The following is a 56,019-nucleotide window of genomic DNA, read 5'->3' on the forward strand; positions in this document are numbered from 1 at the left end:
GGTGCACACCGGTCACACGCTGGCCTACGTCTTCGACTCCGGACTGCCAGACGTCGACCGAGCGGCCGCCCAGGCGGTGGCGGCGTTCGCGAGCAGCAACGCACTCGACCCCACCGCGTTCCCGAGCCTGCTGGAGATGGAGAACGACCTCGTCGGCTTCGGCCTCTCGCTGGTCGACGCCCCGGAGGGCGCCGTCGGCACCGTCACCTCGGGAGGCACGGAGTCGTGCCTGCTCGCCGTCCAGGGCGCGCGAGACGCGCGCCCTGGCATCACCCACCCCAACATGGTGGTCGCCGAGACCGCTCATCCAGCCTTCCACAAGGCGGCGCACTACTTCGGTGTCGAGGCACGGGTCGTGCCGGTGCGCGAGGACTGCCGGGCCGACCCCGACGCCATGGCCGCGGTCGTGGACGACGACACGGTGCTGCTGGTGGCCAGCGCGCCGTCCTATGCGCACGGTGTGATCGACCCCGTGCCCGAGGTGGCAGCGATCGCGGTCGGGCACGGCATCCGCTGTCACGTCGACGCCTGCATCGGCGGACTCGTGCTGCCCTTCGCCGCTCGCCTCGGCCGGCCGGTGCCGCCCTGGACCTTCGCCATCGAGGGCGTCACGTCGATCTCGGCCGACCTGCACAAGTACGGCTACGCGCCGAAGGGCACCTCGCTGCTGCTGCACCGCAGCGCCGAGGTGCGGCGTCCGCAGCTGTTCACCTGGGCGCGCTGGCACGGCTACCCGATGCTGAACTCCACGATGCAGTCGACCCGCTCGGGCGGCCCGCCCGCGGGAGCGTGGACGGTCGTGCGCGCGTTGGGTGCCGACGGCCTGGAGCGGCTCACCGAGACGACCTTCACCGCCGTCGACCGCATCGTGGCCGAGGTGACGGCGACTCCTGGCGTCCACGTGGTCGCGCCGCCGGACTCCACCCTGGTGGCCATCGGCACCGACGACACCTGCGACCCGTTCACGATCTGCGACGCGATGACTCGCCGCGGGTGGCACGTGCAGCCGCAGTTCTCGTGGGGCGGGCGGCCGCCGACCATCCACCTCTCCGTCAGCGCGGCCACCGCCGCGCACCTCGACGACTTCGCGCAGGCGTGGAGGGCGTCCGTCGCCGAGGCGGTCGCGGCGGGTCCTGTGCAGGTCGACCCCGGCATCGCCGCCTACCTGGGCACGCTCGACCCCGGCACGCTCACGCCGGAGGAGTTCGAGGCACTGCTCGCGGCGGCGGGTATGGGTGCGGACGACGACAGCGTCGGTGCGCCGCTCCCGGAGGACCGCGCCGCGGTCAACGCGCTCATCGAGGTGGCGCCGCCGGCGTTGCGCGAGGCCGTGCTGAAGGCCTTCCTCGATCGGCTCTCACGACCCAGCGGCGGCCTTCTCTAGGTGAAAACTCGTGACGGGTCACGTGAAAACTCGTGACGGGTCACTTGAAAACTCGTGGCGGGTCAGGCGAGGCGGCCGGCCAGCTCGGCGTGACCGGCGGCCTCGAGCTGCTCGGCGAGGTCGAGCATGCGCACGACATCGGCCCCGGCACGCTCGGAGTGCCCGGCCCGGCCGGCGCTGACGACGCGGGCGAAGGCCGCGGCGCGGAGGAGCACGTCGGCGAAGTCGGAGCCGGCGATGCCGCGCAACACCTCGTCGACCATCGTGCGCAGCTGCTCCGGTCCGGGTGGGTCGGCCACGCCCGCCACGACGGTGGCGACATCGGCGCGACCACGGCCCGCCTCGTAGTCTCGGGCGATGCCGACAGGGTCGGCGTGCACGCCCTGGCGCAGCACGAACAGCCGCCACAGCGACCCCGCCAGGGAGTCCGGGGGCGAGCCGGACCACACCTCGGCGATGGCCTCGATGCCCTCGGTGTCGGCCAGGTGCAGCAGCCGGTCCGCGACCTCGTCGTCGGAGGACGCGCGTGCCCCACGCACCAGAAGTGCCGCCGCCCGATCCGCGGCCTCGGACACCAGGGCGGGATCGGTGCCGCCCTCGACGGAGTCGAAGAACGCGACCTCCTTGCGCATCGGCCGGTGGTGCTGACGAGTCACCGGCTCAACGTACGCCCCGGGCAGGGACGCCCGAGGCCCGGCAAGCCGTTACGCCGCTGAAACAGCACGCGCCGTCGTCCGAAACGCTGGTTTCTTAGGTTCTCCACGACTCGGGATGCCGCGAGCCGCCATGGCCCGGCGCGACCCATTCCAGGAGGGAACCCCACATGCGCTTGTCCACCCGCGGCCCACACCGCCGCTCCCTGGCGATCGCCGCCTGCGTCGCGTCGGCCGGCCTCGTGCTCGCCGGCTGCGGCTCGTCGTCCGACGACTCCGACGCCGCCTCGAGCGACTCCTCCGCGAGCAGCGGGTCCGCGGACTTCGGCGAGATCAGCGTGCAGTTCAGCTGGATCAAGAACGCCGAGTTCGCCGGCGAGTTCCTCGCCGACGACAAGGGCTACTACTCCGACGCCGGCTTCTCGAAGGTGAACTTCCTCGCCGGCCCCGTCGCCCAGGAGGAGATCGTGGCCACCGGCAAGGCCGAGTTCGGTCTGAGCAACGCGGTCTCCACCGCCTCTGCCATCGCGAACTCCGGCTTCCCGCTCAAGATCGTCGGCGCGACGTACCAGAAGAACCCGTTCTCCATCCTCTCCCTCAAGGACAAGGGCGACATCGAGACCCCGCAGGATCTTTGCGGCAAGAAGATCGGTGTGCAGGACCCGAACCTCAGCCTCTTCAAGGCGTTCCTGGCGGCCAACGACGTCGACGAGAGCTGCCTGACGATCGTGCCGAACTCCTTCGACGTCTCCCCGCTGGAGGACAAGAAGATCGACGGCCTGGTCGCCTACCTGACCAACGAGTCGCTGCTGGTCAAGGGCCACGGCTTCGACACCGTCGACCTGCCCTTCGCCGACAACAACCTGCCCTTCGTGGCCGAGACCGTCATCACGACCGACGACATGATCGCCGAGCACCCCGACGAGGTGGAGGCGTTCCTCAAGGCCGAGGTCGAGGGCTGGAACGACGCCTGCGACGGCGAGGCGGGCTACAAGGCCGGGGCCGAGCTGGCCGTCGACACCTACGGCAAGGACATCGACCCGCCGCTGGAGCTGAAGAAGGAGGTCGAGCAGGCCCAGCAGCAGTGCGAGCTGCTCGTGAAGACCCCGGAGACCGACGAGAACGGCATCTTCACCATGAGCGACTCGATGATCCAGGACAACCTCACGTCGCTGAAGGCCGCCGGCATCGACATCTCCGCCGACGACCTCTTCGACACCTCGTTCATCGACAAGGTCTACGAGGACGACCCGTCGCTCAAGGGCTGACGGCACTCCCGACGGAGGACTGATCTCGGCTCATGACTGAGACGACAACGCAGACGCCGGTCCCGGATGACTCCGGCAGCACCGGGACCGGCGTCCGTATCGAACATCTGGGCAAGACCTTCAAGGTAGGTCGCAAGAGCGTCACCGCGCTCGACGACGCCACCTTGTTCACCGACCAGGGCAGCTTCCTCTCCCTGCTCGGGCCGTCGGGCTGCGGCAAGTCGACCATCCTGCGCATCCTCGCCGGCCTCGAGAAGCCGTCGGCAGGCACCGCGCTCGTCGACGGCAAGACGCCGGAGGAGCTGCGTCGCGACCACGAGCTCGGCATCGCGTTCCAAGACTCCGCCCTGCTGCCGTGGCGCAGCGTGGAGTCCAACATCCGACTGCCGTTCCAGGTCTCCGGTGAGAAGCCGGACGACGCACTCGTCGCCGAGCTGATCGCGCTCGTCGGCCTCCAGGGTTTCGAGAAGGCCAAGCCGGGCCAGCTCTCCGGCGGCATGCGACAGCGGGTGAGCATCGCCCGGTCGCTGGTCGTGAAGCCGAGCGTGCTGCTGCTCGACGAGCCGTTCGGCGCGCTCGACGACATGACCCGTCAGCGGCTGAACCTGGAACTGCTGCGCATCTGGACCGAGAAGCCGGCGACCACCCTCATGGTCACCCACGGCATCTCGGAGGCGATCTTCCTCTCCGACCAGGTCGCGGTGATGAGTCCGCGACCGGGGCGCATCAAGGAGGTCATCACGGTCGACCTGCCGCGCCCGCGCACCCCGGAGATGATGCGCACCCCGGAGTTCCACGCCCTGCACGACCACGCCTCCGACCTGCTCTTCGGTGCGGGCGGCGCCGCGGTGGGTGAGGACTGATGGCGCTCACCTTGAGCCCCGAGCGCGCCCGCACGGTCGGCACCGGTGCCGCCGCGATCGTCGTCGTGGTCACGGCGTGGTGGGTGCTCGCGGCGACCGTGCTGGCGCCGTACCAGATCCCGACGCCGGGGGAGATCCTCGCCAAGGCCCACGACCGTGGCTTCGGGTACTACCGCTCCACGTTCGCCGTCACGCTGCACGAGGCGAGCAGGGGCTATCTCTACGGCGTCGCGATCGCCCTCGGCCTGGCGGTGCTGGTGCTGCTGGTGCCGTGGCTGGAGCCGCTGGTCATGCAGTTCGCGGTGGTCACCTACTGCCTGCCGATCGTGGTGCTCGCGCCGATCCTCATCATCCTGCTCGAGACGGCGACGAGCACCTCGCCGACCGCCACCGCCCTGGCCGGGCTGTCGGTGGTGTTCACGACCGTGGTCGGTGCGATCCTCGGGTTCCGCTCCGCCGACAAGGCCAGCCTCGACGTCGTGTCGGTGTACGGCGGTGGCCCCTGGCAGCAGTTCCGGCGAGTGCGTCTGGTCGCGTCGTTGCCCGCCCTCTTCACCACCCTCCAGATCGCCGCACCCGCGGCGTTCCTCGGCGCGCTGCTCGGCGAGTGGTTCGACCGCCACCTCGAGGTCGGCGTCGGCCCCTCGCTGTACCTGGCGATGAACAACCGTGAGACGGCGCTCGCCTGGTCGCTGGGGCTCGGCTGCGCCCTGGTCTCCGGTGTGGCCTACGCCGCCATCGGGCTGGTCGCCAAGCTGCTGGCCCCCTGGTCGAGCGGGGTCGCGCGATGAGGGCCGTGGCACTGCTGCGGCCGGTGCTGACACTCGTGGTCGCGGCGCTCTGCCTGCTCGTGGGGTGGGCCGTGCTGCTGCACGTCAGCCAGGCCGCCGACTTCACCGTGCGTCGTCCGCAGCAGGTGCTCGACCTGCTGGTGCACAACAGCGAGGTGCGCAACGTCGACGGCGACGAGGTGCACGTGTGGTCGGCCGTCCTGCCGCCACTGCTGCGCACGCTCTACGACGCCGGCATCGGTTTCGCGGCCGGTCTCCTCGCCGCCACGGCCATCGCCACCGCGACCTATCTCTCCAAGGGGGTCGAGGCGGCCACCATGCCGGTCGCGATGATCGTGCGCACGGTGCCGCTCGTCGCCCTCGCCCCCGTCATCACCCTGGTCTTCGGCAACGGTTTCGCCACCGTGGCCGTCATGAGCGGCATCGTGGTGCTGTTCCCGGCGCTGGTGAACATCTCGTTCGGACTGCGCTCGGTCTCGGCCCAGATGCAAGACGTCGTGACCGTGTACGGCGGGAGCCGGCTCGACGTGCTGCGGCGGGTGGCCTACCCCTCGGCGCTGCCGGCGGCCTTCGCCGCGATCCGGATCTCGGTGCCGGGCGCCATCACCGGCGCGCTGATCGCGGAGTTCTACACGACCACCGACTCGGTGGGCAAGACGGTCAACCAGGCCCTCGCGCTCTACCTCTACGACCTGGTGTGGTGCCTGCTCGTGGTGACGACGCTGGCCTCGGTGCTGCTGTTCGTGGCGGCCCAGCTCGCGGAGCGGATGGTGCTCACCGCGTTCGGCATGGACAAGGCCCTGAGCTGACCCGCATCCCGACCGAGCGGTGGTCGACGCAAGGTGTGAACCACCGCACGGCACCCTTGAGCTGACGCCTCCCGGGCCTAGACTCATACGGGTGCGCCGGGTCGTGGCAGCCCCGGGTCCCAACATCAGCCGCTACGAGCGGCCACGCGCCGTGAGGCGCTCCCGGCCCGGCGCACCTCCACCCCGGGCGAGCCGCGGGTGACCCCGGTCACGCCCTACCCTGGCGAGGTGGTGGTAGGAGAGGGCCGGGTCGCTCGTCGGCTGCGTCGACGCGTGGGCCAGGCGGCCGCACGCGTCACCCGCGGGCTGCGCGTCAGCTACAACCCGCGCACCGACGGCAAGCCCGACCCCGGCGAGGTCGTGTGGGCCTGGGTGCCCTACGAGGAGGACGCCGGCCGGGGCAAGGACCGCCCCGTGCTCGTCATCGCCCGCGATCGCAAGAATCTCTACGGCCTCATGCTCACCAGCCAGGACCACGACCGCGACGCGGCCCAAGAGGCGCACTGGGGCCGGTACTGGCTCGACATCGGCTCGGGTGGTTGGGACCGTGAGGGGCGGCCCAGTGAGGTGCGGCTGGACCGACTGATCCGGCTGGCCCCCGACGACGTGCGACGCGAGGGGGCAGCGCTCGACCGGCCACGTTTCGACCGGGTCGTGGGCGCCGCGAGCCGCCACCTCGACCTCGAACGACCCCGGTAGGGTGGCGCGGGCGCACGCGACGGGTCGTGCGCGACCCGACCAGGAGGAATGGGCGTGAGAACGTCGATGCGCGCGGTGGCCGCAACCGCGGCCTTGCTGCTGGTCGCCGGGCTCGGCGCCTGCTCCGACGAGGGCAACGGCTCCACGCAGCCCAGTGCGTCGCCGTCCACCTCGGCCCCGCCGGCCGAACCCGTCGACCTCACCCTCGGGATGTTCGGTTCGAAGGCCGAGCTGGCGCCCTACCGTGACCTGGTCGAGCAGTACAACGCCATGACACCCGGCGTCACCGTCACGCTGCGCACCTGGCGCACGCCGACGGCCGCCGAGAAGGCGCTGAGCGGCAACGACGCACCCGACGTCTACCTCGCCGCCCGACGCGACCTGCCGCGACTCATCGAGGACAACCTCAGCCGCCCGGTCGACGAGCTGCTCGACGAGCGCTTCGTCGACTTCGGCGACGACTACTCCCGGGCCGCCCTCGAGGCGTTCTCGGAGAGCGCCCGGCTCCAGTGCATGCCCTACGGCGTCGAGCCGCAGGTCATCTACTACAACACCGACCTCATCGACTTCGACCGCATGAACAAGCGCGGGCTCGACGCTCCGAGCGACCACAAGCGCTGGTCGTTCGAGCAGTTCGCGGCCGCCGCGCAGTTCGCCACGCGTCCGCGGCGCGACACGCGCGGCGTGTACGTGAGTCCCACGATCGAGGGTCTGGCCCCGTTCATCTACTCCGGTAGCGGGCAGCTGTTCGACTCCACCGACGACCCGACCTCGCTCGCGTTCTCCTCCGGCGGCACCCAGAGCGCCTTGGAGCGGACCCTGCCGCTGTTGCGCAACGGGGCTCTGACCCTCACCGAACGGCAGCTGTCTCGAGCGAGTCCGCTCACGTGGTTCGAGCGCGGTCGCCTCGGGATGATCGCCGGCGACCGCTCGCTGGTGCCGCAGCTGCGCAAGGTCGAGGGGCTGCGCTTCGACGTCATGCCGATGCCCACTCTCGACTCCTTCACCACCACCGGCGACCTCACCGGGCTGTGCCTCAACCCCGCTGCGCCCTCGATCGGTGCGGCGGCCGACCTGCTGGTGTACCTGATCTCCGACGACGCTGTGAGCACCGTGGTGCGCACCGGCTACCTCCAACCGGCCAACCAGAAGGTGGCGCTCAGCGACGCCTTCCTCCAGGTGAACCGTGAGCCCCTCAACGCCCAGGTGTTCACCGGGTCGGTGCGCTACCTCAAGCTGCCGCCGCTGCTGAGCACGTGGAACCGGCTGCACCGCGCCGTCGACACCGAGGTGGCAGACCTCGTGAACGACCCAGGCTCGATCGACCTCGACGCCGTGACGAGCCGCATCGACGAAGAGTCGCAGCGGGTGCTGTCGCCCGAGAGCGCCAGCGAGAGCCCCTCGCCGAGCGCCTCCGGCGAGTAGCGACTCCGGCGAGTGCCGCCGGGGTCAGCTCGTGGTCTCCTCGCCGGGCTCGCGCTCGGAGGCCAGGATCGCGGCGGTGATGATCGGCGCCGTGATCTCGATCTGCCACGGGCGCGCGCCGTACTCGGCCAACCGCTCGGCGACGGCCGCGGGCAGTCGCTCGGGATCCCGGGTGCTTGGCGGCTTCCACAGCACGCGGCGCAGGTAGTCGGGGGTGAGCACGTTCTCCACCGGCAGGTGGTGCTGCTCGGCGTACGCGGCGACCTCGGGGCGCGCACGCTCGAGACGGCGCGCGGCCAGGGGATCCTTGTCGGCCCACGCTCGTGGTGCCGGCGGCGCGTCGGTGCGCGGAGTGCGGGTGGGCAGGTCGTCCTCGGGCAGATCGGCCACGGCACGCAGTGCGGAGACCCAGGTGGAGGCGTAGCGCTCGGCGCCGCGACCGTGGAATCCCTTGAGTCCCAGCAGGGCGTTGCGGTCCGTGGGCATCGCGCCCGCGGCGGCCGTGATCGCGGAATCGGGGATGATCCGGCTCGGGGTCACGTCACGCTTCTGAGCGAGGGAGTCGCGCGCCTCCCACAAGGCCCGGACGGCGCCCAGCCCGCGGCGTCCGCGCACCCGATGCAGCCCGGACGTGCGACGCCACGCCTCGGCTCGTTCGGCCGGCACGAAGTGGCACAGCGCGGCGAATTCCTGCTCGGCCCACTCCTGCTTGCCGGCCTCGACGAGCTCGGCGGCCAGGATGTCGCGCAGCTCGACGAGCACCTCGACGTCGAGGGCGGCGTACTCCAGCCAGGGCCGGGGCAGCGGCCGGGTCGACCAGTCGACGGCCGAGTGCTCCTTCTTCAGGCGGCGCCCCAGGAGCTCCTCGACCAAGGTGGCGAGGCCGACCTTGGGATATCCGAGCAGGCGACCGGCCAGCTCGGTGTCGAAGAGTCGGTGCGGGGTCAGGCCCTCGGCGCCCAGACAGGGGAGATCCTGGGTGGCGGCGTGCAGGATCCACTCGGTCTCGCCGAGAGCCTCCTGGAGCGGTGCCAGGTTCTCGAAGGGCACCGGGTCGAGCAGCCAGGTGCCCGCACCCTCGCGGCGCATCTGGATGAGGTAGGCCCGGTTGGAGTAGCGGTAACCCGAGGCCCGCTCGGCGTCGAGGGCGAGCGGGCCGGACCCAGCGGCGATCGCGGTACACAGGCGCGCGAGGCCCTGGTCGGTGTCGATGACCTCGGGCAGCGGGTCGCGGAGCTCGAGCAGGGGCGCGGGCTCGGGCTCGGGCGTGGTCTCGCCGGGCTCCTCGGGTGAGGCGGGCGCGGTGTCCTGGGACATCGGCGGGTCAGTGTCCGCGCTGGCCGCGTCGGCTGGGCATCATCGCCACGCCGTCGGGCACCGGTGACAGTCCGCCGGTCATGCAGAGCAGGTCGGCCCAGGCGCCCACGTGGGGTTCGAGGTCGGGTGTGCCGAGGCCGTCGGCGGCGAGGGGGGTCCACGAGGCGCGGATCTCGACCTGCACGGTGAGCGGCTCGTCGTCCATGCCACCGAAGCTCTCGGTCGTGATGCGCGTGACGGTGCCGGACTCGGCGGTCCAGGCGGCGCCATGGCTCTCGAGGTGCTCGGTGAGGATGCTCCAGGTGGCCGAGCCGACCATGTCGTCGCCTGCGAGCTCGGACTCGACCTCGGCCCGGGCGTAGGCCACGCAGCGGAACGTGCCCTCCCAGGTGTCGTTGCCCGCCGGGTCGTGGAGCAGGATCAACCGCCCGGTCGCGAGCTCGTCGTGCTCGACCACGACGTCGGCCGACACGGCGTAGGACCACGGGGCGATGCGCTGGGGGGCGGGCATCTGCTCGCACACGATCTCGGGTCGCAGCCGGGCGCGCTGCATGGCGGTGACAGCCTCCCGGAACTCCGCAGGCGGAGTCGGGGCGCCCGCGGAGGGGCGCATCTCCTGGCGCGCGACCATGGGGCCACCCTAGGCGTCGGCGTGTCGCGCAGATGTGCGAACACGCCGACCGACCTGCAACCCTGTGCCCCGTGGAGCCATCGGACGCCGCCCCCTCACCTGCTGCGCGCACGGCCGGCAGCGCGTTCCTGCGGGCCGCGCGCGGTGAGTCGGTGCCGCACACGCCGGTGTGGTTCATGCGCCAGGCGGGCCGTTCGCTGCCGGAGTACCTCGCGATCCGCGAGGGCGTCGGCATGCTCGAGTCGTGCATGGATCCCGAGATGGTCGTCGAGATCACCATGCAGCCGGTGCGCCGCTACGGCGTCGACGCCGCGATCTTCTTCTCCGACATCGTGCTGCCGCTCAAGGCCGTCGGTGTCGACCTCGACATCAAGCCGGGCATCGGGCCGGTCGTGGCCCACCCGGTGCGCACGCTGGCCGACGTCGAGGCCATCCCCGACCTGACGCCCGACCACGTCGGGTTCATCACCGAGGCCGTGCGGGGGCTGGTGGGCGAGCTCGGCGCCACCCCGCTCATCGGCTTCGCCGGCGCGCCGTTCACCGTGGCCTCCTACCTGGTCGAGGGCGGTCCGTCGAAGGAGCACGCCAAGACCAAGGCGATGATGTTCGGCGCTCCCGACGTGTGGGCCGCGCTCATGGCCAAGATCGCGGGCATCGCCGGCGCCTACCTGGAGGTGCAGGTCGCGGCCGGTGCCGGCGCCGTCCAGCTCTTCGACTCCTGGGCCGGCGCGTTGACCCCCCGTGACTACGCCGAGCACGTGCAGCCGTGGTCGCGCCAGGTGCTCGAGCGGGCCGGTTCGCTGGGTGTGCCGCGCATCCACTTCGGCGTGGGCACCTCGAACCTGCTGGACCTCATGGGCGAGGCCGGCGCCGACGTCGTGGGCGTCGACTGGCGCACGCCGTTGGAGCGCGCGATCCCGGTCGTCGGCGACCGCGCCGTGCAGGGCAACCTCGACCCGACCCTGGTCTTCGCCCCCACCGAGGTGATGACCGCCCGCGCCGCGGAGATCCTCGACGCCGGCCGTGCCGCCCGCGGCCATGTCTTCAACCTCGGCCACGGCGTCATCCCGAGCACCGACCCCGACCAGCTCGCCCGCCTCGTCGACTTCGTGCACTCCTACCCGCTCGACTGATTCCTCATCCAGGCTCAGTCGGCGGCCGGGGCAGGGCCTGCGAGGCGCGGCCGACGGCGTCGCACGATGACCCAGGCAGGCACGCCGAGCAGCAGGGCGAGCACGCCGAAGGGCAGCACCGCGCCGGCCACGGTGGCCAGCCCGATCGCCAGCCCGGTGAACGCGTGCCAGCCGGAGTCCAGACCGGCCAGGAACCCGGACTCGTCGGTCTCGACCGGCATCGGTTTCGCGGCACCGATGCGCTCGAGGTGCACCGTGATCGTCGACATCGAGGTCTGGTCGGCGAGATAGGCCCGGTGGCGCAGCAGGGTGTTGAGCTTGGCCTCGCGCTGGGTCAGCTCGTTCTCCACCGACACCACGTCACGGATCGAGCCGGCCCGGTCGAGGAGGGTCTCGATGCGGTCGATGCTGGCCCGCTGCACCCGGATCCGCACGCCGGTGTCGACGACCTGGCCCGTGACGTCCTCCGACGTACTCGTCGAAGACTCCAGCGTGGCGACCTTCTCCAGAGCGTCCATCGCCTCGGTGAAGTCCTTGCTCGGGATCCGCAGCACCAGCCGGGAGCGCCGCACCTGGCCGTCGTCGTCGGTCTCGGTGTCGCTGTCGGTCACGCTGCCGGCGAAGCGGTCGACGATCTTCTGCACCTCGAACCGGGCGTCGCCGACGTCCTTGGCGCGCAGACCCACCGTTCCCGTCGAGATGATGGCCGGCTGCAGGGCTGTGCTCGCGGCCTGGGCGCTCGTCGTGTCGGCGTCGAGGGTGTCGGACGTCGAAGCGGCGGCCGATCCGGCGACCGAGCCGTTGGCGCGAGCCTGCTCGAGGGAGTTCGCGGGCGCCTGAGCCAGATCGCGCGAGGCGCGTGCGTCGGAGCTGTTCACCGACGAGTCGGATGCCGCGGAGTCGGCGCTCTGGTCGCTGCTGCACGCGGCACCGCAGAGTGCGAGAACGGCGGTGGTGGCGGCGCCGAGGAGCAGACGCCGAGTGCGGGTTGAGCCGGGGCGGGAGGTCGGGTTCATGCGGCTGTGACGGGCGGCTCGTCCTTCCGGTTCCGCGCCTCGCGCACCAAGAGGCCGGCCAGCGCACTCACGGGTGCTGACGTGGGGGCTCCCGCCCGGTGGCGCATCGTGAGTCGCACCTCCGGGGCGGACGATCCGGCCAGGGGCCGCGTGACGATGTGGCCAGCGCGGTGCATGGGGTCGCCCAGCACGCTGAAGTCCGGCAGCAGCGCTCTGCCCAGTCCGCCGCCGACCATCACCTTGCCCATCTCCGCACCGTCCGCGTGGTGACACACCGCGGGCAGACGGCCGCCGAGGAGCGACAGCGCGACCCGGTGCATCAGATAGCCCTGGCGCATGGCGACGAACGGTGCGTCGTGCAGCGCGTCGAGCTCGACGTCGGGCTGCGCGGCGAGGGGGTCCTCGCCGGCGAGTACCGCGACCGTCGCGCCGCGCACCAGGACGGTCTCGGCCAGGCGGTGGGGGAGGCGTGCTTCGTCGGCGACGGTGACCAGACCCATGTCGAGGGATCCGTCGAGGAGCGCCTCGTCGATCTCCTCCTGCTGGAGGGCACAGATCTCCACCGTCGTCTCGGGGGTGGCCTCCTGGAAGGAGCGGACGGCGGGGGCGAGGAGAGTACCCGTCGCCACGCCCACGGTGCCCACTCGTAGGGTGCGCAGGGTGGCGGTGGCGTCGCCCGCCGCGCACCGCATGCGCTCGACCGCGTCGAGCACCTCGAGCAGGTGGGGCATGAGCTCCTGGCCCTGGCGGCTGATCCTGCTGCCGGAGCGACGGCGGTCGACCAGGGTCACGCCGAGTTCGCGCTCCAGCTTGGTCAGCGCCTCGCTCAGCGCGGGCTGGGAGAGATGCAGTTGCTCGCCGGCGCGGCGCAGCGATCCGTGACGGGCGACGGCCTCGACGTACTCCAGTTGTTCCATGCGCACTGGGTGTCCTGGTCCTCTCCGGGTGGTGATCGGTCGTGCCTGGCGGCTCTGGTCGGCAACGGGCCGTGACGCAGCACCGCGACCGGCGACAAAAGACGACTATATCTATAGACATACAAGACTTTTGCGTCCAGGGAAGAGAACTCCATGACCACCAGTACTGCTTTCCTCCGACCCGGCCGGGGGTGCTGCCTCGGCCGGGTCGGGTGAGGTGTGGGGCGAGGTCGCACGCGAGGTTGCCACCCGGCTCGCTGCGGACGCCCTCGTGCGCGATCGCGCCAATCGGCCGCCGCACGCCGAGGTGCAGCTGCTCAAGGAGAGTGGGCTCGCCACCCTGCTCGGCCCTGTCGAGCACGGCGGAGCCGGCCAGCCGTGGAGTGTCGCACTGCGCGTCGCTTGGCCCTGGATCGGCACTGGCGCAACGCCCGCACGGTCGCCTCGCATAACCCGCGCATCCTCAAGGCGCGCGTGGTGGGGGCCGACCTCGTGAACGGCACCGCGCCGCCGCTCGCGTGGGCGGTCGGGGCCACTCGTCGATGACGCCGACCCACGAGAGGTGTGGTTCCGAGAGGGGGTGATCGGTGTTGCCGATCACCCCCTCGGCCGGTCCGCGCGTGCCCGATGCGGAGGAGGGGTCGGCGTCGCGCTAAAGTCGTTTAAGTCAAGTAAGTTAGTCGTGTTTGACCCTCCCCTCACGAAAGGCACCACGAGTCATGACCGCCTCCTTCGCGCCGTCCTCGCGCGAGCCGCAACCCCTCCGCTTCGCCTACTGGGTTCCCAACGTCAGCGGCGGCCTGGTCGTCAGCACCATCGAGCAGCGCACCGACTGGTCCTTCGAGTACAACCGCACCCTGGCCAGACTGGCCGAGGACAACGGCTTCGACTACGCCCTGACCCAGGTGCGCTACATGGCCTCCTACGGCGCGGCCTACCAGCACGAGTCCACCGCGTTCTCGCTCGGCCTGCTGCTGGCCACCGAGCGGCTGAAGGTCATCTCGGCGATCCACCCGGGTCTGTGGCACCCGGGCGTGCTCGCCAAGTGGATCGCCACGGCCGACCACCTCTCCGGCGGCCGCGCCGCCATCAACGTCGTGAGCGGCTGGTTCAAGGACGAGTTCACCAAACTCGGCGAGCCCTGGCTCGAGCACGCGGAGCGCTACCGCCGCGCGGAGGAGTTCATCCGCTACGTGCGCGAACTCTGGACCAGCGAGCACGCCGAGCTGTCCGGCGACTTCTACCGGCTGCACGACTTCGACCTCAAGCCCAAGCCCCTCGCCGGGCCGGGCCGGCCCCATCCCGAGATCTTCCAGGGCGGCAACTCCACCGACGCCCGCGGCATGGCCGGCCGCGTGAGCGACTGGTACTTCGCCAACGGCAACACGCCCGAGGGCATCGCCGAGCAGATCCACGACGTCAACGACGTGGCCGCGGTGCACGGCCGGGTCGGCGCCGTCCGCTTCGGCGTCAACGGGTTCATGGTGGCGCGCGACACCGAGGCCGAGGCGCGCGAGGTGCTGCGCGAGATCGTCGACAAGGCCGACCGCGAGGCCGTCGAGGGCTTCGGCTCGGCGGTCACCCAGGCCGGCCGCTCCACCGCAGACGGCAAGGGCATGTGGGCCGACTCCGACTTCTCCGACATGGTGCAGTACAACGACGGGTTCCGGACCGGCCTGATCGGCACGCCCGAGCAGGTGGCCGAGCGGCTGCTCACCTACAAGCGCCTCGGTGTCGACCTCATGCTGCTCGGCTTCTTGCACTACCACGAGGAGGTCGAGTACTTCGGCCGCGAGGTGCTGCCGATCGTGCGCGAGATGGAGGCCGCGGAGCTGGAGCGTGTCGGATGAGCGCCGTCACCGTCTTCGAGAGCACCGACACCGTGCCCGTGCTCACCGCGGACGACGCCGTTCGTGCCGCGCAGCGGCTCTCGGCCGAGCTGGCCACCGGCGCCGCTCTGCGTGATGCCGAGCGACTGCTCCCCGCCCGCGAGATCGACCTCCTGCGTCGCTCCGGCCTGCTGGCGATCACGGTGCCGGCCTCGCTCGGTGGGGCGGACCTGCCCACCGAGGTGGTGGCGGAGGTGTTCCGGCTGCTCGCGGAGGGCGACCCCAGCGTCGCGCAGATCCCCCACAGTCACTTCGTCTACGTCAACCTCCTGCGAGTCAACGGCACCCCGGCGCAGCGCGAGACGGTGCTCGGCGACGTGCTGTGCGGGGCCCTGATCGGCAACGCGCAGTCGGAGCTGCGCAGCAAGCACGCGCGCGACCACGCCACGACCCTCCACCCGCGCCCCGACGGCGACTGGACGCTGTCGGGCGAGAAGGCGTACTGCACCGGTGCCCTGTTCGCCGACTGGGTTCCCGTGCTCGCACACAAGGGGCCGGGTGGTCCGAAGCAGGCGGCGTGGGTGCGGCGCGACGACCACGGCGTCCGGGTGGTCGACGACTGGGACGGCATGGGGCAACGCACCACCGCCTCGGGGCGGGTGCTGCTCGACTCGGTGCGCGTGGACGAAGCCCTCCTGACGCCCTACCCGACGTTCGAGGGCCCGCAGACCTACGGCGCGTTCGCGCAGGTGCTGCACGCCGCCCTGGACGCCGGCATCGCCCGCGCCGCTCTCGGCGAGGCGGCCCGCTTCGTCACGACGAAGAGCCGGCCCTACCCCGACGCCGGGGTCGAGCGCCACGCCGACGACCCGCTCGTCGTGCACGCGTTCGGGGAGATGGAGGTCGCCGTCCGCGGCGCCGAGGCGCTGGTCGCGGAGGCCGCCCGCGCCGTCGACCGGGCCAACGCCCGCCTCACCGCCGACACGGCGGGCGAAGCGTCCCTGGCGGTCGCCGCGGCACGCGCGGCCACGACGACGGCATCGGTCGACGTCTCCTCACGCCTCTTCGAGGTGGCCGGAACCCGAGCGGCGCTGGACCGGCTCAACCTGCACCGGCACTGGCGCAACGCCCGCACCCACACCCTGCACGACCCCGCCTCGTGGAAGGTGCAGCACCTGGGCCGCTGGGCGGTCGACGGCGTGCTGCCACCGAGCCACGGCCAACTCTGACCCTTCCCCCTCACGAGAGGAGCTCGTCATGAGCCACCCACTCACGTTCCACTGGTTCCTGCCCACCAACGGCGGCGACGGCCGTCATGTCGTCGGCGGCGGCCACGGTCTCGCGGCCGGAGCCGCTGGGCGCCCCGCCGACGTGCCCTACCTCGGCCAGGTCGCCCGGGCCGCCGAGACGATGGGCTTCGAGGCCGCGCTGACCCCCACCGGCGCCTGGTGCGAGGATGCCTGGCTCTCGACCGCCATGCTCAGCCAGGTCTCCGAGCGGCTGAAGTTCCTGGTCGCCTTCCGGCCGGGTCTGGTCTCGCCGTTCCTGGCCGCCCAGATGGCCGGCACGTTCCAGCAGCTCTCCGGCGGCCGGCTGCTGCTCAACGTCGTCACCGGAGGCGAGGACCACGAGCAGCGCATGTTCGGCGACTTCGACGACAAGGAGGCACGCTACGAGCGGTGTGCGGAATTCCTCGAGATCGTCACGCGGCTGTGGCGCGGTGAGACCGTCGACTTCGAGGGCCAGCACCTGCGGGTCGAGGCCGCCACGCTGAACCAGCGCCCCGACCCCCGCCCCGACATCTACTTCGGGGGCTCCTCACCGGCCGCCGGGCGGGTGGCCGCGAAGTACGCCGACGTCTACCTCACCTGGGGCGAGCCCCCGGCCGCGGTGGCCGAGAAGATCGCCTGGATCCGCGAGCTCGCTCGCGAGGAGGGCCGCGAGGAGCAGGTGCGCTTCGGCATCCGCATGCACACCATCACCCGCGACACCTCCGAGGAGGCCTGGGCCGAGGCCGACCGGCTGCTGGCAGGCATCTCCGACGACGACATCGCCCGGGTGCGCAGCGGCCTGCTGCGCAGCGGGTCGGTGGGACAGCAGCGGATGCTCGAGCTCAGCGGTGGCACCCGCTCCGACCTCGAGATCCACCCCAACGTGTGGGCCGGCGTGGGGCTGGTCCGCGGGGGCGCCGGCACGGCGCTCGTGGGGAGCCACGAGGAGGTCGCCGATCGCATCGAGGAGTACGCCGACCTCGGCATCGAGGAGTTCGTGCTCTCGGCCTACCCGCACCTCGAGGGCGCCTACTGGTTCGGGGAGGGCGTGTTGCCGATCCTGGCCGAGCGCGGTCGCTGGCAGCACCCCGCGCCCTCCGTCGGGCGCGAGCACAGCGTGCCCTTCGGCGAGGCCGGACGGCGGGCCGCGTCGTGAGCGGCGCCGGCACGATGGGCAGCGTCGCCGTGGTCTGCGGCAACCCCCGCCCGGAATCGCGCACCCTGACGGCGGCCCGCTACCTCGCCACCTCGCTCACGGGTGGCGACTGCGAGTGCGTCGTCGACCTCGCCACCTTCGGTCAGCGACTGCTCGACCCCGACGACCCCGACGTGGCGCACGCCGTGCACCGCGTCGGCGCGGCCGAGCTGGTGATCGTCGCCTCGCCGACCTACAAGGCCACCTACACCGGGCTGCTCAAGGTGTTCCTCGACCGGTTCGCCGGCGGCACGGGGCTGGCTGGCGTGGCCGTGCCGCTCATGCTGGGCGGATCGCCGCACCACGCCCTGGCGCCCGAGCTGCACCTACGGCCGCTCCTGGTCGAGCTCGGCGCCCCATGCGTCACGCCCGCCCTCTTCGTGCTCGACGACGCATACGACGACCCCGCGAGCTACCGCGACTGGCTCGACCGCACCGCGCCCGTCGTCCGCCCCCTGCTCGACCGCCTGCCCCGACCCACAGGAGTTCCCGCATGACCACCCAGACGACCGAACAGACCCCCGCGCTCGACGCCCGCGCCCTGCGTGACGCCTTCGGCACCTACCCCAGCGGAGTCGTCGCGGTGGCCGGCCGCGCCCAGGGCCGCCTCGTCGGCATTGCGGCCAGCTCCTTCACCTCCGTCTCGATCGACCCGCCGCTGGTCTCGGTCTCGGTGGCCGCCGAGAGCAACACCTGGCCGCTGCTGCGCCAGTCGGATCAGATCGGGGTCAGCGTGCTGGCGGCGCACCACGACGCACTGTGCCGCCAGCTCGCGGGGCCCGCCGACGAGCGGTTCGACGATCTGGCCGTGCACACGACGCGCGGGGGTGCGGTGCTGCTCGACGAGGCCGTCGCCCACTTCACCTGCACCGTGCACGACGAGGTCGAAGCCGGTGACCACGTCGTGGTGCTCTTGGCCATCGAGGGCGTCCACGTCGAGGACGAGCGGCAGCCACTGGTCTTCCACCGCAGCTCCTTCCAGCGGCTGCACCGCGACGACCTCGACCCCCGCCGTCTCGACGGTCGCATCAACGGCGAGCCCGTCGCGGCCGAGACCTCGGGCGGCCAGGAGAGCGCCGCGTGAGTCGGCACCGCACCACATCAGCGTCCAGCGGCCCGCCGTCGCCGCGTCGGGTGGCGGTGGCGGCCGCGGTCGGCGCCACGATCGAGTGGTACGACTTCTTTCTCTACGGCACCGCGGCCGCCGTGGTGTTCGACAAGCTGTACTTCAACGGTCTCGACGGTCCGGCCGCCCAGTTCGCCGCGTTCGCGACGTTCGCCGTCGGCTTCTTGGCCCGGCCCGTCGGCGGACTCGTGTTCGGACACTTCGGTGACCGGGTCGGTCGCAAGACCATGCTGCTGCTGACGCTGGTGATCATGGGCGTGGGCACCGCGCTGGTGGGCCTGCTGCCGACGTACGACCAGATCGGTGTGTGGGCGCCCATCGCGCTGGTGGTGCTGCGGGTGCTCCAGGGCATCGGCGTCGGTGGCGAGTACGGCGGCGCCGTCCTGCTGGCGGTGGAGTACGCACCCGCCGAGCGGCGTGGCTTCCTGGGCAGCTTCGCGCACATCGGTGTGCCGGGCGGGCTGCTGCTCGCCGCGGCGTCCTTCTCGCTGGCCGGCCTGCTGCCCGACGAGGCGTTCCTCGCCTGGGGCTGGCGAGCCTGCTTCCTGGCCAGCGTGGTGTTGCTCGGCATCGGCGCCTACATCCGGCTCTCGGTCACCGAGACCCCGGCGTTCGCCAAGGTGCAGGCCGAGCACGAGGTGTCGCGGCTGCCCCTCGGCGACCTGCTACGTCACCAGTCCAAGCCGCTGCTGCTCGGCATGGGCACCCGCTTCATCGAGGGCCTGACCTTCAACCTCTTCAGCGTCTACCTGCTCGCCTACGTCGTCACGAACCTGGAGCTGCCGCGCAGTTGGGCGCTCTCCGGCATCCTCGTCGGAGCCGGGCTCGGCGTCGTCCTGGTGCCGTTGACCGGTGCGCTCTCGGATCGCATCGGTCGCTTGCCCGTGTACCGCGCCGGCACCTGGCTCGGCCTGCTGGTGGCGTTCCCGGCCGCTGCGCTGGTGAGCAGTGGTGAGCGCTGGCTGATCTTCGCGGCGTTCGTGCTCGGGCTGGGCCTGGTCTACGGGGTGGTCTACGGGCCCCTCGCCGCCTTCTGGTCCGAGCAGTTCGAGACGCGCTACCGGTACACGGCCCTGAGCACGCTCTACCAGGTCTCGGGAGTGGTGGCCTCCGGGCTGACGCCGCTCATCGCGGCCTGGCTCGTCGCCCGCGGTCACGGCACGCTGTGGTGGGTGGCCGGTTACAACGTCGTGGTCGCCGCCGTCTCCTTGACCTGTGCGCGGTTCCTGCCCGAGACCCGAGGCATCGACCTCGACGCCGTCGGTCGGCCCGCGGCCACGGCGGTCGAGACCAAGGTGCCCGTGCCCGCCTGAACTCCGCGGGGCCGTGGCAGGCTGGCCTTCGTGGGTGCTCGCGTCGCGGTGGTCGGTGGGGGAGTCGCCGGTCTGGTTGCGGCCCGGGATCTCGTCGGGGCCGGCCACGACGTGCTGCTGCTCGAGGCGGGCGACGAGACCGGGGGCAAGCTTCGCCGTCGCCCCGTCGGTGGCGTGCTCGTCGACGTCGGCGCCGAGGCGATGCTCAACCGGCGCCCCGAGGGTGTCGAGGTGGCTCGCTCCGCCGGGCTCGAGGTCGAGCACCCGGCCGTCGTCAGCTCACGGATCTTCTCTCGCGGCGCGCTGCGTCGGCTGCCGCGCTCGCTCATGGGTGTGCCGCTCGACCTCGACGACCTCGCTGCGAGCGGCGTGCTCGACGACGCCGAGCTCGCCCGGGTGCGCGAGGAGCCGTCCCTGCCGCCCCTGGAGCTCGATCCGGACGACGACCTCACCGTCGGCGACCTCGTCGACGCCCGCCTCGGCCCGGCGGTGACCGACCGGCTGGTCGAGCCGCTGCTCGGCGGCGTCTATGCCGGGCAGGCGCGTCGCATCAGCGCGCGCGCCGCGGTGCCGCAGCTCGTGGCGATGGCGCAGTCGGGCTCACTGCTCGAGGCAGGTGCGGCGATGGCTGCCCCCGCCACCTACTCGACCCCCGTCTTCGCCGGGTTGTCCGGTGGCATGGGCGGGCTGAGCGACGCCCTCGCCGAGCGCCTGCGGGAGGCCGGCGTCGAGGTTCGCACCGGTGCGACCGTGCGCGAGCTGGCCCGCACCTCCTCCGGCTTCCGGCTGGCGGTAGGCCCCGCCACGTCACCCGAGCGGCTCGAGGTCGATGCGGTGGTGCTCGCCACCCCGCCCGCCGCCACCGCGCGGCTGCTCGCCGACGTAGCGCCTGCGGCGTCCGCCCTGCTCGGGCGGGTCGAGAGCGCCTCGGTGGTGGTCGTGAGCTTCGCGTTCCGTACGGCCGAGGTCGGGGCGCTGGCCGACACCGACTGCTCGGGACTGCTGGTGCCCCCGGTGGAGGGCCGCGACATCAAGGCCTCGACGTTCTCGTTCGCCAAGTGGGGCTGGGTGCGCGAGGCGGGTGCGGGTGAGGGACTGGTGCACCTGCGCACCTCGCTCGGCCGGCACGGCGACGAGACCACGCTGCAGGTGCCCGACGCCGAACTGGTCGCGCGCTCGCGGCGCGACCTCGCGGTGCTGGCCGGCGTCGCTGCCGACCCGGTCGACGCCCACGTGCAGCGATGGGGCGGCGGGTTGCCGCAGTACGCGCCGGGTCACGTGGCGCTGGTGGCCGGTGTACGCGACGCCGTGGCCGCCGTGCCCGGGCTGGCGGTGTGCGGCGCGGCGTACGACGGCGTGGGCATCCCGGCGGTCCTCGCCTCCGCGCACCGGGCCGCCGCCGGGCTGCTGTCCGATCGTGGACGGGCAGGGGAGACAATGGCGCCATGAGCGACAGCGCGACCGAATCGCAGTCACACGCCGCCCGCATCCGCGAGATCAACGACGGCATCCGCTACACGATGTGGTCGGTGTTCCGGCTGCGCGACGTGCTGGGTGCGGCCGACCGGGCAGCCGAGGGTGCCGAGGTCGAGAAGCTGTTCGCCGAGCTCGCGGAGGCCGGGGTCGTCGTCCGCGGCGTCTACGACGTGAGCGGGCTGCGCGCCGACGCCGACGTGATGGTCTGGCTGCACGCCGCCACGAGCGAGGAGCTCCAGGCCGCCTACCACCGCTTCCGGCGTACCGCCTTCGGCGCCCGGTTGGAGCCGGTGTGGTCGCAGATGGCGCTGCACCGTCCGGCCGAGTTCAACAAGTCGCACGTACCGGCGTTCCTCGCCGACGAGGCGCCCAAGAAGCACGTGTGCGTCTACCCGTTCGTGCGCTCCTATGAGTGGTACCTGCTCGAGGACGACGAGCGCCGCGCGATGCTCGCCGAGCACGGCAAGATGGCGCGCGACTACAAGGACGTGCGCGCCAACACCGTCTCGAGCTTCGCCCTCGGTGACTACGAGTGGCTGTTGGCCTTCGAGGCCGACGACCTCTACCGCATCGTCGACCTCATGCGGCACCTGCGCGGCTCCGAGGCCCGTCGCCATGTGCGCGAGGAGGTGCCGTTCTACACCGGCGCCCTCACCCCCATCGCCGACCTGGTCGACCGCCTGCCGTAGGTGTGTGGGAGGGCGCCGCGCCCGGGGAATTCACCGGCCGGCCGGTGAACTTGCCCCCGGGACGGTGAAATTCCACCGTCCCAGGGGCGAAATCACCGGCCGTCCGGTGAATTCTGGGGCTGGAGTGACTAGCCCTCCACCCGGCCCGACCCGTCGGCGGGCTCGAGGGTGAGGCTGATGGAGTTGATGCAGTAGCGGTCGCCCGTGGGGGTGCCGTAGCCGTCGGGGAACACATGTCCCAGGTGCGAGCCGCAGTTCTTGCACAGCACCTCGACGCGGCGCATGCCCAGCGAGTTGTCGGCGCGCTCCTCGACCGTGTCGGGCATCGACTGGTAGAACGACGGCCACCCGCAGCCGGAGTGGAACTTCGTCTCGGACTCGAAGAGCTTGGCGTCGCATGCCTTACAGCGGTAGACGCCGATCGTCTCGGCGTCGGTCAGCTTGCCCTTGAATGCGCGCTCGGTGCCCGCCTTGCGCAGCACCGCGAACTCGTCGGGCGAGAGCTGCTCGCGCCACTGCTCATCGGACTTCTCGACCTCGTATGCCATACACCCGACTGTAGGGCCCCGCGGAAGCCCGAACGGTGACAGAGTGTGACCTAGGCCTCACCCGGGGAGGCGCTTGACCATTCCAGAGAACAACTGTTCACTGTGGCACACGTGTCACAAGAACGTTGCCGTCACGAAGGAGCGCCGATGGCCTCGACCATCCCCTGGGCGAGGGTGCGTCAGGCGGGGGAGAAGCTCACCACCCCGTTGCACCCCGACGACTACCTCTCGTTGCTCAACCCGCTGTGGAGCCAGCGCGAGCTGCGCGGCCGGGTCGAGAAGGTCGTCCCCGAGACCGACGACGCCGCGACTTTGGTGATCCGGCCGGGCTGGGGTTGGCGCTTCGACCACAAGCCCGGCCAGTACGTCGGCATCGGCATCCAGGTCGACGGCAAGTTCCAGTGGCGCTCGTACTCGATCTCCTCGCCGCCCAAGCGCTCGGGCCGGCACATCGCCATCACCGTGCGCGCCATGCCCGAGGGTCAGATCTCGGGTCACCTCGTCAAGGGGCTGGCCACGGGCACGATCGTGCGGTTGGCCAAGCCCGAGGGCGACTTCGTGCTCCCGGACCCGCCACCCGCCAAGATGCTGTTCCTCGTGGGCGGGTCGGGCGTCACACCGGTCATGTCGATGCTGCGCACCCTCGACCGCCGCGGCACCCTGCCCGACGTCGTCATGCACTACTCCAGCCCGACCCCGGAACGGATGATCTTCCGCGACGAGATCGACGCGCTCCAGGCCAAGCACGACGACTTCGAGTTCATCCGGCTGCACACCGACACCGAGGGCATGCTCGACCTCGCCGACGCCACCAAGGGGCTCGATGGCTTCTGCTCCGATTGGCGCGATCGCGAGACCTACGCGTGTGGCCCGGGCCCGATGCTCGACGCCATCTCGGAGTTCTTCGAGAACCAGGACGCCTCCGACCGGCTGCACCTGGAGCGCTTCACACTCCAGCTCGGCGGAGACGGCGGCGAGGGCGGCAACCTCACCTTCCGCAACTCCAACAAGACCATCGAGGCGGACGGCGCCACCACGGTGCTCGAGGCGGGCGAGAAGGCCGGTGTCGGCATGCCCTACGGCTGCCGCATGGGCATCTGCCACACCTGCACCGTGACCATGGTCGAGGGCAAGGTGCGCGACCTGCGCAACGGCGACGAGTACGACCAGAAGAACGAACAGGTGCAGACCTGCGTCACCGCCGCCGTCGGCGACTGCACCTTCGACATCTGACCCCCGAGCACCACCACCCACCACCACCACCAGAAGGGACGGCCCATGGCGATCAGCGACGTGGCCGAGTACACGCACCTCACCGACGAGCAGGTCGAGGCGCTCGGAGCCGAGCTCGACAAGGTCCGCGAGGAGATCGAGGCCTCGCGCAACGCCGACGACGCCGCCTACATCCGGCGGATGATCAAGATCCAGCGGGGTCTCGCCACCGCGGGTCGCGTGGTTCTCATGGCGACCCCGCACTCGAAGAGAACCCGTGTGCCCGGTGCCATCGCCGGCGGCGCGCTGCTGGGCGTGGCCAAAATCCTCGAGAACATGGAGATCGGCCACAACGTCATGCACGGCCAGTGGGACTGGATGAACGACCCCGAGATCCACTCCTCCAACTGGGAGTGGGACACCGCGCAGCCGGCCGAGCAGTGGAAGCACTCGCACAACTACGTGCACCACCAGTTCACGAACGTGCTCGGCTACGACAACGACATCGGGTACGGCATCCTGCGCATGGCGCGGGAGCAGAAGTGGCACCCGGCCAACCTCGGCCAGCCGGTCTACAACGCCCTGCTGGCCTCGCTGTTCCAGTGGGGCGTGGCTCTCCACGACCTCGACATCGAGAAGATCCGCAAGCAGGAGAAGGATCCGAAGGAGATGATGCGCCAGCTCAAGCAGATCTGGCGCAAGGGCCGCAACCAGGTCATCAAGGACTACGTCGTCTACCCGGCGCTGTCTGGGCCGCACTGGAAGACGACGCTCAAGGCCAACGCCGCGGCGAACCTGACCCGCAATCTCTGGGCCTACATGATCATCTTCTGCGGCCACTTCCCCGACGGGGCCCTGCATTTCACCGAGGACGAGATCGAGGACGAGACCCGCGCGGAGTGGTACCTGCGCCAGATGCTCGGCTCGGCCAACTTCGAGGGCGGCAAGCTGCTGCACGTGATGTCGGGCCAGCTCGGCTACCAGATCGAGCACCACCTCTTCCCCGACCTGCCGAGCAACCGGTACGCCGAGATCTCGGTGCGGGTTAGGGAGCTGTGCGAGGAGTACAACATCCCGTACACCACCGGACCGCTGCACCAGCAGTACGGGCAGGCGCTGCGCACGATCATGAAGCTGTCGCTGCCCAACAAGATGACCAGCGACAACAAGCCCACCCCGCCGGACCCGACCCGCGAGCCGGTCGAGCGGCGTCGCAAGAGCGATGCCGAGCGCCCGTCGCGTCGGGCCGAGTTGGGTCAGTGGTCGCGCAACCTGCGCAGCGCGTGAGCCTGGGCAGGTCCAGGCCATGATCAGAGGCCTCTCGCGTCCGGTCGACCCCGTCTCCGCTCCCTTCGCCTGGGAGCCGGACGACGAGGGTCGGCCGGCGCTGGTCGCACCCCGTGTCACGCAGTGCGCGCTGAGTCGCATCTGCGGGGCGTGCGGTGAGTCGCTCGGGCGACCCGTCGCGTTCCTGGGTGACGATCTGGAGACCCGCCGCAACGCCTTCCACGCGCCCCCGCTGCACGAGCAGTGCGCGCACGGGCTGCTCGATCGTCATCCCGGCACGCACATCGTGCTCACCAGCGGCTTCGACTTCATCCGGCCGCACAAGGACGACACCGACCGCCGTCCGGTCTTCGTGCCCAACTCACCGCTTTGAGCCGACCTGCCACCAGTTTTCGCGTGACCCGTCGCGAGTTCTCGCGTGACCTGCCACCAGTTTTCCGATGATCTGGCACGACGTGTGAAAACTCGTGGCAGGTGGGTTGAAAACTAGCGACAGGTCAGTTGGGACTCGACTGGATCCGTCGCGGCCCCGCACGCTCGGCCGCGGTCGCCCCTCGACCTCCGAACATCACTCCGGCTGCTGGCTGAGCGATCAAAAACCGGTGCGGCAGTAGGGGCTCGGGCCGGCGTGGTCGGCCATGGCGGCGAAGGTGTCGACGCCGGTGCCGGTGAGGCGTCCGGCGGCGGCCACCGTGTGCACGGGCACGTCGCCGAGGTACAGCGTGCCGAGGGTCTCGACGTCGGTGTGGACGTCGGCCGTCTCGGTGCTGGGCTCGAGGGTGCCGATGCCCTTCGCAGTGGTCAGCCGCCAGCGTCCGGACACGTGACCGAGCGGGTCGGCGACGTCGAGCACCACGGAGCCGTCCTCCCGCCATGGGCGTGCGCCGAGGGTCCGGGGCAGGTCGAGCAGACGCACCCAGAGCATGTCGCGCACCAGGGTGGTCTTGACGCAGCGCGGGTCGACCACGGCGTGATCGAGCGGGTCGTCGTGCAGCAGCCGAGCCCGGGCCACCGAGAGCAGGTCGACGCCGGCCAGGTACTCCCAAAGGCGCAGCTCCGCGGCGGGCGTCAGGGCGATGAGGTCGCCGATGTCGATGCGGTGATGGTCGTGGTCATCGCCCTCCTTGGGCGTGTAGAGCACGTATCCGTCAGGAGTGCCGTCGACATCGAGGTGGACGATCGCGACGAGCCGTCGGTTGATGCCGCCGGTCTCCCAGTCGAAGTCTCCGGACTGGAACTGCCGGTAGAAGGCCGGGCGGCTCACCTCGCCGCGGGTACGACGCAGATGTTCGGCCTTGACCCGCTGCACGAGCGGCCAGGCGTCGCCGGGCAACAGCTGCTCCAACGAGCCGTCGTCGGCGAACCCGGGTCGCAACCTCAGGCGGCCCGGTCGGATGTCGACCTCGACCTGCCGGTAGCGGGTGGCCGGACCGAAGCCGAACCGACCGTAGATCGACCCCTCCGAGACGGTGAGCGCCGCGATGGGGGCGCCATCGGCCGCAGCCACCGCGAGATCCTCGGTCATGAGGCGGGAGAGGATGCCGCGCCGACGGTGCGTGGGGGCGACCGTCACGTCGCTGATCATGTGCAGCGGCACAAGCTCCGGGCCGCCCACGTTCAGCTCGCCGCGCCACGAGCTGAAGGTGGCGACGGGCCTCGGGGTCGCGCCGACGGCACTGTGTGTCGGCGTCGCGTGACGCAGAGTGACGTCGTCCTCGCGGCTGTGCTCGAGCCAGCGGCCGAACTTCTCGTCGTCGAGCCGGCCCTCGATGAAGGCGCTGCTCCAGGCGTCGGCATAGGCGTGCAACCGGCTCCGCGAGTCCGCGTCGTCCGCGTGCACGTCGAGGGTGCCGAAGGTCAGGTCGTCGTGCGTGCTCACGATCGCCACCGTAGGGGAGCGGTCGGCAACGGGGCCACGCGGTTTCTCCGCTGGCCTAGGGTCGGCGCATGGCGTCGAAGGCTGCCGAGGTGCAGGCGGGTGGGCGAGCGGTGCGGGTGAGCAGTCCGGATCGCGTGATCTACGAGGCCACCGACCACACGCCCGACATCACGAAGCTGATGGTCGCCGAGTACGTCGCCTCGGTCGAGGACGGCCTGATGCGTGCGCTGCGCGACCGACCGACGGCCCTGGAGCGCTGGCCCTCCGGCGTGCGTGAGGGCATGAAGCTGGCGACCGGGCAGGCCGATCGCAACGCCGATGCGTTCTACCAGAAGCGGGTGCCCCGAGGTGCGCCCGACTACCTCGAGACGGCACGCATCACGTTCCCCTCCGGTCGCGCCGCCGACGAGATCTGCCCGACCGAGATCGCGGTGCCCGTGTGGTGCGCGCACATGGGCACCCTCACGTTCCACCCGTGGCCGGTGCGTCGCACCGCCGATCCCGACAGTCTCGATCGTCCCGACGAGCTGCGCATCGACCTCGACCCGCAGCCCGGAACGAGCTTCACGGACGCCGTCCGCGTGGCCGGCGTCGCACTCGACCTGCTCGGAGAGCTGGGGCTGCGTGGGTTCGTGAAGACCTCCGGCAACCGCGGCGTGCACATCTACGTGCGCATCGCACCCCGGTGGGCGTTCGCCGAGGTGCGTCATGCCGCCATCGCCTTCGGGCGGGCACTGGAGGGGCGCGACGACCAGGTCACGACGGCGTGGTGGAAGGAGGAGCGGGGGGAACGGGTCTTCGTCGACTTCAACCAGAACTGCCGCGACCGGACCATCGCGTCGGCGTACTCGCTGCGACCGCTACCGGGCGCCCCGGTCTCGACGCCACTGCCCTACGCGCAGCTGCGCGAGCTCACGGACCCCCGCGAGCTGAACCTGACCACCGTGCCGGCGCTGCTCGCCGATCAGGGTGATGCCTGGGCCGAGATCGACGACGTGGCGCACTCCCTCGAGCCGCTGCTGGAGCTGTGGGAGGCAGACCCGCGTGAGCTGAACTTCCCGCCCGACCACCCGAAGATGCCCGGCGAGCCGCCGCGCGTGCAGCCCTCGAAGAAGGTGGCCGAGCACTGGGACCAGGACGGCAATCGGGTGGACGGTCCGAAATGACGAGAACCGCTCGGGGCCGTCCCTGACTCGGCCTCGAGCGGTTCTCGTTGTCGTGAGTTCCCCCCGGAACTCCCAAGAACCCGAGATGCTTCCGCGCTCCCCCCAGAACCGCGGACGCTTAGATCCTTGTCGCCGATTCACCCCCCGGTGTCTCGACGCCCCAACCCTAGAGAGGTTGCTGTGCTGCGGCGACCTAGCCACGTCCACAGCTCTTCTAGACTTTGGTAACACCGTCGGGGGGTATCGACGACGTGCGCTTTCTGGCCACGCGGAACGGCCCTGATGAGCATTGCGGCCGCGCTCTTCGGGTACTTTGCGGGCCATGATGGTCTCCCACGAGCGTCGGATGCTCTTCGTGCACGTGCAGAAGACCGGCGGCTCGACCATCGACACGATGCTCGAGCAGGCGATCCCCGACGCCGAGTATCTGCAGGGGCTGCGCGGTGGGCGTCACGCGCGGCTCGCGCCGGCGCTGAAGCAGTACCCCGAGCTCGGCGACTACTTCATCTTCGGCTTCGTGCGGAACCCGTGGGCGCGGATGTACTCGTGGTACGCCATGATCCAGCGGGCGCAGGAGAACGCCGACGCCGGCGTCGAGAAGGCGGCCAAGCAGTTGCGCAAGAACCGGCTGTGGAAGAAGGTGCTCGCCGATCATCCGGACTTCGAGACCTTCATCATGCGGGGGCCGGAGGACCACCGCGAGCTGCGTCGTCCGCAGATCAGCTACCTGCGCACCACGGGCCGCCGCGCCGACTTCATCGGTCGCCAGGAGCGGTTCGACAAGGATCTGCAGAAGGTCTGGGGTCGGATGGGGCTCGAGTGGCCGGGGGAGTCGTTGAAGGTGAACACCGGGCCCAGCACCGACTACCGCGAGCACTACACGCCGCAGATGCGCGACAAGGTCGCCGAGGTGTTCGCCAAGGACGTCAAGCGGTTCAAGTACGAGTTCTGATCGTGCGCCGCGTCGGGGCCCTCAGATGAGGGACGCACCCTCGCCGCCGCCGGCGGACTGCTCGTCGATGGTCTCGTGCTCGAGCAGGTGCAGCACGGGCAGGTCGAGCTTGCGGCGCGCCTGGCTGGTCCAGTCGAGATGGAACAGCTCCGAGACCAGATGTGGCCGGGTGAGCACGATGGCCTCGCGGGCGTCGACGGCGCGCACCTGCTCGACCAGGGCATCGATCGGCGACGTCGTGGCGAGCGCTCCGGTGGCCTCCACGCCCTGAGCGGTCAGGGCTGCGACGCTGGCGGCCAGCGCCTCCTCGGAGCGTTTGCGGGCTTCCTCCTCGATCTCTTGGAGGTCCAGCTCGGGCAGCAGCGCGGCCGGCGACGCCAGGACGTCGCCGCCCGTGACGCCGCCCATGGCGGCCTCGACGCGGGCCGCGGCGTCGTCGGCTGGCAGCAGCACGTGATAGGCGACCTGCTCGCCCTCCTCGCGCAGCTCACTGTGCAGCGAGCTGATCTGCTGCGCGTCTGCCGCGCTCAGAGCCTGCTCGACGAGAAGGACGACGTCATAGGTGGCCATTGCTCGAATCTATCTCTCGACGGTGCGGCCGCTCACGCACCCGAGAGGATGTCGCCCAGGTCGTAGCCGACCACCTGCTCCAACTGGTCATACCCACACGACGCCGGGTCGCGGTCGGGGCGCCAGCGCTTGAAGTGCGCCGTGTGCCGGAACCGACGGCCCTCCATGTTGTCGTACTTGACCTCCAGCACGCGGTCGGGCCGCAACGGGGTGAAGGAGAGATCCTTTCCCTGGCTCCAGCGGCTCTGCGTGCCCGGCACGCGGTCGGGGTTCGCGATCGCCCACTCCTGCCAGGCGCCCCACGGGTGCTCCTCGATGGGGCAGACGAGCTCTTGGAGCTCGACCCAGAGTTCGGCTCGACGCGCCGCGGTGAAGCTGGCGCTCACACCCACGTGCTGGAGGGTTTCTCCGGAGTAGAGCCCCAGCAGCATGCTGCCGAGCAGTGGCTTCTCGGGCGTGGAGGTCTTGTGCTCGCGGTAGCCGCACAGCACGACGTCGGCGGTGCGCTCGTGCTTGATCTTGAGCATCGTGCGCGCGTTGGGGGAGTAGGGCTCGCCCAACGGTTTGGCCACGACTCCGTCGAGTCCCGCGCCCTCGAACTGCGAGAACCACTGTTGCGCGACGGCGGGATCCTCGGTGGTGCGGGTCAGGTGGCACGGCCCGCCCGCGAGGTGCCCGAGCGCCTGCTCGAGCGCTGCCCGCCTCTCGGCAAAGGGGAGCGCCGTCAGGTCGTCAGCCCCGAGCGCGAGGACGTCGAACGCGACGAACTCGGCGGGCGTCTCGCCGCTGAGCTTCTCGACGCGGGACGCCGCGGGGTGGATGCGCTCCTGGAGCACCTCGAACTCCAGCTTGCGGGCGCCGGTGTCGGTGGGCAGCGCCACGAACACCTCCCCGTCGAGCACGCAGCGCTCGGGCAGTTGGGCGCGGGCCGCCTCGACGATCTCCGGGAAGTAACGGGTCAGCGGCTTGGTGTTGCGACTGGCCAACTCGACCTCGTCGCCGTCTTTGAAGAGCAGGCACCGGAAGCCATCCCACTTCGGCTCGAACGACAGCCCGCCGAACTTCGCAGGATCGGGGACGCCCTTGACCGCCTTCGCGAGCATCGGCTGGACAGGCGGCATCACGGGCAGGTCCACGCCGGCGACTCTACGGCGCAGTGCCGACAAGCGGCCCGGACGTCATCCCTCGTGACGACACGGGCGTCCCGCATGAAGGACGACGGCCGCAACGGCCTAACCTTGGGCACCTATCCCCGGTTGGTCTGCCGGCAGGGCCCGCCTGACTTTGAATCAGGACTAGCGACGTAGGTTCGACTCCTACCCGGGGAGCCGATCGTCTCGGTGGTAGGTCTCGCACCGGTCAGCGCGATCTGAGACGGCTCCGGTCGTGTGCCGACTGGTTCAGGCGTGGAAGCGCGCCGCCATCCGTGCGGTGAACAGGTCGCGCCCCTTGCGGTCCACCACCATATCGAGGGGTGCCGGGCGGCTGGCGCCGTCCGGGCCGGGGATCTGTCCGACTCCGCCGGTGGAGCCGAGCGGAAGGAAGATGCGCCGCGTCTGCGCGGTGGAGGGGACGTAGGTGCTCTGAGCGGGGCGCCCCTCGATCCTCGCCGTCAGGTTCTCCACGACGGTGAGCGCCTGGGTCTGGGCCCACGTCGCCATCTTCGGGTCGGGCAGGTTCGTGATGTCGCCGACCGCGTACACGTGGTCGTGACCCGCGACGGTCAGGGAGGCGGTGACCGGCACCAGTCCGTGGTCGAGCGCCACGAGGGCGCCGTCCTCGAGGTAGGCGGTGTTGACCCGGGAGCCGAAGCTCCGAAACCAGATGTCCGCGGCGATCTCCTCGCCGGCCTCGGTGACGGCCGCGAACGTCTGGGCCACGCCCTCGGCGACCGGCGGGAGGCCGTCGATCCTCACGCCGAGCCTGACGTCGATGTCGAGGGACTGGAGCTGTCGCCTGAGCTCGTCTCGGACCTCGGGCAGGTAGCCGCGGAGGAGTTCGTCGTCAGGGTCGACGACCACAATGCGCTTGTGCGGCCACACCTCGCGGATCTCCCCGGCCAGCTCGAGCCCGACCGGGCCAGCGCCGAGGATGAGGACCCGCTCGGCCTGCGCGAGCTGCCCGTGGGTCGCGCGCAGGTCGTCGAGCGCCTCGTCGATCGAGGAGTCGTGCCGGTGCGGGCGCGCCGGGTAGGAGTAGGAGGAGCCGGTGGCGAGGACCGTGAAGTCCGTCTCGACCCGGCCACCGCCGCGTAGCGTCACCCCGGTGGCGTCGACCGAGGCTGCATAGTCCTGGACCTGGCGTCCGCGACGCAGCAGCGAGCCGTACCTGAAGAACGCACGCGGGGCGAAGTCGGGCTGGGTGAGAGCGCGCAGCGAGGCGGACACGTTGACGAACGCCTCGCGCGGGTCGATGAGAACGATGTCCGCCTTCTCGTCGAGGGCCTCGACGAGAAGGGTGCCGGCGAAGCCACCACCGACGATCGCAACGGAGGGCATGAGTCATCCTTCGATAGATTGGTTCGGATCACGAACGGTAGTTCGGGTTCCGAACATACGAGTTCGGGAACCGAACGACAAGTGGTGAAAGGAAGGACATGGAGCCGCACCCTGAGGGCGTCGGGTCGGTCACGGCACTCATCCGCATCGCGTTCCTCGTCAACGCCGCCTACGCCGAGTCCGGCCGCGAGTTCGGCGTGACGCCCCAGCAGGGTCAGGTGTTGAGCATCCTGCGGGCGAGGGCGTACGCGATGGGCGACCTACGGGCGAAGCTCGGCCTGGCGAAGTCCACGACGACCGGGATCGTCGAGATCCTGGAGCGCGACGGCAAGGTGGTCCGGCGGTCGGGCGTCCCGACCGCGCGCTCGGTCCAAGTCTCGTTGACGCAGGACGGGCGCTTCCTCGCCGATCGGTTCTACACGGCGACGCACCGTCGCGTGGAGCTCTTGTTGGAGCCGCTCTCACGTGCCGAGCAGGCGACGCTCCGGCCGCTGCTCGCTGCGATGGTCGACCGTGACGACGTCGCCGTCATCTTCCCGACGGGCGCGCCGTCCGGACCGAAGGAGGGCGCGGGCTAGCCCGCTCACCGACAACCGGCCCTCGGACCTGCGCTGCTGGGGCTCTGGTCGCTCGCCCGCAGATGCCGCACGGATCGCCGGCACGCCGCACGCGACGCCGTACGGCCCGTCGTGCCCGGCGCGCATCACGTGCGTCGCTTGGCGGCCCTGGCCTGGGCTCGACGTCGCCGCTCCTCGGCGTACGCCGCTGCGGCCTCCTCGATCGTGGGTGCCGACCCGCCGTACTGCTGGGGTAGCCACCAGGCACCCTCGGGTCGCTCCGAGGCAGGTGCGGCGAGGATGCAGCGCTCGAGCATCTCCTGCATCCGGGTGCGTAACGCAACCGTCTCGGCGGCGGGATCATCGCCGGACGGGTGCATCGGCTCGCCCACCTCGATGTCGATGCGCTGGTGGCGAGAGAGGTCGAGCTTGCGCCCCTTGGCCAGGATGCGCTGGGTGCCCCACACGACGACGGGGATGAGCGGCACGCCCGCGTCGGCCGCGATCCGCACGGCGCCGGACTTGAGCTCCTTGATGAGGAAGCTCTGCGAGATGGTGGCCTCGGGGAAGATGCCGACGAGCTCTCCCTCACGCAGTGCCTTCACGGCCGTGAGCATCGAGGCGGCGCCGGACTCGCGGTCCACCTCCAGGTGTCCGAAGCTGCGCATGAGCGGCCCACCGACGCCGTGGTCGAAGATCTCCTTCTTCGCCATGAACCGCGTGTACCGGCCGCGCTCGACTCCAGGGAGGCCGCCCATCACGTAGTCGACGTAGGAGACGTGGTTGACGGCGATCAGGGCGCCACCGGAGGTGGGGATGTGCTCGGTCCCGGACATGTGGATGTCCATCGACGACAACCGGAACCAGCTCTTGGCCGCCGCTACGACGACGGGATAGGTGAGATCCACGCGCACACCCCACCATCTGGTGTCGTGTTCGGTCCAGTGCCGGAGCGTGCAGCCGAGCCTCGACGCGCTCGAAGACGTGCGAGCGGTGCGGTGGGCCGTCAGGAACCGGTGCCCGCCTGCACCCAGCGCTCGAGGGCGGTGCGCAGCTCTCCGGGGCGTACCGGCTTGGCCACGAAGTCGTCCATTCCCGCGTCGGCGCAACGCTCGCGCTCGCCTTCGGTGACGCTGGCGGTCATCGCGACGACCGGCGTGCGCCGGCCGGTGGGGTCGGTGGCCTCCCGCTCGCGCAGGACGCGGGTGGCGGCGTAACCGTCGAGCACGGGCATCTGGCAGTCCATGAGCACCACGTCGACCGCCTGGTCCGCGAGCAGGTCGAGGGCCTGCTGCCCGTCGTCGCGCAGCAGTACGTCGAACCCGAGGGCGCGCAGGATGCCCTCGGCGACGATCTGGTTGACCTCGTTGTCCTCGACCACGAGCGCCAGCAGCGGCTGCGCGGGGGAGGGGTCGGACGCGCGCTCTGCCCCATCGGGCGACGCCACCCAGGCCCCGTCCTCGCGGGGTGCGGTACCCAGAACCTCCTGGAGGATCAGGGCGCGCAGACGCGACATCTGTAGCGGTTTGGTCAGCACGGCGCGGATGCCGGCGCTCGTGGACTCGACGGCGTCGACGTCGGGGTCGGAGGTGAGCAGCAGCATCGGCACGGGAGCGAGGTCGGGGTCGTCGCGGACCGCGCGAGCCAGCTCGAGCCCGTCCATCCCGGGCATGCACAGGTCGAGCAGCAGCACGTCGACCTGGGCACCGGCGCGCAGACGCGCGAGCGCGTCGTGACCGGAGCCGGCGGTCGCCACCTCCATGCCCCAGGCGCCGAGCTGGCCGTCGAGCACCATCAGGTTGGTGGTGTTGTCGTCGACGACGAGTGCACGGCGACCGAGCAGCGCCTCGCCGGCGGGCTCGGCCGCGGCGACCGCCCCGCCGGACGTCTCCAGCGGCAGCACGAACGAGAACGTGCTGCCGGCTCCTGGTTCGCTGTCGACGCCGATGCGCCCGCCCATCGCCTCGGTGAGCCGCGTACTGATGGCGAGCCCCAGGCCGGTGCCGCCGTACTTGCGTGTGGTGGAGGAGTCGGCCTGGGTGAAGGCCTCGAAGAGTCGCTCGACATGATCTGGCGCGATGCCGATGCCGGTGTCGCGCACCTCGAACCGCACCGCCGTGGTGGTGGCGTCGACCTGCCCATCGAGGTGCACGGAGACGACCACGTCGCCGGAGTGCGTGAACTTCACGGCGTTCGAGGCGAGGTTGAGCAGCACCTGCCGGATCCGGGTGGGGTCGCCTCGCAGAGTGGACGGGACGTCGGGGGCGACGTAGGCGAGCAGCTCCAGATCGCGGGCGCGCGCGGCGCCGGCTACCAGGGCGGCGACGTCCTCGATGAGCTGGACGACGTCGAAGTCGACGACCTCGATCTCGACGGCCCCGGCCTCGACCTTCGAGAAGTCCAGGACGTCGTTGATGATCCCGAGCAGCGTCTCCCCGGCTGCCTGGAGGCCGGCGACGTACTCCTCCTGGCGGGGGTCGAGCTCGGTGGAGCGCAGCAGTCCGGTCAGGCCGATCACGCCGTTCATCGGCGTCCGGATCTCGTGACTCATCGTGGCCAGGAACGCCGACTTGGCCCGTGAGGCCTCGAGGGCGCCATCGCGCGCGTGCTCCAGTTCGACCCGGGTGCGCTCCTGCTCACGCAGCAGCGCCCGCGTGCGCACGAAGGCGAACACCACCAGCACGACCATCGCCACCGCGGTGGCGACCACGTCGCTGCGGTCACCGGTGGGGTGCGCGGCGAGGATCAGGGTCGGGATCAGGAGCGGCACGATGGCGACGACGACCCGCACCTCGAGGGCGGCCGGCGACGGAGCGCGTGCCGAGCGGGCGGCGGGGTCTACCGCGGCGCGCGTGAGACCCCACGCCATGAGCAGCGATCCCGCCATCCAACCGACGTCCATCGCCGCGTCGGAGAGGGTGCCGCCCGGGAGGAGCAGATACCCGAGGTCTGATCCCATCCAGGCGCCGACGCCCACCGCGAGGGGAACGCCGAGGGACGAGCGGGCCGGTTCGACGGTCAGGACGCGGAGCGCGAGCCCGATCAGGACGGCGTCGAGCATCGGGTAGGCGGCCCACACCAGGCGGGTGGCGAGGCCGAGGCTGTCGTCCTGCACGATGCCCCGCACCGAGAGCTCCCAGACGACGAGCACCGAGACCACGACGATCGTGGCGGAGTCGAGCAGGCTGTCGAGCCGCACGAGGCCGCGTTCGGCCTCGCGGAGCACCCGCCAGAGGGCGGCGCCGACGAGCGGGTAGGCGAGCAGGTAGGCGGCGTCGGCGATGGAGATGTCGGGCTCGCCGGAGGTCCAGTAGTAGCAGTACCAGATCAGCTCACCGAGGGCGTCGCTGAACAGTCCAGCCGTGATGAGCCATCCGAGGGGTCGCAGCGGACCCCGCATCGACCGCGTGTGCGAGAGGGCTACGAGTCCGGCCCCGGCGACGACGGTGAGATAGGCGGCGTCGTACCCGTAGCCGGCCCGCCCGGTCGCGGAGTCGACGAAGGCCACGACGGTGAGCACGCCGAGGGCGGAGGTCGCCACCGCGGCCCGCGAGGCTTGCCGCCACGAGGAGAGCCCGCCTGTGCCGTCCATCCTGCACCTCGTCTCGCGTTCTTGAACGTGATTGGATCTTGACGCACGCGGCGGCCGATGTCAGACACTTCCTAAGGCCAGCAGGTCGTGGCGCGATGAGTCCCTCCACAGGCGGCGGTCTGACCACGCACCTGATCGATGAGGAGCAGACATGTCCCGCCTCCGCGTGCACAACCTGTGTGTCTCGCTCGACGGCTACGCCGCCGGCACCCACGTGACCCTGGAGAAACCCATCGGCGACGCCAGGGCCTTGTTCTCCTTGGTGCGTCACGGCTCCATCCACGGGATCGGCGGGTCCGACGACCCCGTCGGGCTGGACGACGTGCTCACGAGCACCTGGGCGCAGAACATCGGGGCCGAGATCATGGGGCGCCGCAAGTTCGGCCCGCAAGCGGGTCCGTGGAAGCCGGACGACGACTGGCGTGGCTGGTGGGGTGAGGAGCCGCCGTTCCTCACCCCGGTCGTGGTGCTGACCCACCACCCGCGTGAACCGTTGGAGTTCGAGAACGGCACCGTGTTCCACTTCGTCGATGCCGACGCGCCGACCGCGCTGGGGATGGCGCGCGAGCTCGCCGGCGGGCTCGACGTGCGCCGGGGCGGCGGGCCGAGCACCGTGCGGCAGTTCCTCGAGGCCGACCTCGTCGACTTCCTGCACATCGCGGTCGTGCCGGTCACGGTGGGGCAGGGAGGGTCGTTGCTCGGGGGCATCGAGCACGTGCGCGAGCTGTTCGACATCGAGACGGTGCCCTCGGCCAGCGGGGTCGAGCACCAGCTGTGGAACCGTCGCGCCCGCGAGTCGTCGGCGTCCACGCCGAGGTAGCGCCCGGCCCGGTGTCTCCCGCCGCCGCCTCGGGAGGCGGCTGCCGCAGGTGCACTCCAGCAGTCGCCATCTCGAACCGGCATCACCGAGGCTGGAGTCGGTGGCGACCGGCGCACTACGGTGACGAGCGTGACAGCGCCCCAGGCCGGAACCCTGGCCGGCCGGACCGTGCTCGTGACCGGCGCCTCGTCGGGGCTCGGCGCTGCCTGTGTGCGCCGGTTCGCCGCCTTGGGGGCGCACGTCTACGCCGCGGCCCGCCGCACCGACCTGCTCGAAGCCCTCGCCGCGGAGTGCGCCGACCGGTCGGGCGCCGTGCAGGTCGTGCACCTCGACGTCACCGACCCCGCCTCGTGCAATGCCGCGGTCGACGCGGCCGTGCAGGGCACCGGCCGGCTCGACGTGCTGGTCAACAACGCCGGGCGCCACGACTTCCGCATCACCACCGAGGTCACCGACGAGCAGTGGACCCGCGACATCGCCCTCAACCTCAGTGGGCCGTTCTGGATGTGCCGAGCCGCGATCCCGCACCTGCTCGAGGCCGACGGCGGGCACGGCAACATCGTCAACGTCTCGTCCGTCGCCGGCGTCGTGGGCGAGGCCTACTCGGCCGCCTACACCGCCGCCAAACACGGGGTCGTCGGGCTCACCCGGGCCCTCGCCGTCGAGTACCTCAACCAGCCCCTGAGGGTGAACTGCGTCTGTCCGGGCGGCATGGACACCGCGCAGGTGCACACGATCGAGGTGCCCGAGAGCGCCGACTGGGATCTGATCATGCGGGTGTCCGCGGCGCGTGGGCTGATGTCGGACGACGCGGTCGCGGCCATGGTCGCCTTCCTGGCCTCGCCCGAGGCCGTGGCGGTGCACGGCAGCGTGCAGATGGTCGATCACGGGCACCTGGCGGGCTGAGGGATGCCCGCGGGATCGCCGACTCGCCGAGGTGAGGGCACTGCTGCCCAGAGCGTCGCTGCGTCGCCCGCGAGCTCGAAGCAGCCGACCGAGCGGCCCCGGTGGCCGGCGCCGGATCCCGGGCGCAGGATCCGGCTGGGTCGTGCCGATGCCCTGGGCGGTGGAGCGCCGAGAGCCTCACGTGCTGTGGTGTGCCGAGCCCTCACCCTCTCGATGACGCTGCTCGCGTTCTGCTGTTCAGGTCTTCTCATGCCCCTGGCGGGAGCGCAGGGGAGTCCGGCCGCGGCCGGAGCGCGTCGCGACTCGGCCGGCGCCGCGGCGCGCCCGCCCGGTACGGGTGCGGGTGCCGGTGCGGGTGTCGGCGTCTGGCAGGAGCGGGGTGTCACCCAGGCGCTGCGTCGCTCGCACGCGACCTGGTACCACGCCTGGACCGCCGAGCCGCCCGGGTACATCGGCACCACGAAGGCGCGGTTCGTGCCGATGATGTGGGGCGCAGGCTCGCTCACCGACGACGAGCTCGCGGCCGCAGCCGAGCACGGCCCGTGGCTGCTCGGGTTCAACGAGCCCGACCTCGCCTCACAGTCGAACCTGAGCGTGGGGGAGGCCCTCGACCTCTGGCCGCGGCTGGAGTCGACGGGGCTGCGGCTCGTGAGCCCCGCCGTCGCCTACGGCGGCGCCGACCCCGACGGCTGGCTGGACCGCTTCATGCAGGGCGCCGCCGATCGAGGGCTGGAGGTCGACGCCGTGGCGCTGCACTGGTACGGCGGCGACTGGCATCCCCGGGCTGCCGTGCGCCAGCTCACGGGCTATCTCGACGCCGTGCACGAGCGCTACGGCAAGCCCGTGTGGCTGACCGAGTTCGCGCTGATGCGCTTCGGTGTCGATCCGTCGGTGCCGGCGGCTCGCACGCAGGCCCGGTTCCTGCGACTCGCCGCCGAGGCGCTGGCGGAGCGGCGCTGGGTGCGGCGCTGGGCCTGGTTCGGCCTACCGGCTGCGGCCACGGGGCGCAGCAGCGGTCTCTACCGTCCGGGCGCGGAGGTCACGCGCGTGGGCCGCGCCTTCGCGGGTCTGCCGGCTCTGGCGGCGGCCGCCGACGCCCGGAGCGACCCATGAGCGGTGACCAGTGGGGCGGTGTCGTCTTCGGCGTCGTCATGGCGACCATGGGTGTCTGGCAGTTGGTGCGGGCGCGGGCCATCACGGAGGCGGCCATGCGCCGTCATGAGCACGCGGTACGCCGCCACGGGCACCGGTCGCCATGGCTCCGGCCATCCAGCGCCCATCACCGCCCGAGCGTGACGGGCACGCGATGGCGCGGAGGGTTCTTCTGCGTCCTGGCGCTCATCGCCTTCGCCGCGGCTGCTGGGGACGGCATCAGCTCGCCGACCAGATGACGGCTGACGGGCCGTCCGCGTCGGGGGCGCGGGCTCTCGTGGGACCCCGTATGCGCGCCACTAGAGTCACCGGGTGACCACCGCCCGCACCGTGCCGGTCACCGTCGAGATGGACGGCGACGAACTGGAGGCCGGCGACGCCTGGCACCTCGTGCGACGCTACGGCGTCCGCCGGGTGCTGTGGGACGCGTTCGTGCGGTTCCGGTACGGCGACGGGTTCACCAACAGCCGGGCTCTCGCGCTGCAAGCGTGCCTGGCGGTCGTGCCGTTCCTCGTCGCGGCCACCGGCCTGGCCGCCGGGCTCGACCGTGAGAGGCCCGCGCGGGTCGTGGCCCAGACCATCACCGCGGTGTCGCCCGGGGGCAGCGACGCGCTCGCCGACGCGGTGCGGGAGGCCACGGAGTCCTCGGGAGAGCTGGCGCTCACCATGGGCCTGCTCTTCGCCCTGGTCTCGATGACGACGGCGATGGCGCAGGTCGAGCGAGGCGCCAACCGCATCTACGGGATCCGCCGCGACCGGCCCGCGCTGCACAAGTACGGGCGAGCGGCGGTGCTCACCGCGATCCTCGCGGTGCCGGTCGGCCTCGGATTCTTCCTGCTCGTCGCCGGCGGTGCCTTCGGTCGGGCCATGGAGGAGGTGTACGGGTGGGATGAGCGCGCCGACCTGGTGTGGGATCTGACCCGCTGGCCGGTCGGCGTCCTGCTGCTGGTGCTCACGATCGCCGTGCTGCTCGACCACTCGCCACGACGCCGCCAGCCGGCGCTGTCGTGGCTGGCGCTCGGCTCGGGCATCGCCGTCCTGCTGACGCTGGCGGCGGCCGGAGGCCTGGCGCTCTACGTGCGCGTCAGTGCCAGCTTCGACGACACCTACGGCCCGCTCGGCGGGTTCGTGGCGCTGCTGCTGTGGGCGCTGATGTCGAGCATCGCGCTGTTCTACGGCACGGCGGTCTGCGCCCAGCTCGAGGCCATGCGCACGGAGGTGATGGAGCCGGCGATGCAGGATCCGGGCCGGCCGCGGCGCGAGCAGGTGTGAGGCGCCTGGCCTGGGGCGCTGGGCTCAGGTCCGGTCGTGCCGCGAGGCCTCACCCAGGTCGGACTCGAACCGGGCGAGCAGGGGGCCGAGCGGGGGAGCGAGGAGGTTCTCGAGCCTGGCCGGGCGTCCGCGTCGAGCACCGCGAGCAGGTCGGCCTCCTTCGCGGTCCGGCAAGCAATTCCCGCGTGCCACGCGGCCAGCCCCCAGGAGTCAGTGCCGTGCGGCGCACGCGGCCGTCGTCGGCGTCCGGCGCGGCCGGCTCGACGAGACCCGCCACCTCCAGTCGCCGCAACCGCGTGCTCGTCGTGCCCGAGGTCAGGATCGGCACGCGTCGTCCGCACGCTCGCGATGGCGCGGTGGGAGCCGCCTTCGAAGTGAGGAGGTTGGGCGGTCTCGGCGCAGGGCAGGATGCGCGCCATGACGCCCTACCTCATCGGCTCAGCGGTGGCCCTGGCCTTCGCTGCCTACATGTTCTGGGAGAGCCGGCGCTCCACCGACCAGGTCGCCCGGTTCGTCGGCACCGAGACCAGCACCGCCGCCGACGTGCACGCCCTCGCCCAGGCGGCTGCCGCCGCGGCCGGCCCCGGTGTGTTCGCGCACCGTGTCGAGCTGACCGGGGCTGCGGTCCCGGGCCGGGAGGGGCCGCTGGTCTCGGAGTTCACCGACACCGAGTGCCTCTGGTATCGGCACAAGGTCACCCACCACTACGAGGAGACCTACCGCAACAGCGACGGCGACCGGCGCACCCGGCGCAAGGAGGACGTCATCTCCGACGTCTCGAGCAAGCAGCCGTTCCTGCTGCGCGACGACTCCGGCGACATCCGGCTCGTGCCCACCGCGCGGGTAGACCACCCCCGCAAGGTGGCCAGCGAGTTCCGTCAGGCCGACGGCGGCGGTGGCACCACGGTCGAGATAGGCCGCTTCTCGCTCACGTTGCCCACGAGCGGTGACCGCACCATCGGCTACGAGTACGAGGAGTGGGTGCTGACTCCCGGAACCCGCGTCTTCGTCTCCGGCGAGGCCTTCGACGACCGTGGCGAGCTGGAGGTGCGAGGGCCCAAGGGTCCGGACAAGATGCTCATCTCCACGCGATCCGAGGACGAGTTGCTCGAGCACCACCGAGGAGAGCGGCTCAAGCAGGTCGGTCTGGCAGCTGCCGGGCTGGTGGGCTCGATCGTGTTACTGGTGCTGGCTTTCGTGCTGGGCTGAGTCGGTGGCCCGCGGAGGCGCTCAGCGGACCTCAGCGGAGCTCAGTGCAGCTCAGTGCAGCTCAGTGCAGCTCAGCTCCCCACGGGGCGCCGCGCCACGGTGAGCACGTGGGTCTCGGGCCACTCGAGCCGGTGCCCGTCGGGGTCGGTGAGCTCGGCGACCGGGTCGAAGCGGTGCTCGACCAGCCAGTCGTTGCGCACCGGCTGGGAGGCGGCGTCGAGCTCGAAGCCGGCGTCGGTGAGCAGTCGTCGCCACCCGGCGTAGGTGAGGTCGCAGAACCGCTCGTGGCACTCCGAGAGCCAGTTGTCGGTGTAGTCCTTGCGGGTCATGAACTCCATGGCCCAGCGCAGCGGCAGCTCCCAGGTGGCCGAGCTGCGGTCGACGTCGAGCAGTCGTGACTCGAAGGCGGCACCCGAGAGCCGCGGGAAGTCGTGGCCGAACTGCACCAGGCGGGCGTGCGTCGAGAGGGCGGCGACGCGTTCGGTGGCCTCGCGGGCGTCGTCCAGGTCGAGAGGTGCGTCGAGGTTCTCGCCGTCGTCGGCGCGCAGCCGCAGCCGGACGACGCGCTCGGGGTCGGCGGGCCCCAGCACGTCGGAGTTGACCCAGACGCCGCCGGGACGGGTGTGGGCGTGGATGCGACGCGCGAACGTCTCGAGGTCGGCCACGCCGTCGCCGTAGGAGCAGATCTCGTGGGTCAGTGCGACCGTGACGGTCGAGTCGACGCTGCGCGGCGCCATGACCTCGGTGGTCAGCACGTTGGCGTGCAGGAACCAGATGTTCGGGTTCGCGAAGACGCCCGCCTCCTTGCGGTGCTCGGCCTCGGCGAGCAGCGGGCGCGCGACGTCGATGCCGAAGAGGTCGGACTCGAAGAAGGCGGGATCCTGCGCGGCCTGCTCCAGCAGCCCGCCGGTGGCGCACCCGATGTCGACGACGCGGCCGGGCCGCAGATGGCCGCCCACGATGCCCCACTTGCGCTCGGAGGCGGACTCGAAGCTCGTGGCGTAGGTGCGGTAGTCGCGGGTCGTGGTCAGGTCGCCCTCGTCGGAGACGACCGGGTCGGCGAACAGCGCGGCGATGTCGTCGGCGAGGCGGTAGCGGTCGAAGTAGGCCACCGTCTCGGGGTGGGCGAGCTCGCGCCACGTCTGGTCGCCGCGCGCGCAGGCCTCGACGACGTCCCAGGGCCGGGCGTTGGACTCCTCCCCGTGCCAGGCCGGGTCCGCCTCGACGGCGGCGATGCGGTAGCCGAGCGCGGCGTACTCGGCGGCCACGGTAAGGGTGGAGCAGGCCACGATGGTGGTGGCCGGGTCCAGCGACGCCGCCAGTTCGGTCGCCGCGCTGGTCACCACCAGCTCAGCGAACCGCGGGTGCGCCGGCACGTCGGGCACCGCCACGACCCAGCCGGGCAGGCTCTCGACGGCGCAGACCCGCTCGACCAGGCCCTGGCGGCGCGAGCCGGGGATCGGGTTGCGGCGGGTGTGGGCGTGGGAGGCCGAGGTGATCGCCCACACCACGCCCGCGTCGTCCGCCGCCGAGAGCGGCTCGCCGTCGATGTCGCGGCACTCGCCCGCGAGCAGGGCACGCAGGTAGTCGACCTGGAAGCGCGTCACGCAGTGGTGGCGCCCGGGGAACAGCACGTGGGTGAAGGCTGGCACGCCCCGATCCTGCCCTCCCGGCGATGCCGTTGACGATGCCCCGCCGCACTGGTCACGATGCGGCGTGCCCTCGACGCCCAAGCTGGTCTACGCCCTCTGGTCGCCCGACGCCTCGGTGATGCACTCCGCCGCGTGGCGGGCCGAGCTCGCCGCAGCGGGTGCTCGGCGGGTGCAGGTGAACGTCTGCGACGGGCCGGTCGCCGGCGCTCTGCGGCTCGACGCCGGCGCGACGGCTGTCGGCGGCTTCGTGTCCCTGTGGGACGTCGCCGCCGACGCGGTGACGCCGGTCGTCGCCCGCGCGGCGAGGGTCGTGTGCGGGTGGGAGGTCGAGGAGCGACGACCCCTCGAGCCGCCCGAGGTGTGGGACGGCTCGCGCGCCGACGCGCTGGCGAACGTCGCGATGCTGCGCCGCCCCCAGGAACTCTCGGTGGAGGAGTACCGGCACCGCTGGCTGGTCGACCACACGCCGGTGGCCATCGCCACCCAGGGCACGTTCGGCTACGTGCAGAACGTCGTGCAACGGGCCGTCACGGCGCTGCCGGACGGCGTCGAGCCGGTCGCGGCGATCGTCGAGGAGCTGTTCTCGATGGCGGCCGTGACCGACATGCACGCCTTCTACGGCACCGACGGGACGCCGCAGGATCTCGCCGAGCGGATGCAGCAGATGATGGCGAGCGTCGCCCGGTTCGGGGCCGACACGGGGCTCGACCTGGTGCCGACCAGTCGCTCGTGCCACGCTCTTGACGAAAGTGCGCCCGAGGCCGTCCGTCAGGCGAGCAGGCTCGCCACCTCGGGTGAGGTGAAGAACGGCTCGAGCCGGGAGCGCAGCAGATCCTCGAGGTGACCGTTCTGCTGGGCCGCAGCGAGGGCGGGCGGCACCACGGCGAGCGCCAGGCCGGCGAGGGTGTCGCGGTCGAGGTCGAGCTCGGCCAGCACCTGCGTGACCGGGGTGTCGTGCCACTGCTCCAGCACGCCGTCGACCAGGGCCGAGACGAGGTCGTGCATGGCCGGCGTCGGGGCGGCCGCGATGACGATGTCGTGCACCAGGTCGGCGACGCGGCGGACGTCATCGGGTGAGGCGTGCTGCGAGAGGGGCGGCAGCGGCTGGTCGGCGTAGAGGTCGAAGACCTCGAGAACCGCGTCGCGGGTGGTGGGGTCGGCGAGCAGGTCGACGATGATCTTGTTCAGCCGCCTCATGGCGAACGCGGCGCCCTTGGCGGTGTTGTCGCCCAGCAGCTGGTCGAGCTGCTTGCCGGCGCCGAGCACCTTGCCGGCCGCACTCGTGCCTACGGCCATCGAGCCCGAGATCAGGCCGCCGACGCCTGGCACCTTGCGCGCCAACGCCTGGTTGCCGGCCAGCACGTCGGTGACCAGACGCGTCACGAACCGCGAGGCCAGACCCGCCACGAGCGGGCTGCGCGTCAGGTCGTCGAGCGCGGCAGCCACCAGCGGCGTGGCAGCGTGCAGCTCGTCGGCGATCCGCTCGACGTTCTCGCGGTCGATCAGGTCGGCGGGGGTCACGGGCTCGCCCGGTCCGGCGTGCAGCACGTCGGCCACGACCCCGACCACGGTCGAGGCGCCCGCGCTGGCCGGCACGGCGGTGAACAGCGTGGTGGCCGCCTCGACCACCGCCGCGGGGTCCACGAGGGAGCCGAAAGTGACCTGCTCGCCGAGCTCGAGGAGCGCGTCGACCTCGCTCGGGATCTCCCCGGCCAGGTTCCCGGCTAGGTTCTCGGCCGACAGCTGCTCCAGCAGCCAGGACACCTGGGCGTCGAGGAGCCGGGAGGCCACGGGGTGCAGGGACGGGGCAGGGGCGTCGGGCACGGGGCCACCCTAGAGTGGGTCACCCCGACCAGACTGGAGTGCTTCGTGCCCGAGCCCGTCCTGCACGACCTGACCGTGGTGGTCCTCGCCGCCGGCGCAGGAACGCGCATGAAGTCCCGCAGGCCCAAGGTGCTGCACGAGATCGGCGGGCGTTCGCTCATCGGCCACGTGCTCGCCGCGGTCGAGGTGGCGGGGCCACGACAGGTGGTGACGGTCGTGGGCCACGAGCGCGAGCAGGTCGCGGCGCACGTGACCGCGGTGGCTCCGCACGCCGTCCTCGCCGTGCAGGAGCAGCAGCTCGGCACGGGGCACGCCGTGCACGTCGGGCTGGGCGCCGTCAGCGTGGAGCGCGGCACCGTGCTCGTGGCCTACGGCGACACCCCGCTGCTCACCGGTGAGAGCCTGCGTGACTTCGTCGCGGAGCACGAGGCGGCGCAGCGGGCGGTGAGCGTGCTCTCGGGCGTCGTGGAGAACCCGTTCGGGTACGGCCGGATCCTGCGCGACGAGGACGGCGAGGTACTCGGCATCCGCGAGCAGAAGGACACCCTCGGCGACGAGGCCGACATCCGCGAGATCAACTCGGGGATCATGGCGTTCGAGGCCGGGTTCCTGCTCGACGCGCTGCCCCGCCTGGGCAACGACAACCACAAGGGCGAGTACTACCTCACCGACCTGCTCGGCATGGCCCGCGACGCCGGCCTGATGGTCGGTGCCCACGTGCTCGACGACGTCGACCAGACCGAGGGCATCAACGACCGGGTGCAGCTCGCGCAACGGGCCCGGCTGCTCAACGACCGCATCCTCGACCACTGGATGCGCGAGGGGGTCACGATCGTCGACCCTCGCAACACCTGGATCGACGCGACCGTCGAGCTGGCGTGCGACGTCACCCTGATGCCCGGTGTGCAACTGCTGGGGGCGACCCGGGTGGCCTCGGACGCTCTCATCGGCCCCGACTGCACCCTCAAGGACACCGAGGTCGCAGCGGGGGCCACGGTGGTGCGCACGCACGCCGAGCTCGCGGTCATCGGGGCGGACGCCCAGGTCGGACCCTTCTCGTACCTGCGCCCGGGCACGCAGCTGGGTGCGGGCGGCAAGATCGGTGGGTTCGTCGAGACCAAGAACGCCCAGATCGCCGACGGCGCCAAGGTGCCGCACCTCTCCTACGTGGGCGACGCCGAGATCGGGGAGGGCGCCAACATCGGTGCGGGCACGATCTTCGCCAACTACGACGGCGTCGCGAAGCACCGCAGTCGGGTCGGCCGGCACGCCAAGACCGGCTCCAACAACACCTTCGTGGCGCCCGTCGACATCGGTGACGGCGCCTCGACCGGCGGCGGCACCGTCGTCCGCGGCCAGGTGCCTCCCGGCGCACTGGCCGTGAGCGCGGGCCGGATGCGCATCATCGAGGGCTGGGCCCTGGCCAAGCGCGACGGCACCCCCCAGGCCGACGCGGCACGCGACGCCGAGTAACCCGCGAGGGGTCGCGAATTGACCTCCGAGGGGTCGTGAATCGTTGCTCGAGGGGTCGTGAATCGTCGCTCGAGGGGTCGATCGAGTGGTGCGCGTCCCAGCCCTCGACCCCGGGGTTGGGCCTGGCGGCGTGGAGGGGCAGAATCCGTAGCGCCCATCCACCTCCGATCCTTCAGGAGCGGCGCCGTCGTGACCGGTTACAAGAAGACCACCGAGAAGAACCTGATGGTCTTCAGCGGTCGGGCCCACCCCGAGCTGGCCGAGGAGGTCGCCGGGATCCTGGGCACCGATCTCGTGCCGACGTCGGCCTACGAGTTCGCGAACTCCGAGATCTACGTGCGCTACGAGGAGTCGGTGCGCGGCTGCGACGCGTTCGTGATCCAGAGCCACACCGCTCCGATCAACGAGTGGATCATGGAGCACCTGATCATGGTCGATGCCCTCAAGCGGGCCTCGGCCAAGCGGATCACGGTGGTGATGCCGTTCTACGGCTACGCCCGTCAGGACAAGAAGCACCGCGGCCGCGAGCCGATCTCGGCTCGCCTGGTCGCTGACCTGTTCAAGACCGCGGGCGCCGACCGGCTGATCTGCGTCGACCTGCACGCCGACCAGATCCAGGGCTACTTCGACGGCCCCGTCGACCACCTGATGGCGCTGCCGATCCTCACCGACTACGTGCTCCAGAAGTACGGCGGCCAGCCGCTGTGCGTCGTGTCGCCGGACGCCGGTCGGATCAAGGTGGCCGAGCGCTGGTCGGCCAAGCTCGGCGGCGTCCCCCTGGCGTTCATCCACAAGACTCGCCGCACCGACCGGCCCAACGAGACCGTCGCCAACCGGGTCGTGGGTGAGGTCGAGGGCAAGATCTGCGTGCTCACCGACGACATGATCGACACCGGCGGCACGATCGTGAAGGCGGCCGAAGCGCTCATGGCGGACGGCGCGGCCGGCGTCACCATCGCGGCCACGCACGCGATCCTCTCCGACCCCGCGGTCGACCGGCTGAAAAACTGCTCGGCCGTCGAGGTCATCGTCACCAACACCTTGCCGATCGACCCCGAGCGCGAGTTCGACAAGCTCACGGTGCTCTCGATCGCTCCGCTCGTGGCTCGCGCCATCCGCGAGGTCTTCGAGGACGGCTCGGTCACGTCGATGTTCGACGGTCAGGCCTGATCGGGCGGGTCCGACCCCGCATCAGCTCCCACCCGCCCGGCGAGCGGCAGGGTGAGCCGGAAGCGCGCACCCTCTCCGGCTCCGGGTTGCACCCAGCGCACGTCGCCCCCGTGCGCCCGAGCGATGCCCCGCGCGATGGCCAGACCCAGACCGGAGCCGCCAGAGGCGCCGTCGCGTGCCGCGTCGAGGCGGACCAGCCGCTCGAAGACGTACTCGGCGTTGGCCCGCGAGACCCCGGGGCCGGAGTCGACGACGTCGAGCCGCGCCCACGATCCTCGGGCGGAGATCTCGCACACCACCCTTCCCCGGGGCCCGGCGGCGCGCTCGGCGTTGGAGAGGAGGTTGTGCAGCACCTGGGCGACGCGGTCGGCGTCGGCGTGCACCGCCAGTGCCGCAGGTGCGCGGTCGTCGACGGTGGTGGTCGCACCGCCACGACTGGCGCGGGCCGTGACGACGCCGTCGACCAGCGCGGCTACGTCGACCTCGTGCAGGTCGAGCGTGAGGCCGGTGTCGATGCGTGACATGAGCAGCATGTCGTCGACGAGGCGGCCGGCGCGGCGGGCCTCGCGGATGAGGGCCAGCGTGGTCGCCTCGCGCTCGTGCCGGTCGGGGTCGTCGCGTAGGAGGTGCTCCGCGGCGGCCTGCACGCTCGTTGCCGGCGTGCGCAGCTCGTGGGCGACGTCGGAGAGGAACGTGCGCAGACGCTGCTCCGACTCCGTGGCCCGCTGCTCGGCGCCCGTGATGGCGTCGAGCATCTCGTCGAAGGCGGTCGCCGTGCGGCCGAGCTCGGTGTCGCCGCGGGAGGGGTGCAGCCGTCGTCGCCGGTCGCCGTCGGTGATCGACCGGGCGACGGTGGTGATCTGGTCGAGGGGCCGCAGGCTGCGACCGACCACGACCGGCGCGACGACGGCGGCGGCCGCGAGGACCAGGAGTGCGGCGATCACCAGGGCCAGGCGCACCTGGGCCATGGTGCGGTCGACCTCCGAGGCGTCGGCCAGCAGCGTGAGGCGCGATCCGTCGTCGAGGGTGCGCTCGACCGTGAGCAGATCTCCGTGGCTGACCACTTGGCCCGGACCGGGCGGCCCGCCCGGTCCGGGCGCGTCGGCGCCCGGTCCGGGCGCGTCCCCGAGGGAGGCCGAATCGGCGAGATCCCCCTGCTCGTCGGTGGCCAGCGGGCCCTGGTCGTAGCTCTCGCCGTCGGAGGTCGACAGCCGCACCGAGATGCCGTCGCCCTCCAGCCGGCGCGCCAGGTCGGCGGAGTCGACCTGGCCCACGAGGGCCTGGGCCGTCGTGGCACGGTCGACCAGGCGCTGACGCAGCTGGGTGTCGAGCCGGTTGCCGAGCACCAGGTCGGTGCCCACGACCAGCAGCACCAGCATGGTGCCCACCAGGGCGAGCACGACCAGCGTCGTGCGGCGCCGCAGCGACGGGGTGCGCAGGCCGGTGGGTGGGTCGTCGCTCATGACGACGGCGCCTGCAGCACGTAGCCGAGACCGCGGCGGGTGTGGATCAGCCGTGGACCGTGCGCCTCGATCTTGCGACGCAGTGCACTCACGTGCACCTGCACGAGGTTGTCGGCGTACTCGTCGTAGCCCCACACCTGGCTCAGGATCTGCGTCGTGCTCAGCACCCGGTCGCGGTGTCGCGCCAGGTAGCCGAGCAGGCGCAGCTCGGTCGCGGTCATCGCGATCTCCTGGCCGCCGCGGGTCACCAGCCCGGCCTCCTCGTCGACGACCAGGTCGTCGACCTCGACCACGGTCGGCAGCCTGCCCAGCCGCCGCAGGACCGCCCGGATGCGGGCGATCAGCTCCTCGGTGGCGAACGGCTTCGGCACGTAGTCGTCGGCGCCGAGGTCGAAGGCGCGGATCCGGTCGGCCACCCCCTCGCGTGCCGTCAGCATCACCACCGCGGCCCCGCTGCGTCGACGCACCACCTGCGCCAACTCGGGGCCGTCGCGCCCGGGCAGCATCCAGTCCAGCAGCACCAGGTCGGGACGCTGCGTGCCCAGGTGCTGCTCGAGTTCCGAGCCGTGCGCGAGGGCGCTGACGACGAAGCCTGCCGCGCGCAGGGAGGCCGCGAGGCTGGTGCGCAGCACCTCGTCGTCCTCGACGAGCAGGAGGCGGGCCGAACCGGTCATGCCCCGAGTATCCGGTGCCGCCCCTGAAGGAGACCTGAAGAACAGTCGTCGCCGGCCGGTTCTTGAGGTGGGCTTCAGGTAGCCCCCGTTCTCTGAGGACGTCGGACCCGACCGGGCCGACGGAACCGAGGAGGACGACGTGCTCGAGGCAACGACACTGCCCCAGACAGTTCCGGAGAGACTGCCCGTGGGCGGGCTCGGTCTGGTCGACCTGGTGGTGGCACTGCTGGTGCTGTTCTCGGTGCTCGGCGCCTTGCGCCGACGGGCCGGACTGCTGGCGGCCGTCGCCTCGGGGGCGGTGACGCTGGTGGTGGCCTGGCTCGTCTGCTGGGGCCTCGCCACCTGGGGCCCCGTCGACGTCGTGCACCAGGTGCGCGAGAGCCGTCTGGTCGCCGTCGCCCCGTTCCCGCATCAGGCAGCCCGCGACCTCGGCAGCTGGGGCTGAGCAGCCTCCCGCCGCCACGGCCTCACACCGACCATCCCACTGCGTCCGTACGCACACGAGAAGAGGACACGACCATGACCAACCCCTACAACCCCTACGGCAACTCCGGCCCCCAGGACTCCGGCGACGGATCCGGTGCTGGAGAGCCGTCCTGGCGCTCGCACGACACCCAGCCCATCGCCGCGTGGTCTCCGGGCGCCGGTCAGGATCCCCAGACCGAGCACCTGCCCGAACCGGCCGCCGCGCGGGGCTCACGTCGCGCCGTGGCGGGCATCGGAGCCGGCGTGCTCACCGCCTCACTGCTCGGCCTCGGCGTCGTCGCGCTGGGTCACCAGGGCAGCGACCAGGTCGACCTCTCGACCGCCTCGAGCGGTGCGCTGCGCCAGGGAGGCGGCTCGGGGACGACGCCCTCGGCCGACGCCGACAGCCAGGCGTCGGCAGGCGCCGACGCCGACACCTCCGGGGGCTCGGAGGGGTCCGCGTCGACCGGGCAGGACGTCACGGGCGACGACGCCGGCCCCGCCGACCGCGGCGCAGCCGCGCCGGGCTGCGGCACCCCGCCGGCGCCGCCGGCGGCCGGGGGAGAGCTACCCGCACCGCCTGCTCTGGATGGCGACGCGCCGACCCCGCCCGCTGCGGGTGACGCGCCCGAGCCGCCTGCCGACGGCGAGGCACCGACTCCGCCCACGGCCGGTGACGCGCCCGCCCCGCCCGCGGCCGGTGACGCGCCGGCGCTGCCCGGCGGTGAGCAGGCGCCGAGCGCGCCGGCGACCTCGGGCAGCTGAGCCGGGCGAACCAGCTGTGACCCGGGATCCGGCGCACGTCGCCGGAGGCCCGGGCCCACAGCGCACGACGGGGTCGGCGACCCCGGACGACCTCTCGGCCATGACACCGGTCGAGAGGTCGTCGAGCCGGGGTGCGCGATCAAGCCGCGTGCCGCAACGCGGGATCCGGCGAACTGCCCGTGCACCACGCCCGCTGATCGACCCTCGCGGGGATCAGGCGCCGCGGTGGGCGGCGTCGGTGTAGGAGGCGAAGCGGTGCAGGAGCGAGGTGGCGCGGGAGGCCTGGCCCTGCGAGGCGCCCAGAGGTCCGCCGAGCTGCCGCTCGAGTTCGGGCAGGGCGCCCTCGGTGGACTGCAGCAGCAGGCGGGCGGCGTGCCTGGCGGCCTCGGGTTCGAGGGTGAGCACCGCCTCGAAGACGCGGTCCGCGCCGGGGCGACGCGGCTGCTCCCAGGCGCAGAGGACGGCGCTCATCTCGGGGTCGAGCACCACGATCGCCCACTCGTTGAGCAGGGCGGAGTCCGAGGGAAGGGCCACCCGGGCCGGTGTGCTGTCGGCGTCGGTGCGCTCGAAGTCGCTGAAGACGGCCGAGTAGCGGCCGGTCCGGCCCAGCTCGCGCCACCGATTGCCGGCGACCTCGAAGCTGCGAGAGGTCTGGAAGCAGCCGAGGAGCAGGGGGCGACTGGCGTGGGCCATGCTCTCGTCCTCGATCGACCAGGTCATCGAGAGCATGGTGCGGACGCCGAGCCGGAGCACGTCGAGTTGGGGGAAGGCGCGGCGCAGGCCGGCGTAGAGCGAGCCGTCGCCCACCTCGGCCGCGGCGTGCACGGCGGCGACCGCATCGGCCAGGCTGAGCCCCCGCTGCCGCTCGGTCTGCACACGGCCGACCTGCTCGACGGTGACGATCGGATAACGCCGCTGACCACCGGTCGTCCGGGCGGCGGCGGGGAATCCGGTGGCCCGCTCCCACGCGCGCAGCGTCGAGATGCCCACTCCGGTGCGAGCGGAGAGTTCGCCGATGCTCAGGGCCTGCACCGCGGTCACCGACTCCGGGTCGGGACGTCGTGGACCGGCCTCGTCATGGCGCCAGGATAGGGCGAACCCGTCTCACCCTCGTCGTCGTGAGGCACGACGCTCAGGCCGGGTCGTCCATCGGGAGGCCGTGCTCGATCGTGGCGCGAGCGTCGGCCCCCTCCGAGCCCGTCGGGCCGAAACCGTGCCGCAACGCCCAGAGGATGGCCTCGCCCCGGTTGCGAGCGCCGACCTTGGAGTACACGTTGCGCAGGTGACTCTTGACCGTGTAGAGGCTGATGAACGCGGCGTCGGCGACCTCCTGGTTGCGTAGCCCGCGCACCGTGAGGGCGAGCACCTCGGACTCCCGTGCGGTCAGCCCCGCGGCAGCTCCGGGGAAGGGCTCGCCGACCCGGGCGTCGTCGTCCCACGCCCGCAGCACCACGGTCTCTCCGGCGGCCACGCGCAGGATGGCGTCGGCCAACCGGTCGCCCGTCGCCTGCTTGGCCACCCAGCCGCTGGCCCCTGCGGCGAGGGCCGCGGCGGCGTCCATGCCGGAGTCCGAGAAGCTGTAGACCACGACGTCGTAGCTGAGGGTGTCGACGACGTCTGCCAGTCGTGTCCACGCGTCACCGCGCTGGGCGTAGGCGTCGAAGAGCACGACGTCGACCTCCTCGACGGGGAGCCCGCCGCACTGCACGACCGAGACCCGGTCGGGATGCGCTGCCAGGATGCCGGCGACGCCGGCCACCACCAGCTCGAAGTCGTTGACGACTGCCACCCGCACCGGCAGCGATGCCTCGGCGCGCTGGTACACCCCGGCACCCTGTTCGTCGTCGCTTCTACAGCTTGTATGCAGCATCAGGAGTCAAAGCTACACCCAATCTCCAGGTTTACCGAGGGTTCCATGGTCAGCACCACCCAGCCGGGCCTCGAGGACAGCGATCGGGCCGGCGATCCAAGGAGCCGGCACGTCCCGCGATCACGGCCCGCCCTGGCCCGGAGCGCTGCGTAGTCCCTTGGAACGATTTGACCTCCCAGAGGTCCGGGACACCCCTAGGTATGACGTCCTCGGGCATGCCCGACGGGCACCGTCGGCGACGTGACCCCGGCCGATGGCCCTGGCCGATCTCGCCTCACCGCCGAGCGGTCGGTACCGCGCCGACGGGTCACCACCCCCGCCCACGAACCGCTCGACCCCGATCGGGGCAGAAGAAGCGAACCGAAGGAAATCACCATGACCGCATTGCTGCTGGGCAGCATCAGCACCCTCATCGACACCTCGGAGCTGCAGCGCCAGGCGTTCAACGACGCCTTCGCCGAGCACGGCCTGGAGTGGTCCTGGTCGCAGGAGGAGTACCGCAGCCTGCTCGACAGCAATGGCGGTCGCGACCGCATCGCCGCCTTCGCCGAGGCTCGCGGCGAGGAGGTGGACGCCGACGCGGTGCACGCCACGAAGTCCGCGAAGTTCCGCGAGGCGCTCACCGGCTCGCCACTCGCCCCGCGGGCCGGCGTCGTCGAGACCGTGGCGGCCGCACGGGAGGCGGGCGCCAAGGTCGCACTGGTCACCACCACCTCGCCCGACAACGTCGCCGCGGTGCTCCAGGCCCTCGACGGTGCCATCGAGTTCGACACCACCGTCGACTCCGGCCAGGTCGAGGCGGGCAAGCCCGACCCGGCCGCCTACGCCCTGGCGCTCGAGCGGCTCGAGGAGTCTCCCGAGGCCTGCGTGGCCGTGGAGGACAACCCGGGCGGCGCGGCGTCCGCGGCAGCCGCGGGCGTGCGCTGCCTCGGCTTCCCCAACGAGAACACCGCCGGTCTCGACCTCGGCGACGTCGTGGACGTGGTCGACCGGCTCGATCCCGCCCGGACCACCGAGCTGCTCGGCGCCTGAGCCACCTCGCCCTGCCGACGTCCCGTCTCACCCACCTTCCCCCAGCATCCCCAGGAGGACGACCATGACCGTCGTCGAGTCACGCCTGACCGCCACCGAGCGGTCCTTCCACGTCGAGGCCTACGAGAAGATCGAGTACACGCTCGACTACGTCGACGGGGTCTTCGACCCCGCCAACCCCCAGCTCGCCGACGCCTTCTCCGCGTGGGGTCGCTGCCTCGCGGTGGTCGACCGCAACGTGCTGGCGATGCGCGGCGAGGAACTACGTGCCTACTTCGAGCACCACGGCATCGACCTGCGCGTGCAGGAGGTGCGCATCGCCGAGGTGCACAAGTCACTGCGCACGGTGGAGCAGCTCGTCGACGCGTTCGCCGACTTCGGGCTGATCCGCAAGGAGCCGGTGCTCGTGGTCGGCGGCGGGCTGACCACCGACGTCGCCGGCTTCGCCTGCGCCGCCTACAAGCGCAGCACCGACTACGTGCGCATCCCGACCACGCTCATCGGACTCATCGACGCCTCGGTGAGCATCAAGGTCGGGGCCAACCACGGCCACCTGAAGAACCGGTTGGGCGCCTATCACGCCTCCAAGCAGGTGCTCCTGGACTTCTCCTTCCTGGGCACGTTGCCCACCGACCAGCTGCGCAACGGCATCGCGGAGATCATCAAGATCGCCACCGTCGGCGACGCGGATCTGTTCGGCCGGCTGGAGAAGTACGCCGAGGAGCTGCTCGAGCACTCCTTCGGCTTCGGTCCCGAGGGCGGGCACGTGCGCGAGGCCGGCGGCGCCATCACCTACGACGCCATCAAGCGCATGCTCGAGCTCGAGGTGCCCAACCTGCACGAGCTCGACCTCGATCGCGTCATCGCCTTCGGGCACACGTGGAGCCCCACGCTCGAGCTGGCGCCCGAGCGGCCGCTGTTCCACGGCCACGCGATCGCCGTGGACATGGCCTACTCGGCGACGCTGGCGGCCCGGTGCGGCTACATCACCGAGGCCGACCGCGACCGCGTGCACAGTCTCTTCACCCGGCTCGGGCTGTCGGTCGACAGCCCCTACCTCACGCCCGAGCTGATCGAGCAGGCGACGGCGTCGATCCTCCAGACCCGTGACGGCCGGCTGCGAGCCGCGTTGCCGCGACCGATCGGCACCTGCCACTTCGACAGCGACCTGCACGTCTCCGACCTCGTCGACGCCCTCGCCGACCACCGTGCGTTGTGCTCGGGTCTCGAGCGCGGCGGCGTCGGACTGGACGCCTTCACCCCCGCGGAGGTCGAGGCGCCCGTGCAGAGGACGTCGTGACGCGGGCCCGAACCCTCGCACCCCGCCCGGTCACGCCGGTGACCCTGGCGGCCGCGCTCGTGGACGACGCCGTGCGCGACCTCGACGCCGGGACACCGACCGCCGTGGTGCGCGCGGCGCTGGTCCGGGCGCAGGGTCTGCTCGCGGGGCATGACGCCTACCCGCGCACGATGAGCGGACCGCCCTCCGAGGCGCTCGCCCGGCTCGCGGAGCGCACGGCGTCGCACGACTGGGCCGCGCACGACGGGGTCGTCCCCCTGGAGCAGGAGATGCTCTCGGGCCATCTCGAGGGCTCCCTGCTCGCCCTGCTCGTGGCGCTCGGCGGGGCGCGGCGCGTGCTCGAGGTGGGTCTCTTCACCGGCTACTCGGCCCTGGCGATGGCCGAGGCGCTGCCCTCGGACGGTGAGGTGGTGGCGTGCGAGATCGACCCCGGCGTGGCCGCTCTCGCCCGGGAGTCACTCGACTCCTCCGAGGCCGGGCGCCGGGTGCGCGTCGAGGTCGGGCCGGCCGCGGAGACCCTGGGCATGCTGGCCGGCAGGGGGGAGGTCTTCGACCTCGTCTTCGTCGACGCCGACAAGACCGGCTACCCGGGCTACGTGGCGCAGGTGCTCGACGCCGGGCTGCTGCGCGTGGGCGGTCTGCTCTGCGTCGACAACACGATGCTGCAGGGCGAGCCGTGGTCCGAGCACCCCACCGAGGCCGGCGCCGCCGTGCACGCGGCGAGCCGGCTGCTCGCCGAGGATCCGCGGGTCGCGCCGGTGCTGGTTCCGCTACGCGACGGACTGACCCTGGCCCGGAGGCTCGCGTGAGCCCCGAGGCCGCGCCGCGCGGCTCGCGGATCCGTACGGCCGCAGTGCTCGGGCTCCTCGCCCTGGCCGCCCCCCTCGACCTCGCCCTGGTGGGCGC

The 56,019-nt window shown here is 71.6% G+C and carries 56 protein-coding genes and 1 tRNA gene (2 of these 57 only partly in view); 39 read left to right on the forward strand and 18 right to left on the reverse strand.

The annotated features are described in order from the left end of the window. Positions 1–1,384, forward strand: partial view of a pyridoxal phosphate-dependent decarboxylase family protein gene (locus tag ISG29_RS00800; protein ID WP_328827399.1) — the 3' portion only. 68 nt of this gene lie to the left of the window's left edge; 1,384 of the gene's 1,452 nt are visible here — the last part of the coding sequence; its start codon lies off the left edge, out of view; the stop codon is at positions 1,382–1,384. A gap of 62 nt (positions 1,385–1,446) precedes the next feature. Here ISG29_RS00800 and ISG29_RS00805 read toward each other — a convergent pair whose 3' ends face one another. Then, positions 1,447–2,040, reverse strand: a complete 594-nt coding sequence (locus ISG29_RS00805; RefSeq protein ID WP_328827401.1) for a hypothetical protein — start codon at positions 2,038–2,040, stop codon at positions 1,447–1,449. Between the two features lie 167 nt (positions 2,041–2,207). Between ISG29_RS00805 and ISG29_RS00810 the strand changes: the two genes are divergently transcribed. The 6 genes from ISG29_RS00810 to ISG29_RS00835 all read left to right on the forward strand — a co-directional run bounded on the left by ISG29_RS00810 (position 2,208) and on the right by ISG29_RS00835 (position 7,892). Next, positions 2,208–3,305 carry an ABC transporter substrate-binding protein gene (locus ISG29_RS00810; RefSeq protein WP_194501473.1) on the forward strand — a complete coding sequence of 366 codons (1,098 nt, stop codon included), beginning with the start codon at positions 2,208–2,210 and terminating at the stop codon, positions 3,303–3,305. A 32-nt stretch (positions 3,306–3,337) separates the two neighbouring features. Continuing rightward, positions 3,338–4,168, forward strand: coding sequence for an ABC transporter ATP-binding protein (locus ISG29_RS00815; protein WP_194501474.1), 831 nt, complete (start codon positions 3,338–3,340; stop codon positions 4,166–4,168). Further along, entirely contained in the window at positions 4,168–4,959 is a 792-nt protein-coding gene (locus ISG29_RS00820; RefSeq protein ID WP_194501475.1) for an ABC transporter permease, read from the forward strand. Before ISG29_RS00815 ends, ISG29_RS00820 begins: the two co-directional genes overlap by 1 nt. Next, complete coding sequence (locus ISG29_RS00825) at positions 4,956–5,768, forward strand: ABC transporter permease (RefSeq protein ID WP_194501476.1); 813 nt, start codon at positions 4,956–4,958, stop codon at positions 5,766–5,768. Before ISG29_RS00820 ends, ISG29_RS00825 begins: the two co-directional genes overlap by 4 nt. A gap of 228 nt (positions 5,769–5,996) precedes the next feature. Further along, entirely contained in the window at positions 5,997–6,467 is a 471-nt protein-coding gene (locus ISG29_RS00830; RefSeq protein ID WP_328827407.1) for a type II toxin-antitoxin system PemK/MazF family toxin, read from the forward strand. Positions 6,468–6,521: 54 nt separating this feature from the next. Then, positions 6,522–7,892, forward strand: a complete 1,371-nt coding sequence (locus tag ISG29_RS00835; protein WP_194501478.1) for an ABC transporter substrate-binding protein — start codon at positions 6,522–6,524, stop codon at positions 7,890–7,892. 24 nt (positions 7,893–7,916) lie between these two features. Here ISG29_RS00835 and ISG29_RS00840 read toward each other — a convergent pair whose 3' ends face one another. After that, a complete protein-coding gene (locus ISG29_RS00840; RefSeq protein WP_194501479.1) occupies positions 7,917–9,209 on the reverse strand; it encodes a ribonuclease D in 1,293 nt (430 codons plus the stop codon). A gap of 7 nt (positions 9,210–9,216) precedes the next feature. Continuing rightward, positions 9,217–9,840, reverse strand: coding sequence for a DUF3000 domain-containing protein (locus ISG29_RS00845; RefSeq protein ID WP_194501480.1), 624 nt, complete (start codon positions 9,838–9,840; stop codon positions 9,217–9,219). A gap of 71 nt (positions 9,841–9,911) precedes the next feature. Here ISG29_RS00845 and hemE point away from each other — a divergent pair, with 71 nt between their 5' ends. Further along, positions 9,912–10,973, forward strand: coding sequence for a uroporphyrinogen decarboxylase (gene hemE / locus ISG29_RS00850; RefSeq protein WP_328827410.1), 1,062 nt, complete (start codon positions 9,912–9,914; stop codon positions 10,971–10,973). A 14-nt stretch (positions 10,974–10,987) separates the two neighbouring features. Here the strand turns inward: hemE and ISG29_RS00855 are convergent, their stop codons facing one another. Beyond that, entirely contained in the window at positions 10,988–11,989 is a 1,002-nt protein-coding gene (locus ISG29_RS00855; RefSeq protein ID WP_194501482.1) for a DUF4349 domain-containing protein, read from the reverse strand. Beyond that, positions 11,986–12,906 (reverse strand): LysR family transcriptional regulator, encoded by a 921-nt coding sequence (locus ISG29_RS00860; protein ID WP_194501483.1) that lies wholly within the window; start codon positions 12,904–12,906, stop codon positions 11,986–11,988. The genes ISG29_RS00855 and ISG29_RS00860 overlap by 4 nt, the downstream gene beginning before the upstream one ends. A gap of 378 nt (positions 12,907–13,284) precedes the next feature. Here ISG29_RS00860 and ISG29_RS00865 point away from each other — a divergent pair, with 378 nt between their 5' ends. From ISG29_RS00865 to hemQ, 9 genes are all read left to right on the forward strand, one after another. After that, a complete protein-coding gene (locus tag ISG29_RS00865; RefSeq protein WP_207792622.1) occupies positions 13,285–13,452 on the forward strand; it encodes a hypothetical protein in 168 nt (55 codons plus the stop codon). 173 nt (positions 13,453–13,625) lie between these two features. Continuing rightward, positions 13,626–14,756 carry a dimethylsulfone monooxygenase SfnG gene (sfnG, locus tag ISG29_RS00870; RefSeq protein WP_194501484.1) on the forward strand — a complete coding sequence of 377 codons (1,131 nt, stop codon included), beginning with the start codon at positions 13,626–13,628 and terminating at the stop codon, positions 14,754–14,756. Next, positions 14,753–15,964 carry an SfnB family sulfur acquisition oxidoreductase gene (locus ISG29_RS00875; RefSeq protein WP_194501485.1) on the forward strand — a complete coding sequence of 404 codons (1,212 nt, stop codon included), beginning with the start codon at positions 14,753–14,755 and terminating at the stop codon, positions 15,962–15,964. The genes sfnG and ISG29_RS00875 overlap by 4 nt, the downstream gene beginning before the upstream one ends. 28 nt (positions 15,965–15,992) lie before the next feature. Next, complete coding sequence (locus tag ISG29_RS00880) at positions 15,993–17,162, forward strand: LLM class flavin-dependent oxidoreductase (protein ID WP_194501486.1); 1,170 nt, start codon at positions 15,993–15,995, stop codon at positions 17,160–17,162. Then, complete coding sequence (locus ISG29_RS00885) at positions 17,159–17,698, forward strand: NADPH-dependent FMN reductase (RefSeq protein WP_328827417.1); 540 nt, start codon at positions 17,159–17,161, stop codon at positions 17,696–17,698. The genes ISG29_RS00880 and ISG29_RS00885 overlap by 4 nt, the downstream gene beginning before the upstream one ends. Further along, positions 17,695–18,285 (forward strand): flavin reductase family protein, encoded by a 591-nt coding sequence (locus ISG29_RS00890; RefSeq protein ID WP_194501487.1) that lies wholly within the window; start codon positions 17,695–17,697, stop codon positions 18,283–18,285. The genes ISG29_RS00885 and ISG29_RS00890 overlap by 4 nt, the downstream gene beginning before the upstream one ends. Then, positions 18,282–19,640 carry an MFS transporter gene (locus ISG29_RS00895; RefSeq protein ID WP_194501488.1) on the forward strand — a complete coding sequence of 453 codons (1,359 nt, stop codon included), beginning with the start codon at positions 18,282–18,284 and terminating at the stop codon, positions 19,638–19,640. Before ISG29_RS00890 ends, ISG29_RS00895 begins: the two co-directional genes overlap by 4 nt. A 30-nt stretch (positions 19,641–19,670) precedes the next feature. Then, entirely contained in the window at positions 19,671–21,089 is a 1,419-nt protein-coding gene (gene hemG, locus ISG29_RS00900; RefSeq protein ID WP_194501489.1) for a protoporphyrinogen oxidase, read from the forward strand. Beyond that, positions 21,086–21,805, forward strand: coding sequence for a hydrogen peroxide-dependent heme synthase (gene hemQ, locus ISG29_RS00905; protein WP_194501490.1), 720 nt, complete (start codon positions 21,086–21,088; stop codon positions 21,803–21,805). The genes hemG and hemQ overlap by 4 nt, the downstream gene beginning before the upstream one ends. A gap of 128 nt (positions 21,806–21,933) precedes the next feature. On the opposite strand, the gene msrB is transcribed toward hemQ, so the two are convergent. After that, a complete protein-coding gene (msrB, locus tag ISG29_RS00910; protein WP_194501491.1) occupies positions 21,934–22,353 on the reverse strand; it encodes a peptide-methionine (R)-S-oxide reductase MsrB in 420 nt (139 codons plus the stop codon). 147 nt (positions 22,354–22,500) lie between these two features. Between msrB and ISG29_RS00915 the strand changes: the two genes are divergently transcribed. From ISG29_RS00915 to ISG29_RS00925, 3 genes are read left to right on the forward strand one after another with little or no spacing between them, the layout of a single operon-like run. Beyond that, the gene (locus tag ISG29_RS00915; RefSeq protein WP_194501492.1) at positions 22,501–23,586 is read left to right on the forward strand and encodes a ferredoxin reductase; all 1,086 of its coding nucleotides are present in this window, start codon (positions 22,501–22,503) and stop codon (positions 23,584–23,586) included. A gap of 45 nt (positions 23,587–23,631) precedes the next feature. Then, on the forward strand, positions 23,632–24,852 hold the full coding sequence (locus ISG29_RS00920; RefSeq protein ID WP_194501493.1) for a fatty acid desaturase family protein: 1,221 nt from the start codon (positions 23,632–23,634) through the stop codon (positions 24,850–24,852). Between the two features lie 19 nt (positions 24,853–24,871). Beyond that, positions 24,872–25,225, forward strand: coding sequence for a hypothetical protein (locus ISG29_RS00925; RefSeq protein WP_194501494.1), 354 nt, complete (start codon positions 24,872–24,874; stop codon positions 25,223–25,225). A gap of 219 nt (positions 25,226–25,444) precedes the next feature. On the opposite strand, the gene ISG29_RS00930 is transcribed toward ISG29_RS00925, so the two are convergent. Continuing rightward, positions 25,445–26,731, reverse strand: a complete 1,287-nt coding sequence (locus ISG29_RS00930; protein ID WP_194501495.1) for a GNAT family N-acetyltransferase — start codon at positions 26,729–26,731, stop codon at positions 25,445–25,447. 68 nt (positions 26,732–26,799) lie between these two features. Here ISG29_RS00930 and ISG29_RS00935 point away from each other — a divergent pair, with 68 nt between their 5' ends. Together ISG29_RS00935 and ISG29_RS00940 are read left to right on the forward strand one after the other, a co-directional pair. Beyond that, a complete protein-coding gene (locus ISG29_RS00935; RefSeq protein ID WP_194501496.1) occupies positions 26,800–27,897 on the forward strand; it encodes a DNA polymerase domain-containing protein in 1,098 nt (365 codons plus the stop codon). 322 nt (positions 27,898–28,219) lie between these two features. Further along, the gene (locus ISG29_RS00940) at positions 28,220–28,849 is read left to right on the forward strand and encodes a sulfotransferase family 2 domain-containing protein (RefSeq protein WP_194501497.1); all 630 of its coding nucleotides are present in this window, start codon (positions 28,220–28,222) and stop codon (positions 28,847–28,849) included. Positions 28,850–28,870: 21 nt separating this feature from the next. Here the strand turns inward: ISG29_RS00940 and ISG29_RS00945 are convergent, their stop codons facing one another. Continuing rightward, positions 28,871–29,419: a hypothetical protein gene (locus ISG29_RS00945; RefSeq protein ID WP_194501498.1), complete on the reverse strand. Its 549-nt coding sequence runs from the start codon at positions 29,417–29,419 to the stop codon at positions 28,871–28,873. A 32-nt stretch (positions 29,420–29,451) separates the two neighbouring features. Next, complete coding sequence (locus ISG29_RS00950) at positions 29,452–30,555, reverse strand: ATP-dependent DNA ligase (protein ID WP_194501499.1); 1,104 nt, start codon at positions 30,553–30,555, stop codon at positions 29,452–29,454. A gap of 113 nt (positions 30,556–30,668) precedes the next feature. On the opposite strand from ISG29_RS00950, the gene ISG29_RS00955 reads away from it, so the two are divergent. Then, positions 30,669–30,747: transfer RNA gene (locus tag ISG29_RS00955), tRNA-Gln, on the forward strand. Between the two features lie 72 nt (positions 30,748–30,819). On the opposite strand, the gene ISG29_RS00960 is transcribed toward ISG29_RS00955, so the two are convergent. After that, entirely contained in the window at positions 30,820–31,917 is a 1,098-nt protein-coding gene (locus ISG29_RS00960; protein ID WP_194501500.1) for an NAD(P)/FAD-dependent oxidoreductase, read from the reverse strand. Positions 31,918–32,015: 98 nt separating this feature from the next. On the opposite strand from ISG29_RS00960, the gene ISG29_RS00965 reads away from it, so the two are divergent. Further along, the gene (locus tag ISG29_RS00965) at positions 32,016–32,495 is read left to right on the forward strand and encodes a MarR family winged helix-turn-helix transcriptional regulator (RefSeq protein WP_194501501.1); all 480 of its coding nucleotides are present in this window, start codon (positions 32,016–32,018) and stop codon (positions 32,493–32,495) included. A 125-nt stretch (positions 32,496–32,620) separates the two neighbouring features. Here the strand turns inward: ISG29_RS00965 and ISG29_RS00970 are convergent, their stop codons facing one another. Both ISG29_RS00970 and ISG29_RS00975 read right to left on the reverse strand, forming a co-directional pair. After that, positions 32,621–33,382, reverse strand: coding sequence for a lysophospholipid acyltransferase family protein (locus tag ISG29_RS00970; RefSeq protein ID WP_328827429.1), 762 nt, complete (start codon positions 33,380–33,382; stop codon positions 32,621–32,623). Between the two features lie 98 nt (positions 33,383–33,480). Then, positions 33,481–36,066 carry a hybrid sensor histidine kinase/response regulator gene (locus ISG29_RS00975; RefSeq protein WP_194501502.1) on the reverse strand — a complete coding sequence of 862 codons (2,586 nt, stop codon included), beginning with the start codon at positions 36,064–36,066 and terminating at the stop codon, positions 33,481–33,483. Between the two features lie 151 nt (positions 36,067–36,217). Here ISG29_RS00975 and ISG29_RS00980 point away from each other — a divergent pair, with 151 nt between their 5' ends. From ISG29_RS00980 to ISG29_RS01005, 6 genes are all read left to right on the forward strand, one after another. Then, positions 36,218–36,886: a dihydrofolate reductase family protein gene (locus ISG29_RS00980; RefSeq protein WP_194501503.1), complete on the forward strand. Its 669-nt coding sequence runs from the start codon at positions 36,218–36,220 to the stop codon at positions 36,884–36,886. A gap of 129 nt (positions 36,887–37,015) precedes the next feature. Continuing rightward, positions 37,016–37,792 carry an SDR family NAD(P)-dependent oxidoreductase gene (locus tag ISG29_RS00985; RefSeq protein WP_194501504.1) on the forward strand — a complete coding sequence of 259 codons (777 nt, stop codon included), beginning with the start codon at positions 37,016–37,018 and terminating at the stop codon, positions 37,790–37,792. Between the two features lie 249 nt (positions 37,793–38,041). Then, complete coding sequence (locus tag ISG29_RS00990) at positions 38,042–38,905, forward strand: glycosyl hydrolase (RefSeq protein WP_194501505.1); 864 nt, start codon at positions 38,042–38,044, stop codon at positions 38,903–38,905. Next, positions 38,902–39,183 carry a hypothetical protein gene (locus tag ISG29_RS00995; protein ID WP_194501506.1) on the forward strand — a complete coding sequence of 94 codons (282 nt, stop codon included), beginning with the start codon at positions 38,902–38,904 and terminating at the stop codon, positions 39,181–39,183. The genes ISG29_RS00990 and ISG29_RS00995 overlap by 4 nt, the downstream gene beginning before the upstream one ends. Positions 39,184–39,256: 73 nt before the next feature. Continuing rightward, a complete protein-coding gene (locus ISG29_RS01000) occupies positions 39,257–40,216 on the forward strand; it encodes a YihY/virulence factor BrkB family protein (RefSeq protein ID WP_194501507.1) in 960 nt (319 codons plus the stop codon). Between the two features lie 417 nt (positions 40,217–40,633). Next, positions 40,634–41,425 carry an E3 ubiquitin ligase family protein gene (locus tag ISG29_RS01005; RefSeq protein ID WP_194501508.1) on the forward strand — a complete coding sequence of 264 codons (792 nt, stop codon included), beginning with the start codon at positions 40,634–40,636 and terminating at the stop codon, positions 41,423–41,425. 71 nt (positions 41,426–41,496) lie between these two features. On the opposite strand, the gene ISG29_RS01010 is transcribed toward ISG29_RS01005, so the two are convergent. Continuing rightward, positions 41,497–43,077, reverse strand: coding sequence for a class I SAM-dependent methyltransferase (locus ISG29_RS01010; protein ID WP_194501509.1), 1,581 nt, complete (start codon positions 43,075–43,077; stop codon positions 41,497–41,499). A 64-nt stretch (positions 43,078–43,141) separates the two neighbouring features. Here ISG29_RS01010 and ISG29_RS21455 point away from each other — a divergent pair, with 64 nt between their 5' ends. After that, positions 43,142–43,921 carry an EthD domain-containing protein gene (locus tag ISG29_RS21455; protein ID WP_194501510.1) on the forward strand — a complete coding sequence of 260 codons (780 nt, stop codon included), beginning with the start codon at positions 43,142–43,144 and terminating at the stop codon, positions 43,919–43,921. Here ISG29_RS21455 and ISG29_RS01020 read toward each other — a convergent pair. Then, on the reverse strand, positions 43,846–44,901 hold the full coding sequence (locus tag ISG29_RS01020; protein WP_194501511.1) for a hypothetical protein: 1,056 nt from the start codon (positions 44,899–44,901) through the stop codon (positions 43,846–43,848). The two genes, ISG29_RS21455 and ISG29_RS01020, sit on opposite strands and share 76 nt — an antisense overlap. 45 nt (positions 44,902–44,946) lie before the next feature. On the opposite strand from ISG29_RS01020, the gene glmU reads away from it, so the two are divergent. Together glmU and ISG29_RS01030 are read left to right on the forward strand one after the other, a co-directional pair. After that, positions 44,947–46,374, forward strand: a complete 1,428-nt coding sequence (gene glmU / locus ISG29_RS01025) for a bifunctional UDP-N-acetylglucosamine diphosphorylase/glucosamine-1-phosphate N-acetyltransferase GlmU (protein ID WP_328827439.1) — start codon at positions 44,947–44,949, stop codon at positions 46,372–46,374. Positions 46,375–46,563: 189 nt separating this feature from the next. Further along, the gene (locus ISG29_RS01030; RefSeq protein ID WP_194501512.1) at positions 46,564–47,544 is read left to right on the forward strand and encodes a ribose-phosphate diphosphokinase; all 981 of its coding nucleotides are present in this window, start codon (positions 46,564–46,566) and stop codon (positions 47,542–47,544) included. Here ISG29_RS01030 and ISG29_RS01035 read toward each other — a convergent pair. After that, complete coding sequence (locus ISG29_RS01035; protein WP_194501513.1) at positions 47,535–49,007, reverse strand: sensor histidine kinase; 1,473 nt, start codon at positions 49,005–49,007, stop codon at positions 47,535–47,537. The genes ISG29_RS01030 and ISG29_RS01035 overlap by 10 nt on opposite strands. Next, positions 49,004–49,681 (reverse strand): response regulator transcription factor, encoded by a 678-nt coding sequence (locus ISG29_RS01040; protein ID WP_194501514.1) that lies wholly within the window; start codon positions 49,679–49,681, stop codon positions 49,004–49,006. Before ISG29_RS01040 ends, ISG29_RS01035 begins: the two co-directional genes overlap by 4 nt. A gap of 139 nt (positions 49,682–49,820) precedes the next feature. On the opposite strand from ISG29_RS01040, the gene ISG29_RS01045 reads away from it, so the two are divergent. Together ISG29_RS01045 and ISG29_RS01050 are read left to right on the forward strand one after the other, a co-directional pair. Then, the gene (locus tag ISG29_RS01045) at positions 49,821–50,126 is read left to right on the forward strand and encodes a hypothetical protein (RefSeq protein ID WP_194501515.1); all 306 of its coding nucleotides are present in this window, start codon (positions 49,821–49,823) and stop codon (positions 50,124–50,126) included. 74 nt (positions 50,127–50,200) lie between these two features. Beyond that, entirely contained in the window at positions 50,201–50,911 is a 711-nt protein-coding gene (locus ISG29_RS01050) for a hypothetical protein (protein WP_194501516.1), read from the forward strand. Positions 50,912–51,124: 213 nt separating this feature from the next. Here ISG29_RS01050 and ISG29_RS01055 read toward each other — a convergent pair whose 3' ends face one another. Together ISG29_RS01055 and ISG29_RS21460 are read right to left on the reverse strand one after the other, a co-directional pair. Continuing rightward, positions 51,125–51,952, reverse strand: coding sequence for a MerR family DNA-binding transcriptional regulator (locus ISG29_RS01055; protein ID WP_194501517.1), 828 nt, complete (start codon positions 51,950–51,952; stop codon positions 51,125–51,127). 91 nt (positions 51,953–52,043) lie between these two features. Next, positions 52,044–52,736, reverse strand: coding sequence for a helix-turn-helix transcriptional regulator (locus ISG29_RS21460; RefSeq protein WP_194501518.1), 693 nt, complete (start codon positions 52,734–52,736; stop codon positions 52,044–52,046). A 420-nt stretch (positions 52,737–53,156) separates the two neighbouring features. Here ISG29_RS21460 and ISG29_RS01065 point away from each other — a divergent pair, with 420 nt between their 5' ends. From ISG29_RS01065 to ISG29_RS01080, 4 genes are all read left to right on the forward strand, one after another. After that, a complete protein-coding gene (locus ISG29_RS01065) occupies positions 53,157–53,813 on the forward strand; it encodes an HAD family hydrolase (protein ID WP_194501519.1) in 657 nt (218 codons plus the stop codon). 64 nt (positions 53,814–53,877) lie between these two features. Then, positions 53,878–55,113: a sedoheptulose 7-phosphate cyclase gene (locus ISG29_RS01070; protein WP_194501520.1), complete on the forward strand. Its 1,236-nt coding sequence runs from the start codon at positions 53,878–53,880 to the stop codon at positions 55,111–55,113. Continuing rightward, positions 55,110–55,922, forward strand: a complete 813-nt coding sequence (locus ISG29_RS01075) for an O-methyltransferase (protein WP_194501521.1) — start codon at positions 55,110–55,112, stop codon at positions 55,920–55,922. The genes ISG29_RS01070 and ISG29_RS01075 overlap by 4 nt, the downstream gene beginning before the upstream one ends. Further along, on the forward strand, positions 55,919–56,019 hold the 5' end (the start) of the coding sequence (locus ISG29_RS01080; protein WP_207792624.1) for an ATP-grasp domain-containing protein. The gene runs 1,339 nt beyond the window's last position; only the first 101 of its 1,440 coding nucleotides appear in the window; it begins with the start codon at positions 55,919–55,921; its stop codon lies beyond the right edge, outside the window. The genes ISG29_RS01075 and ISG29_RS01080 overlap by 4 nt, the downstream gene beginning before the upstream one ends.

This window comes from Nocardioides acrostichi (assembly GCF_015319165.1).
Lineage (GTDB): Bacteria > Actinomycetota > Actinomycetes > Propionibacteriales > Nocardioidaceae > Nocardioides > Nocardioides acrostichi.

Bases quoted from the DNA above. Each gene is read 5' to 3' on its own strand.
- ISG29_RS00810 (WP_194501473.1), top strand. From the start codon at position 2,208: ATGCGCTTGTCCACCCGCGGCCCACACCGCCGCTCCCTGGCGATCGCC.
- ISG29_RS00815 (WP_194501474.1), top strand. From the start codon at position 3,338: ATGACTGAGACGACAACGCAGACGCCGGTCCCGGATGACTCCGGCAGC.
- ISG29_RS00820 (WP_194501475.1), top strand. From the start codon at position 4,168: ATGGCGCTCACCTTGAGCCCCGAGCGCGCCCGCACGGTCGGCACCGGT.
- ISG29_RS00825 (WP_194501476.1), top strand. From the start codon at position 4,956: ATGAGGGCCGTGGCACTGCTGCGGCCGGTGCTGACACTCGTGGTCGCG.
- ISG29_RS00840 (WP_194501479.1), bottom strand. From the start codon at position 9,209: ATGTCCCAGGACACCGCGCCCGCCTCACCCGAGGAGCCCGGCGAGACC.
- ISG29_RS00845 (WP_194501480.1), bottom strand. From the start codon at position 9,840: ATGGTCGCGCGCCAGGAGATGCGCCCCTCCGCGGGCGCCCCGACTCCG.
- ISG29_RS00855 (WP_194501482.1), bottom strand. From the start codon at position 11,989: ATGAACCCGACCTCCCGCCCCGGCTCAACCCGCACTCGGCGTCTGCTC.
- ISG29_RS00860 (WP_194501483.1), bottom strand. From the start codon at position 12,906: ATGGAACAACTGGAGTACGTCGAGGCCGTCGCCCGTCACGGATCGCTG.
- sfnG (WP_194501484.1), top strand. From the start codon at position 13,626: ATGACCGCCTCCTTCGCGCCGTCCTCGCGCGAGCCGCAACCCCTCCGC.
- ISG29_RS00875 (WP_194501485.1), top strand. From the start codon at position 14,753: ATGAGCGCCGTCACCGTCTTCGAGAGCACCGACACCGTGCCCGTGCTC.
- ISG29_RS00880 (WP_194501486.1), top strand. From the start codon at position 15,993: ATGAGCCACCCACTCACGTTCCACTGGTTCCTGCCCACCAACGGCGGC.
- ISG29_RS00890 (WP_194501487.1), top strand. From the start codon at position 17,695: ATGACCACCCAGACGACCGAACAGACCCCCGCGCTCGACGCCCGCGCC.
- hemQ (WP_194501490.1), top strand. From the start codon at position 21,086: ATGAGCGACAGCGCGACCGAATCGCAGTCACACGCCGCCCGCATCCGC.
- msrB (WP_194501491.1), bottom strand. From the start codon at position 22,353: ATGGCATACGAGGTCGAGAAGTCCGATGAGCAGTGGCGCGAGCAGCTC.
- ISG29_RS00915 (WP_194501492.1), top strand. From the start codon at position 22,501: ATGGCCTCGACCATCCCCTGGGCGAGGGTGCGTCAGGCGGGGGAGAAG.
- ISG29_RS00920 (WP_194501493.1), top strand. From the start codon at position 23,632: ATGGCGATCAGCGACGTGGCCGAGTACACGCACCTCACCGACGAGCAG.
- ISG29_RS00925 (WP_194501494.1), top strand. From the start codon at position 24,872: ATGATCAGAGGCCTCTCGCGTCCGGTCGACCCCGTCTCCGCTCCCTTC.
- ISG29_RS00935 (WP_194501496.1), top strand. From the start codon at position 26,800: ATGGCGTCGAAGGCTGCCGAGGTGCAGGCGGGTGGGCGAGCGGTGCGG.
- ISG29_RS00940 (WP_194501497.1), top strand. From the start codon at position 28,220: ATGATGGTCTCCCACGAGCGTCGGATGCTCTTCGTGCACGTGCAGAAG.
- ISG29_RS00945 (WP_194501498.1), bottom strand. From the start codon at position 29,419: ATGGCCACCTATGACGTCGTCCTTCTCGTCGAGCAGGCTCTGAGCGCG.
- ISG29_RS00960 (WP_194501500.1), bottom strand. From the start codon at position 31,917: ATGCCCTCCGTTGCGATCGTCGGTGGTGGCTTCGCCGGCACCCTTCTC.
- ISG29_RS00965 (WP_194501501.1), top strand. From the start codon at position 32,016: ATGGAGCCGCACCCTGAGGGCGTCGGGTCGGTCACGGCACTCATCCGC.
- ISG29_RS00975 (WP_194501502.1), bottom strand. From the start codon at position 36,066: ATGGACGGCACAGGCGGGCTCTCCTCGTGGCGGCAAGCCTCGCGGGCC.
- ISG29_RS00980 (WP_194501503.1), top strand. From the start codon at position 36,218: ATGTCCCGCCTCCGCGTGCACAACCTGTGTGTCTCGCTCGACGGCTAC.
- ISG29_RS00990 (WP_194501505.1), top strand. From the start codon at position 38,042: ATGCCCCTGGCGGGAGCGCAGGGGAGTCCGGCCGCGGCCGGAGCGCGT.
- ISG29_RS00995 (WP_194501506.1), top strand. From the start codon at position 38,902: ATGAGCGGTGACCAGTGGGGCGGTGTCGTCTTCGGCGTCGTCATGGCG.
- ISG29_RS01005 (WP_194501508.1), top strand. From the start codon at position 40,634: ATGACGCCCTACCTCATCGGCTCAGCGGTGGCCCTGGCCTTCGCTGCC.
- ISG29_RS01035 (WP_194501513.1), bottom strand. From the start codon at position 49,007: ATGAGCGACGACCCACCCACCGGCCTGCGCACCCCGTCGCTGCGGCGC.
- ISG29_RS01040 (WP_194501514.1), bottom strand. From the start codon at position 49,681: ATGACCGGTTCGGCCCGCCTCCTGCTCGTCGAGGACGACGAGGTGCTG.
- ISG29_RS01050 (WP_194501516.1), top strand. From the start codon at position 50,201: ATGACCAACCCCTACAACCCCTACGGCAACTCCGGCCCCCAGGACTCC.
- ISG29_RS01065 (WP_194501519.1), top strand. From the start codon at position 53,157: ATGACCGCATTGCTGCTGGGCAGCATCAGCACCCTCATCGACACCTCG.
- ISG29_RS01070 (WP_194501520.1), top strand. From the start codon at position 53,878: ATGACCGTCGTCGAGTCACGCCTGACCGCCACCGAGCGGTCCTTCCAC.